Consider the following 55,448-nt stretch of genomic DNA (forward strand, 5'->3'; position numbering starts at 1 on the left):
ACGACCTTCGGGTTATGAGCCCGACGAGCTACCAGGCTGCTCCATCCCGCGTCTGATGTGGCGGCATTCTACAGAGGATTTAAAAGCTGTCAACCGTTGATTCAAAGAAAAGCGCTTTTGCGTCAATTGCTTAGCGCGGGAAAACGCGTGTCGCGCCCGCCGGGGCAGGCCTTTTGGTTCTATCAAGGGGCATTTTTTGATTGAGAAAATAAATTCAGCACGCACTTTTCCTACCCTTTGGGCGGAAGATTCAAACTACTGGTGCTATATACAGGGGTGAGTGAGATACTGCCCATCCGTTGATCCACACTACGTTTATATGACGCAGCGCAAAATCATCCACGTCGACTGTGACTGTTTCTACGCCGCCATCGAGATGCGTGATGACCCGAGCCTGGCGCAAAAGCCGCTGGCGGTCGGCGGCGCGGCGGATCGGCGCGGGGTCATCGCTACCTGCAACTATGAGGCGCGGGCGTACGGTGTGCGTTCCGCCATGTCCTCGCGCCATGCTTTGAAGCTGTGCCCTGACCTGACCATCGTCAAGCCACGCATGGACGCTTATAAAGAAGCCTCGAAAGAAATCCAGGGTATTTTCCGCGACTACACCGACCTGATCGAGCCGCTGTCGCTGGACGAAGCCTACCTGGACGTGTCGGACAGCCCTCATTTTGGCGGCAGCGCCACACGCATCGCCCAGGACATCCGCCGCCGGGTGTCGAACCAGCTGCACATCACCGTGTCTGCCGGGGTGGCGCCGAACAAGTTTCTGGCCAAGATCGCCAGCGACTGGAAGAAACCCAACGGGTTGTTTGTCATCACCCCCGACCAGGTCGAGGACTTTGTTTCAATGTTGCCGGTGAGCAAGTTGCATGGTGTGGGCAAGGTCACCGCCGACAAGCTCGCCCGGCTGGGCATTGAAGACTGCCTGCAATTGCGCGAGTGGAACAAGCTGGCGCTGGTGCGCGAATTCGGCAGTTTTGGCGAGCGGTTGTGGAGCCTGGCACGTGGGATTGATGACCGGGTGGTGCAGAACGACAGCCGCCGGCAGTCCATCAGTGTGGAGAACACCTACGACGTCGACCTGCCGGATTTGCCCAGTTGCCTGGAAAAGCTGCCGGAGTTGATGCAAACGCTGGCGGGGCGCATGGCCCGTATCGACAGCAGTTACCGCGCCGGCAAGCCATTCGTCAAAGTGAAGTTCCATGACTTTACCCAAACCACGTTGGAGCAGGCGGGGGCAGGGCGTGACCTGGACAGTTATCAACAACTGCTGACGCAGGCCTTCAATCGGGGCGCCAAGCCTGTGCGGCTGTTGGGGATAGGCGTGAGGTTGCTGGATTTGAGCGGGGGCAACGAGCAATTGGAGCTCGCCTGGTAAAGGCTGGGGCAGGCGGTGGGGGAGTGCCCCCCACACCTGTTCGTCAAGAGGCCTAGTTGGCCCCGGGGTCTGCGACCAGTCGACCGGCCTGTTTGGTCAGTGCCTGGAGAAACTCCTGCTGCAACTCGGGATCATTGCGGGTCAGTTCGATGAGGCTTTGCTCCAGCTCGCTGGCTTCCTCTTCCAGGCCCAGCTCTGACAGCCGCTTGACCCGGTGCACCCACTGGCTGATGTCGTCGTCTTCCAGGTCGTCATAAATCAAGCGATGAGCTTCCAGCAACTTGCTGCGCAGCGTCGGGCTGATGGCCAGCGAGGCGTGCGAATGCACGTCATCCTGAGCATCTTCAATGCTGATCTGCAAACTGCCGACACGGTTCAAGTCCTGTTCGGCGAACGGGCTGTCCAACAGGTTCAGGCGCAGTACCCCGTTGCGATCGGTGGTGAGGTCGTAGGCGTTTTTGCCGACACTGACCTGCACCGGTCGTTCGCTCCACGGCAGGCTCGAGTACTCCAGGCGCTTGTCACGCTGGACTTCATCGATACCGGCCAGGTTCTGCTGCGCGCGGCCATGGGACTGCACGTTCATGAACGGGTTGATGCCGTCTATGCCGTAGCTCAGCCAGTCGTGGGTCATGCTGCTGGGCAAGTTGCCCAAGGCAAACACGTTGGCCACGTTGGCGCCCACGCCTGCGACAAGCGCCACTGCGCCAAGGGGCATTTCGTAGACTTTGCGCCACGGCTGGTAGGGGGTGTAGCGGTCGTAACGCCGGGTGACTTCGAACTCGGTAACCTCAAAGGTCTTCTGTTCGTGAATACGCACCCGGCGTTGCGGCAGCTCCAGCACGTTGGGGTCGCCGACATCGATCTGCAGGCTGTGATCGAGCAATTTTCGCTCGATGCGTTCCTCGTGCTCGCTGCGTTGCGACATTTGATTGGCGCAGCCGCTGACCATCAGGGCGCCGCATAACGCGGCGCCCCCCAGGGCTTTGGTGTTTCGCTTGAACATGACGTCTCTTGATCTGGTTTTCAGCGACGAATACGCGCCTGAAGGAAAGACAGCACTTCAGCCACCGGCAACGCTTGGGCTTCGGCTTCGGTCCGGCTCTTGTATTCCAGGTTGCCATCGGCCAGGCCACGGTCACTGACCACGATCCGGTGCGGGATGCCAATCAGTTCCATGTCGGCGAACTTGATGCCCGGGCTGGTTTTCTTGTCACGGTCATCCAGCAGCACCTCAAACCCTGCGGCCGTGAGTTCGGCATACAGCGCGTCGGTGGCTTCGCGAACCTGCTCGGTCTCGTAGCGCAGCGGCACCAGAGCGATCTGGAAGGGCGCCAGGGCGTCGCTCCAGATGATGCCTTTTTCGTCGTTGTTCTGCTCGATGGCGGCCGCCACCACGCGGGACACGCCAATGCCGTAGCAACCCATTTGCAGGGTGACTGGCTTGCCGTTCTCGCCCAGCACTTCGCACTTCATCGCCTTGCTGTACTTGTCGCCCAGCTGGAAGATGTGCCCCACTTCGATGCCGCGCTTGATCTCCAGCGTGCCCTTGCCGTCCGGGCTCGGGTCGCCCGCCACCACGTTGCGCAGGTCGGCCACGGTCGGCACCGGCAGGTCGCGTTCCCAGTTCACGCCGAAGTAGTGTTTGTCGTCGATGTTGGCGCCGATACCGAAGTCGCTCATCAGTGCGACCGAGCGGTCGATGATGATCGGCAGCGGCAGGTTCAGCGGGCCCAGGGAACCTGCACCGGCGCCAATCGCGTCGCGCAGTTCGGCATCACTGGCCATGACCAGCGGGCTGGCCACGCCCGGTTGCTGGGCGGCCTTGATTTCGTTGAGTTCGTGGTCGCCACGGATCACCAGCGCGATCAGCTTGCCTTCTTCCTCGGCGTGCACGATCAGGGTCTTGATGGTCTTTTCAATCGGCAGGCTGAATTTTTCCACCAGGGCCGCGATGGTCTTGGTGTCTGGCGTGTCCACCAGGCGCAGCGCTTCGGTGGCGGGCGCGCGCAAGGTTTCGCGCGGCACGGCTTCGGCTTTTTCGATGTTTGCGGCGTAGTCGGAGCCGTTGCTGAAGACGATGTCATCTTCACCGGACTCGGCCAGCACGTGGAACTCGTGGGAGCCTGCGCCACCGATGGAGCCATTGTCGGCTTCGACCGGGCGGAACTTGAGGCCCAGGCGGGTAAACACGTTGCAGTAGGCCTGGTGCATGCGGTCGTAGGTGACCTGCAGGGAAGCCTGGTCTGCGTGGAACGAGTACGCGTCTTTCATGATGAATTCACGACCGCGCATCAAACCGAAGCGTGGGCGGATTTCGTCACGAAATTTGGTCTGGATCTGGTACATGTTCAGCGGCAGCTGTTTATAGCTGCTCAGCTCGTTACGGGCCAGGTCGGTGATGACTTCTTCGTGGGTAGGGCCTGCGCAGAAATCGCGGCCGTGACGGTCCTTGAAGCGCAAAAGCTCCGGGCCGTATTCTTCCCAGCGCCCGGATTCCTGCCACAGCTCAGCCGGTTGGGTGCTCGGCATCAACACTTCCAGAGAGCCGGCGGCGTTCATCTCTTCACGAACGATGGCTTCGACCTTGCGCATCACCTTCAAGCCCATGGGCAGCCAGGTGTACAGGCCCGAGGCCAGTTTGCGGATCATGCCGGCGCGCAGCATCAGTTGGTGGCTGATGACGACCGCGTCGGAAGGCGTTTCTTTCTGTGTGGCGAGCAAATATTGACTGGTGCGCATGGTAGGCCGTTGTCGGTTGCTTGATCTTGAAATGACTTGGGATTGTACGGGCGCAAACTGCTGGCGTACAGGTATCAGGCTGCCGGGGGCGCGACAGGCGCAGGCTTACGCGTCGCGGCCCGGCGTTTGGTGGGGCCGCGCCGATTGGCACGGGCCCTGAACACTCAGGCTTCTTCTTGCGGAACCAGGGGGCCGCGGCGGCGCTCCTGAAACCAGTGCAAGGCAATCAGGAACAAGGTCGGCACGCCCATCACCGCCGTGATCAGGAAGAAGTTGTGATAGCCGAACTTCTCCACCATCACCCCCGAATACCCGCCGATCAGCCGTGGCAGCAGCAACATGATCGAGCTGAGCAGGGCGTATTGGGTGGCGGAGAACTTGAGGTTGGTCAGGCTGGACAGGTATGCGACGAACGCCGAGGTCGCCATGCCAGAACTGAAGTTATCCAGGGAGATGGTGAAAATCAGCATCTGCAGGTCTGGTCCCATGTCGGCGAGCATCAGAAACAGCAGGTTAGTGCCCGCCGACGCGACGCCACCGATAAACAGGATGGGCAAGATGCCGAAACGTACGATCAACAGGCCGCCCATACCGGCGCCCAACAGGGTCATGACCAGGCCGAAGATCTTGCTGACGCCAGCGATCTGGTCCTTGGTGAAGCCCTGGTCGATATAAAAGACGTTGGCCATCACGCCCATGACCGTGTCGGACATGCGGTAGGTGGCAATCAGCCCCAGCAGCAACAGCGCTTGCCAGCGGTAACGCAGGATAAAGTCGTTGACCGGCGTCAGCACCGGCGCCAGCCCCCGGCGGCCCATGGTCGACAGGCACAGGGTGGTGAGCAGGATATAAAGGATGGAACGCAAAAACGCGCGGTCTTCGAGCAGCAGGTCGAGCAGGCTGACGCCGTGGAACAGCACGCTGGCGAAGTCGGTGTTGTACAGGTTGGTGAACATCGCCGGGACAGACACCAGCAGGATGATCAGGACGAACACCGACATCAATTGGTGGGAAAACGTGTAGCGCCCGGCCTGCAATTGAGTGCGCAGCGGCACATCGGGTTCACGCATGAAAAAGGTGGTGAGCAGCGCCGGTATCATCAGCACGCCAAACAACAGGTAGGTGCCCGCCCATGCGGAATGTTTGTAGTTGAAGCCGGTCGAGCCGAAACCCTCGGCGAAAAACAGCGCACCGGCGGTGGCCAGCAGGGCGGCGATGCGGTAGCCGGACATATAGCTGGCGGCCAGTGCGGCCTGGCGGCTGTCATCGGCAATTTCCAGGCGATAGGCATCCACGGCGATGTCTTGCGTCGCGGAAGCGAAGGCTACGACAACGGCAATGGCAATCAGCCAGGACAAGTGTTTTTGCGGGTCGCAAAAGCCCATGCCGATCAAACCGAGGATCACCAGGGTTTGGGCCAGTACCAGCCAGGAGCGGCGACGGCCCAGCTTGCCGAGCAACGGCAGGCGCCATTGGTCGAGCAGGGGCGACCAGACCCATTTGAAGGCATATGCCAGGCCGATCAGGCTCGCATAGCCGATGGTTTCGCGGGCCACACCGGCTTCGCGCAACCAGACCGAAAGCGTCGAGAACACCAACATGTAAGGCAAGCCGGCGGCGAAGCCGAGCAACAACAGCACTAACGTCGAAGGGCTGGCATAGGCGGCGAGCGCGGCGCGCCAGGTTTTACGGGGCATGGGCTGGAGTCTGCCTCAGATTTACGGAAACAAAGCGCGCACTCTAACCGCTGTGCTCTACCGGGCGCCAGCCATGACGCTGAATATCCACACGATTGTTCAGCACGCTGACACCTTCACCGCGCAAACGCGCGCGTTGCTCGTCCCCTGATGCCGTGCCAGCAGGAAGACTTATCCGACCACCGGCACCCAACACCCGATGCCAGGGCAGCCGCGTGTCCTCGGGCAGCTGGCTGAGGGTCCGGCCCACCCAGCGTGCGGCGCGGCCCAACCCGGCCAGGTGCGCCAGTTCGCCGTAGCTCACCACACAGCCTTCCGGCACTTGGGCGAGCGTCAGGTACAGCGCCGTACGGCGCATTTCGGCGGGGCTTTGCGGTGCGTCGCCTGTCTGGTTCTGGGCGGGCGATTCGGTGGATTTGTGCATTTCCTGTAGGAAACCTCTGTAAATCTCGGGGACATTACGGAACTCGATACCCATAGCCGAGTCAGTCCTTGCTAAGAGGTTATCCGCCCCGATAATGCCCGTTTTTTCGTCAAACTTGAGCCCTGTATTCGTTTATGTTGTCCAGAACCCTGCTATGCCTCGCTGTTTTCAGCGCCTCCACGCCCTTGCTCGCCGACACCGTCTGGTTGAAGAACGGGGATCGCCTGACCGGCAAGATCAAGTTGTTCGACGGCGGCAAGCTGTTGATCCAGACCGACTATGCCGGTGCCATCCCGGTGGACTGGAAACAGGTGAAAACCCTGGAAAGCGACCAGGAGTTGCTGGTCAAGCAGGACGCCTACACCGGAGAAAAGGCCAAGTCCCTCAAGGCCTCCGAGGATGGCACGGTCATCCTGGCCAACGGCGAAGCGCCCAAGACGGTGGAACTGGCGAGTATCCAGCAGATCATCAAGCCCAAGCCCGTCATCGAAGACCTGGTGTGGAAAGGCAACGTCGACCTGGCACTGGACTACAAACGTGCCGAAAAAGACACCAACGACTACGACATCGACTTCAAGACCACCGCCCGTCACGGCCAGTGGCGCCATACCGGGCAGGGCGAATACAACCGTGAGTTCCAGGACGACGTGACCACCACCGACAACTGGTCGCTGGAGTACGACCTGGACCGCTTTATCACCGAGCATTGGTTCTGGCAGGGCCGCTTGACCTACAAGCGTGACAAGGTCGAAGACCTGTCCCGCCAGCGCACCGTGGGTACAGGCCCGGGCTATCAGTTCTGGGACGACGAATTGGGCGCGTTCTCGCTGGGTTCGCTGGTCAACCGTACCGACTACGAATATTCGGACGGCGGCAAAGACAACTTCTACTCGCTGGCAATGAAGTGGAACTACAACCGCTATCTGGTGGGCAAGACGGTCGAGTTCTTCACCAATGGCGAACTGGGCAAGCCGTTGTCGGGCCCGTCCAGCTACGCCCTCGATGCAGAAATGGGCCTGCGCTACAAAGTTACCGAGTGGGCCTCGCTGAACCTCAAGGCCGAGCGCGACATTATTAGCGGTGACTCAAACAGTGCCCTGAACAAGACCCGCTATACCGCAGGCTTTGGCGTGGCCTGGTAGCGTATTGGCGGCGGGCTCACCGTGACAGGGTGGGCCCGCTGTTAAAAAAGTCCCTTGGCAAGCACCGGTCATAATGATTATTTTGTCGTTGAGATGCATTCGCATGTCCGGCGGGCAGAAATCAGTGGCTCTCCAGGTTTGTTTGTTGATGGGATTTTTCAAAGGAGTCACACGTTGAGCGCGCACGTTGCCAAAAATGCCCGAGAGCTACTGCTCAAGGAATATCGCGGGGCACTCGCCACGCAGTCCAAAGCCATGCCCGGTTTTCCTTTTGGCTCGGTGGTGCCTTACTGCCTGGACGCGGACGGTCGACCGTTGATCCTGATCAGCCGCATCGCCCAGCACACCCATAACCTGCAAAAAGACCCCAAGTGCTCCTTATTGGTGGGCGAGCGCGAAGCTGATGACGTGCAGGCCGTAGGGCGCCTGACCTACCTGGCCGAGGCCGAAAAGCTCGAGGACAGCGCCGCCATCGAAGCCGCAGCCGAGCGTTACTACCGTTATTTCCCCGATTCGGCGAACTACCACAAGGCCCACGACTTTGATTTCTGGGTGCTCAAGCCGGTGCGTCATCGTTACATCGGCGGTTTTGGCGCCATCCACTGGGTGGATGACCTGACCCTGGCCAACCCGTTTGCCGGCAAGGCCGAGTTGAGCATGGTCGAGCACATGAACAGTGATCACGCCAACGCCATTGCCCACTACGTGGAACTCACCGGCTTACCGACCAACGAGCCTGCGCAGTTGGCCGGGATCGACAGTGAAGGCATGCACCTGCGTATCGGCCAGGCGTTGTTTTGGCTGCCCTTTGCAGAGTCTTGCAACAACCCGACACAAGTTCGCGAGGCCCTGGTTTTCCTGGCTCGCGCCCAGCAATGGCCTAAAAAAGCCCCTGCCAGCGCTTGAATTCACGAAACGGCGACGTCATCTAGGATCAAGTAGCAAGGCATTCTTGCGTTGAGGAACCATTTGATGCGCCCTTTTTTGTTGCTCTTTCTGCTGTTCCCGGTGTTGGAGCTGTTTGTATTCGTTCAAGTCAGCGGGGCAATCGGGTTTTTCCCGGCCCTGCTGCTGATTATTCTCGGCTCGATGCTGGGCGTTCTGGTGCTGCGCGTCGCCGGCCTGGCAACCGCCCTGCGGGCGCGTGAAAGCCTGAACCGTGGCGAGCTGCCAGCCCAGACCATGCTCGAGGGCCTGATGATGGCCCTGGCGGGTGGCCTGTTGATCCTGCCGGGCTTTATCAGCGCGGTGGTGGGGTTGGTCATGTTGCTGCCGTTCACCCGCCGCCTGCTGGCGGGCAAGATGCGCCAGCGCGCCGAGGAAGCGGCGATTCGCCAGCGTGCCTTTGCCGAAGACCTGCAGGCCCGTGGCGGCCCGGCCCCACGCCAGCCGCTGGGGCGTGAAGGCGATGTGATTGAAGGCGAGTTCGAACACCGCGACACGCACTGAGGCTTGAACCGCACACGGCACCTTTGGGTGCCGTGTTGCTTTTGGCGGGGCAAAAACCCGTAAAAAATTTAACCCCTGGGCCTTGTAATAAGCTTATGCGCCCTTATGTAACGGTCACCGCAAGGTTTCTGGTGGTCACACCGGACAGACTTCCGCGTTTCGCCCCGCGAACCGCGACCGGCACAGCCGGGTTAAACCCGCCGGTACGACACCGGCCGATGAAACATACAACTTAGGAGAGATCGACAATGAGCAAGCTTCGTCCTCTGCATGACCGCGTCGTTATCCGTCGCAGCGAAGAAGAAAAGAAAACCGCTGGCGGTATCGTCCTGCCGGGCTCGGCTGCTGAAAAAGCCAACCACGGCGAAGTGATCGCTGTCGGTACTGGCAAAGTGCTGGACAACGGTGAAGTTCGTGCGCTGGCCGTGAAAGTGGGTGACAAGGTTGTATTTGGCCCTTACTCCGGCAGCAACACTGTGAAAGTCGACGGCGAAGACCTGCTGGTAATGAGCGAGAACGAAATCCTCGCTGTTATCGAAGGCTGATTTCCCGCTCATTTTCCCTTTACTCCAAAGTATTTAAGGAATATCGATCATGGCTGCTAAAGAAGTTAAATTCGGCGATTCCGCCCGCAAGAAAATGCTCACCGGTGTCAACGTCCTGGCTGACGCAGTAAAAGCGACCCTGGGCCCGAAAGGCCGTAACGTGATCCTGGAAAAAAGCTTCGGCGCGCCGACCATCACCAAAGATGGCGTTTCGGTAGCCAAGGAAATCGAACTCGAAGACCGTTTCGAAAACATGGGCGCGCAGTTGGTCAAAGACGTTGCCTCCCGTGCCAACGATGACGCAGGCGACGGCACCACCACCGCCACCGTTCTGGCTCAGTCGATCGTCAACGAAGGCCTCAAGGCCGTCGCTGCCGGCATGAACCCGATGGACCTCAAGCGCGGTATCGACAAGGCGACCATCGCCATCGTCAAAGAGCTCAAGTCCCTGTCCAAGCCATGCGCCGACACTAAGGCCATCGCTCAGGTAGGCACCATCTCCGCCAACTCCGACAGCTCCATCGGCGACATCATTGCCGAAGCCATGGAAAAAGTCGGTAAAGAAGGCGTGATCACCGTTGAAGAAGGCACTGGCCTGGAAAACGAACTGTCGGTTGTAGAAGGCATGCAGTTCGACCGTGGCTACCTGTCCCCGTACTTCGTCAACAAGCCAGACACCATGGTTGCCGAGCTCGACGGCCCGCTGATCCTGCTGGTCGACAAAAAGATCTCCAACATCCGCGAAATGCTGCCCGTGCTGGAAGCCGTTGCCAAAGCCGGCCGCCCACTGCTGATCGTGGCTGAAGACGTTGAAGGCGAAGCCCTGGCGACGCTGGTTGTGAACAACATGCGCGGTATCGTGAAGGTTGCAGCCGTCAAGGCTCCAGGCTTCGGCGACCGTCGCAAGGCCATGCTGCAGGACATCGCGGTTCTGACCGGCGGTACCGTTATCTCCGAAGAGATCGGCCTGAGCCTGGAAAGCACCACCCTGGACCACCTGGGCAGCGCCAAGCGCGTCACCCTGTCCAAGGAAAACACCATCATCGTTGACGGTGCTGGCGTACAAGGCGACATCGAAGGCCGTATCGCCCAGATCCGTGCCCAGGTTGCCGAGACGTCCTCGGACTACGACCGTGAAAAACTGCAAGAGCGCCTGGCCAAGCTGTCCGGCGGCGTTGCAGTGATCAAGGTCGGTGCCGGTTCCGAAGTGGAAATGAAAGAGAAGAAAGCCCGCGTTGAAGACGCCCTGCACGCAACCCGCGCAGCCGTTGAAGAAGGCGTGGTGCCTGGCGGTGGCGTCGCACTGATCCGTGCTCTGCAAGCCATCGACGGTCTGAAAGGCGACAACGCTGACCAAGACGTCGGCATCGCCGTTCTGCGTCGCGCTGTTGAAGCCCCGCTGCGTCAGATCTCCGCCAACAGCGGCGACGAGCCAAGCGTTGTGGTCAACGAAGTCAAGAACGGCAAAGGTAACTTCGGTTACAACGCCGCCACTGGCGAATACGGCGACATGATCGAAATGGGCATCCTGGACCCTACCAAGGTGACCCGTTCGGCGCTGCAAGCAGCGGCTTCCATCGGCGGTCTGATCCTGACCACCGAAGCGGCCGTGGCTGATGCACCGAAGAAAGACGCTCCAGCTGGCGGCGGTATGCCAGACATGGGCGGCATGGGTGGCATGGGCGGCATGATGTAAGCCAGCCTTACCCGGCGACTCAAAAAGCCCCGCCTGCAGTGATGCAGGCGGGGCTTTTTCATGGCGGCAAATCACCGCTTTTTTGCCGCAAAGAGTCAATGTTCCTACTCGTGGCGTCACAGCGCTGTGAAGTCATAGTGAAAAACTCGTCAACTGGTGCAATCGGTTGAAAAGAGTAATCGAAGACCGTCCAAGGCCTAGCCGTGAGCTTTACTTGGCCTTAAGCTGCGCGAGCCGACACGGCCGCTACCGCGAACGGAGACACTGCCCATGCGCATTTTATTGGTTGAAGACAACCGCGATATTCTGGCCAACCTGGCCGATTACTTGGGGCTCAAGGGCTACACCGTGGACTGTGCGCAGGACGGTTTGTCGGGGCTGCACCTGGCCGCCACCGAGCATTACGACCTGATCGTGCTCGACATCATGTTGCCCGGCATCGACGGCTACACCTTGTGCAAACGCCTGCGCGAAGATGCGCGGCGCGACACGCCGGTGATCATGCTCACCGCCCGTGATCAACTGGATGACCGCCTGCAAGGCTTCAAGTCCGGTGCCGATGACTACCTGCTCAAACCGTTCGCCCTGTCGGAGCTGGCCGCCCGGATCGAAGCCGTATTGCGCCGTGCCCAGGGCGGCGGGCGGCGGGCATTGCAGGTGGCAGACTTGAACTATGACCTCGATACCCTGGAAGTCACCCGCCAGGGGCGCTTGCTCAAGCTCAACCCGGTCGGCCTGAAGCTGTTGGCGGTGCTGATGCAAAAAAGCCCGCATGTCCTGCGCCGCGAAATTCTCGAAGAGGCCCTGTGGGGCGATGACTGCCCGGACAGCGACAGCCTGCGCAGCCACGTCCACCAATTGCGTCAGGTGATCGACAAGCCGTTCGCCAAACCGTTGCTGCAAACGGTGCACGGTGTGGGTTACCGCCTGGCCGAGGGTCGCGATGGAGTTTAAGCAAAGCCTTGCCCAACGGATCATCATCGCCTTTGCGTTGATGAGTGCGCTGGTGGCCGGGGCCTTCGCCATGGGGATCGTTGCGACCGTTCACCTGGTTGAAGAAAAACTCATCTCCGCAGGCCTGGGCGGTGACCTGCAACGCCTGCTGCTGATGGACAGCGTCGAAGACTGGAGCCACCGTCCCGAGCCCGACCAGCTGTTTTATTTCAGCGGCGGCCCCGGTGATTTCGAGTTACCCAAGGACCTGCGCCACCTCGACGCGGGCTTTCATGAGGTGTTTCGCGAGCAGCTTTCCTACCACGCCATGGTCGAAATCGTTGACGGGCGCCGCTATGTCCTGCTGCAAGACCAGAGCGATTTCGAAGAACGCGAGCGCATTCTGTTTGCCGTCGTGTTGGTGGGGTTTGTGCTCAGCCTGGCGTTGGCGGTGTTCCTTGGTTGGGTGCTGGCGCGCAAAGTGATGGCGCCCGTGGTGCGCCTGGCGCGCCAGGTGCGTCATCGCGACCAGTTGCTCGGCCTGGCCCCGCCGCTGGCGCCGGATTACGCCGCGGACGAGGTGGGCGAGTTGGCCGTGGCCTTTGACGCGACCCTGGGCCGCTTGCGCCAGGCGCTCCTGCGCGAGCAGATGTTCACCAGCGACGTCAGCCACGAGCTGCGCACGCCCTTAATGGTGCTGGCCACCTCGTGTGAACTGCTGCTGGAAAACCCGGCCATTGACCAACGCGGGCGTAAACAGGTGGACCGCATCGCCCGGGCCTCCGAAGAAATGCGCGAGCTGGTGCAGACCTTCCTGATGCTCGCCCGTGCCCAGCACGAAGACGCTGGCATGTCGCCCCAGGCCAACCTGACCCAAGTGGCCGATGACCTGCTCGGGATCTGGCGTGGGCCGATCGAGCACAAGGGCCTGGAATTGATCTACCGGCCGGGCGAGCCCCTCGACACGCGCTACAACGCCACTTTTTTGCACGCGGTAATGGGCAACCTGCTGCGCAATGCCCTGCATTACACCGAACAGGGCTTTATCCGCCTCACGCTGGAGCCCAGCGGGTTTGTGGTGGAAGACTCCGGCGTCGGCATTCCCGAGGACAAGCGCGAGGCGATGTTCGAGCCCTTCGTGCGGGGCAGCGAGAAGCGCGGAGAGGGCCTGGGCCTGGGCTTGTCCCTGGTCCAGCGCATCTGTGAGAACCAGGGCTGGAGCGTCAGCCTGAGTACCATGGAGCCCAACGGCTGCCGTTTTCATGTTGAGCTGAACCCGACCAAACCCTGACCGCGCTGCCTGCCGCGCACCGGCGGCAGATCCCGGCTGTTTCGGCGAAGATGGCCCCATGCCACCTCGTGTATCTGTAAGATTTTGAAATGTAAGGGTTTTGACAGGACATTATTTTCACACCGAGTTGACCTGTTGATCACGGCGCGCTGTTTAAGTTTGTAGGCATCAGTAACCGGAGACCCGCTGATGCCTACCCCGATCAAGCTTGAATTTTCCGAAAAGTACGACGATCAGCACGCGCAGAATTATTTGTTAAAACATCAGGACAATCTCGCGCGGCGGCTGTCACACAAACGCGACGAGCAATTGGCTCGCGGCGCCCTGGCCATGGCAGGGGAGCCGGGCCTGGTGTTGGACTTGCCGTGCGGCGCCGGGCGTTTCTGGCCTTTATTGGCCGAAAAGCCCAACCGCGTGATCATCGGCGCCGACAATTCAGCCTCGATGTTGAACATCGCCACGATCGCCCAGCCGGCCGAAGTGGTGAGACGGGTACGACCCTTGCAGACATCTGCTTTCGAGATCGATTTGCCGGACAACTCGGTGGACAGCATTTTTTGCATGCGCTTGATGCATCACATCGGTGATGCTGCGCATCGCTTGAGAATACTGGAGGAGTTTCAACGGGTTACCCGGGACAGTGTGATCGTCTCGTTGTGGGTAGACGGCAACTTCAAGGCCTGGAAACGCAAGCGTGCCGAAGTGCGGCGTCGCAACAAAGGTGAGCAGGGGGGTTACCAGAATCGGTTTGTGTTACCGGCTGCTACTGTTGAAGCAGAGTTTGAGCAGGCCGGTTTCCGTGTTCAGGATCACCTGGACTTCATACCGCTCTACGCCATGTGGCGAGTGTATGTATTGCGCAAGAGGTAACAGGATGGCTGTGGATTGTTTAACAGGTAGTGAACTGGCTCCCGAAGAGCGCTTTGATTATTTTTGGCGCCAGCAGGGCGAATGGGTCGAGGAACCCAACCGTCGGCGTGGCGGTGAAAGCGGTGTGCAGCGGGTCATCGGCACCCATGGGCGCCTGCTCTACAGCAAGCGCCAGACCGGCCATATCTACCGCAGCTTGCTGCATCCCTTCGGGCGTCCAACCGTGTTGCGCGAGCGCGATGCCCTCAAAGGCCTGCGTTTACTCGATGTACGAGTGCCCGAGATGGTGTTTTGCGAAGCCCGCCGCGACCCACAGCACCAGTGGAAGGCAATCTTGGTGACGGCCTCGCTGGACGGCTTTGACGAGATCGAAAAGTGGTACGCCGCAGGCGGTCGCGAACACTACGGCGAGCAGGTGCACGAGCGTCTGCTCAAGGAAGTGGCCAACACCCTGGCCCGCATGCATAAAGGTCGTTGGCAGCATGGTTGCCTGTACATCAAGCATATTTTTGCGCGCGTGACCGGCGAGGGCGATGCCGCCACGGTAGAAGTGGCCTTGCTGGACTTCGAAAAATGCCGCCAACGCCTGACCGCTCGTCAGGCGGCCCGCCATGACATGCTGCAACTGCGTCGCCATTCGTCGTGGAGCGACAGCGACTGGAAAAAACTCGGCTACTTTTACGAGACGGCGTTTGGCAGCGCTATCAAAGGTTTAACGTAATGAAGCTAGAAATTGCACGAGGTTTGTTTCTGCTGGGTGCCCTGGGCGTCGCCGCCTTGGCCCTGGCTGCCTGGGAGCAGCCTCGCACGCAAGTGCTCACGGCGGTGTATGGCGGCGGGCAGTGCCCCATTCCACGCATCGCCAAGGTGGAGGCTGCGTCCAAGCCTGATCACCAACTGTTGCTATTCATGTTTGGCATGGCTCAAGGGATGAGGCCACAAAGTTGAAACCACTGAAACCCACCTAAAAGGCCTCGCTCATGCGAGGCCTTTTTTCTGCGCGCCCGTCCTAGATCAAGTGCAGGTGGTTATCCCAAAGCCCCGCGGGGAGCTCCAGCGGTGTGGCTGTCACCTGTTGTTGGCGGCAATCATAGAACCGGCAGCGCCCCTGGCCCGAGGTCACCACAAAACCGTCGGCCACCGCGCCCACGCCCGCGCAGTCGGGCAAGGGGCCGTCCAGGCGCAGTTCGCCGCTGTCCATGTCCCAGATAAAAAAGCGATTGCCCCGGGGCGCGGTCAGTGCCACCAGGCGTAATGCGCTGTGCACCGCGACGCTCGCAGTGTAGTGCCCCATGGCTTGCAATTGCGCGTCCGCCACCGGAAACGGCTCAAAGGGTTGCCCCGGCCGCTTGATCGCCAGCAACTCGGACCGCTCATGGGAGGCGCCCATGAACTGCTGGCCGCACAGGATGGTGCCGTCGCTGGCGATCCCCATGTGCCGCACGCTGTTCATCGGCTGGCCGAGGGTTTCCTTGCTGATTAGCGTGCCGTCACGCTGCATCAGCACCAGGCTGGGCTCCATGGCGTTGAGGTTCATCTCCACCCGGCTTTCGGCTTCGGTGCGGATACCACCGTTGGCCACCACCAGGGTTTCGCCGTCGGGCATCCACGACACTTGATGCGGGCCGATGCCGTGAGTGGGCATCTCGCCCGTGCGCACCAGCCGCTCGCCTTCGAACGCGTACACGCCCAGCAGGCCGCGACCGGGGTCGCGGGTGTCGTTTTCCGTGGCGTAGAGCCAGTCGCCGCTCTTGTGAATGACCGCGTGGCCATAGAAGTGCCGGTTGGCAGGTGCGGTCAGGGTTTGCAGCAGTGCGCCGTCGCGCAGGTCCACCAGGTAACTTTCGGTGCCCGGGCGGCGGGCCACAAACAACGCGAGCGGCAGCGTCGGGTGGTTGACGATGTCGTGGCAACGCTGGCCAACCTGCGTCGCGAACACCTGCTGGCCGTCGAGCCGGTAACCCACGGCATAGTGCTTGCCGTCGGCGTCATTGCGTGCCGACAGCAGCAACGGGCCCTTGCCCTTTTGCTTGAACAGCGTCCAGCCGCCCAGCGTGATTGCGCTGAGCAGCATGCTGCCAACCGCCAAAGCCTGTCGCCTGAGCATCATCAGTCACCGTCGTTGGCGTTAAAGCCCAGTTGGATGCCCAACGCCTTGGCCAACTCGCCCTCGTGCAGGCGGTGGACAACGTTGAGGCTGTCATAAAGATCGTTGAGTTGCTGGCGTCCGGCGTCGTCGGCCAACAGCTCGTTGAGCGAGCGCTGGTTGCTGGCGAACAGTTTCAGCGAGGCCGCGTAGGCCGCGTCGATCTTGTCGGCCAACGGCTTTTGGTCGGCGGGCAGCAGCCCACGCAGGCCTTGGTTGTCCACCCCCACCCACACGGTCCGCGCGGCGGCCAGGCTGGCTTCCAGGCTTTGCAGGGACGACTGGCTGCGCCATGCATCGGCCTGGAACGGCTGCGGGATGCCCTTGGTCTGGCGGCCCATCGGCGTGCCGAGTTTCTTCTTCAGGGTGTCCAGCGCGGTCACCTGGACGCGCAGCAGATCGGCAATTGCTTCGTGAGAATCAGCGTAACGCTGGTTCGGAAACTTGCTCATTTGCGCGAGCATGCCGTCGGTTTTGTTCCAGCCGGCGAGGATCTCCTCGGCGAGCACCTTCTGCCGCTCGCCGATGGCGCTCAGCAGCGGGCAATAGCGGGCTTTTTGCGCGTCGTCGGCCAGGTCGATCTTGGCGTCATACAGGATGTATTCGTAGGCCGACAGGCCTTGCACCACCACGCTGGACTTGGCCAGGGCGTCTGCATCGATCTGCGGCTGTGCACTCACCAATTGCTCGACCTGTCGGCCCACCAGGTTTTTCTTGTCTGGCCAGAACTGCACCTGCCACGCACGGTTGCCCTCGGCCAGCGGGCCGATCAGCAGCGGTTGCAGCTCAGCCCAGGCTTTTTGCGCGTGCAAAAAGTCGGCGCGGGCGGTGTCCAGGGTTTCCTTGCCCTGGCAGTAGGCCAGGGCGCTGATCGCCAATTGGCGGTCGGCGTCGACCCAGCGGCTGTAGGTGGGCAGGATCACTTGCTTGGCGATGGCCGCCGAGGTCACGGCTTGCGGGTCCTGCGGCGAGCAGGCGCCCAGCGCGAGGGCGGCCAGGCTTGTGAACAACAACTTGGGACGGAACATGTAACGCTCCCTTCGGTAGTGGGGCAATGCTTATAAAGAGTTCAGGAACGCCAGCAACGCAGCGCGCTGTTCGGCATTAAAGGCCAGCACCCGCTGACGCGCCGGTCGGGCTTGGCCGTCGTGCCACAGCACCGCTTCCATCAGGTTGCGGGCGCGACCGTCATGCAAAAACTGGGTGTGGCCATTGACCGTTTGCGTCAGGCCAATGCCCCACAACGGCGGCGTGCGCCAGTCGCGGGCGCCGGCCTTGAACTCGGTGCGGTTGTCGGCCAGGCCGTCGCCCATGTCATGCAGGAGCAGGTCGCTGTAGGGGTGAATCACTTGATTGGCCAGCTCAGGCTCGGCGGCATCCGGCGCGGTGGTAAACGTGGGGGTGTGACAGCCCTGGCAACCGGCTTGATAAAACAGGTTTTTCCCGGCCAATACCTGTGGCGCGTTGACGTCGCGACGCGCCGGTACGGCGAGGTTGCGCGTGTAAAACAGCACCAGGCGCAGGATGTTGTCGCTGACCTCGGGTTCGCCGTCCGGGCCGTTGCCATTGGGCGCCTGTTTGCAGGCCACTTGGGCGTCGGTGCAGTCATCGAAGGGCCTCAGGGACGTGGTGAGGCCCATATCACCGGAAAACGCGTGAACATTTTGTTGATTGAGGGTGGGTTGCCCGGCTTTCCAACCAAACCGGCCCAGCACGGTTTTTTGCCGGGCGTCGTCCCACACCTGGTTGGCTCGCCCGACGATTGCTTCTTTATCGGCGGTGTTCGCGTCGGTATTACGCAGGATATCCGCTTCGGCGATGGCCTCCAGCAACCCCAGGCCGATCATCGGCGGCGCCACCCGTGCCGAGAACCGTGTGTCGGGGTGCATCGGGCCGTAGCCCAGTTGGGTGATTTGCAGCACCGGTTTGCGCAGTTCCACAACGGTGCCGTCGGTAAAGCTCACGTTGACCGGCGTGTAGTCGACCCGCACCTTGCCCTCGGGCGGCACACCCGGGATCGCCATGTCTTGCAGTTGCCCGCCGTAGACCGGCTCGGGGACGATGCCGGTCTGTTCGATCAGCCGGGCATAGGGCGCTGCATCCGGGATCGACAGGCGCACCAGCATCGACACGGCATTGGGCGCCCCGGGCAAAGGCGGGTGGCCACGGCCGTCCTTTATATGGCAGTTCTGGCAGGCATTGGTGTTGAACAGCGGCCCCAGCCCGTCACGCGCGGTGGTGGTGGACGGGGCGATCACCCAGGGGCTGCGAAAAAAACTGTTGCCGACGCTGAAGTCCACGCGCCGGCTCGGTGCGAGGTTGGCCGAAGGCAGCGAGAACGCGTTCTGGTCGGTCTTGCGCACCGTGGTCGCGCCGCCCGACCGCGCTTCACCCGGCTCGGCCTGGGTGAAGCGCGGCGCGTCATCGCAGGCACTCAGGCTCATGGCCATCAACAGTGCAGGCAGGCGAAGGGGCAAGCGGGACATCCGGTTTCCTGAACGTAAGCTGAATATTAAGCCGCGAAGTCTAACAGGGCGGGGCTTAATGAATAAGAGCAATTATCGTTTGGTGGTTGCCGATTCATTCCCGCTAGAATGGCCGCACATTTTTTTCTGGAGGTGGCCCATGCAGGCTCTCGACGCTTTGCTCAACCGTGTTTCCGTGCCGCGTTTGCTTGAGCCGGCACCGACCCAGGCGCAACGTGACGTGCTGTTCGCCGCTGCCATGCGCGCCCCCGACCACGGTCAGTTGCGGCCTTGGCGCTTCCTGACCGTCGAAGGCCCCGCCCGTGAGCAGATGGGCACGCTGTTGGCCGAGGCTGCCCGGCTGCAAGACGCCGACGCGCCTCAGGCCGCGATCGACAAAGCACAGAACGGCCCGCTGCGGGCGCCGTTGGTGGTGGTGGTGATTGCGCGGTTGCAGGCGCATTTCAAGGTGCCCAAGTCCGAGCAGTTGCTGGCCGCCGCGTGTGCGGCCCACGGGATTTTGCTGGCCGCCTATGCCCAGGGCATTGGGGCCGTGTGGCGCACCGGCGAGTTGTCCTACTCGCCGCACGTGGCCAAGGGCCTTGGGCTGACGGCGGATGAGCAAGTGATCGGCTTCCTGTACCTGGGCACCCCGCAGAACCCGCCACGGGTGGCGCCCAAGGAAGACGTGACACCTTACGTGACGGCCTGGGCCGGGGTGTAAACACCCGGCGCCGATCAGACCTTGAACTGATCCATCAACTGCATTTGCTGGTTGGCCAGGGCATTGAGCTGGCTGCTGATGGCCGCTGACTCCGTCGCCTGGCCGGTCAACGTTTCGGTGACGCTGCGGATCGCCGAAACGTTGCGGTTCACCTCTTCAGCCACCGCGCTTTGTTCTTCGGCCGCACTGGCGATTTGCAGGTTCATGTCACTGATCACCGTCACGGCCTCGCTGATCTTGCCGAGCGCCTGCACCGCCTGATGGATCTGCCCGGCGTTGTTTTGCGCCTGGCTCTGGCTCGAATGCATGGTGGCCACCACCCCGCGAGTGCCGCTCTGGATGCGCTCGATCACCAGGCGAATCTCTTCGACTGAATCCTGGGTACGCTTGGCCAGGTTGCGCACCTCGTCGGCCACCACCGCAAACCCGCGCCCGCTTTCCCCGGCCCGCGCCGCTTCGATGGCCGCGTTGAGCGCGAGCAGGTTGGTCTGTTCAGCGATGCTGCGGATCACTTCCAGCACTGAGCCGATCTGTTCGCTGTTGACCGCCAGGGCCTCGACCTCGGCCACGGCCTTGCTCACTTCGGCGGCCAGGGTGGTGATGTCGTGGGTGCTGCGCTCGATGATCTGCATGCCCTCACGCGCCGATTGGTCGGCACCGCGCGCGGCGCTGGCCGCATTGGAGGCGCTGTTGGCCACGTCGTGGGCGGTGGCACTCATTTCGTTGGACGCGGTGGCCACCTGGTCGATCTCGCGAAACTGCACCTGCATGCCTTCGCTTGTCTGGTGGGCGATGGCCGAAGACTGGTCGGCGGTGCTGCGCGCTTGGGTGATGCTGTGTTTGATCTGGGCGATGGTGGGTTGCAGCTTGTCCAGGAAGTGGTTGAACCCGTTGGCCAGCTCGCCCAGCTCGTCTTTTTTGGTGTAGACCAGGCGCTGGGTCAGGTCGCCCTCGCCGCTGGCGATGTCTTTGAGCATGGCGGCCACGTGGTTGATAGGCCGGGTCACGCCGGTGGCGGTCAGCCAGATCAGCAGCAGGCCCAACAGCCCGGCCGCGGTGCCGACCAGCAGGGATTTGACGGTGTCGCTGGCTTGGGTCTGGTTGAGCATGGCCTGCATTTTCAGCGTGTCGGCCATCAGCACGTCTTTGGGCAACTTGATGACGATGCCCCAGGATTTGGCCCCGGGGATCGGTTTGACCGGGTACACGGCGCGAATAGTGCCGTCTTGCTCGCGGACCATGGGGCTGTCGCTGGCCAGCAGTTGCACGATGTCCTTGCCTTCATCGCCCAAGGTGTCGATCAGGCTCTTGCCGATTTTGTCCGGCAGGCCGCTGTGGGCGGCGATCAGGCCCGAGCCGGACAGAATCTCCAGGTTGCCGCCCCCGTTGAACAAGGTTTTTTGTGCGGCCACCGCCGCCGCTTGCAGGGCATTGAGGGCGATGTCGATACCGACCACGCCCACCACGTTGCCATCCACCAGCAGGGGCAGGGCGATGCTGGTCATCAACACGGACTTGCCACCGACATCGTCGGCATAGGGGTCCAACAGGCACGTCTGGCGGGTGTCGCGTGGGCAGGTGTACCAGATGTTGTAGGGCGTGCCGCTCAAGTTGAGGGTGGTCTTGGTCAGATCGTCTTCGACCATGATGGTGTTCAGGCTTTCGCCGCCTGCACGGCTCCAGTAGCTGGAGAAACGGCCCTTTTCATTAGAGACACGGGCAGCGTCGTTGATGAACTCGCTGTCTTTGCCGTCCAGCCCGTTGGGTTCGAAAGACAACCAGACGCCCAGCACCTCGCGGTTGCGTTCAAAGGTGGTTTTCAGGCGTTGATTGAGTTCTTCACGCAGGGCACCTGGCTCCAGCGCGCGTTTGGCGGCGGTGTTGCGCAAGTCCTTGACCTGGTCGGCGAGGGCGGTGACCACCACCAGGCTTTCACCAAAGGTCTTTTGCAACTGCAGCGCTTGTTCAGCTGCCTTGGCTTGCAACAGGTCCTGCACGCTGGCGTTGAGCATCCGCGAGCTTGAAGCACTGATCAGCTCGTCGTTGCGGTTGGTCTGGTACAGGTTCATGCCGACAATCAGCGCAATCACCCCCACCAGGCACAGGCCGGACAGCAGCACGATTTTCACGCGGATAGAGAGGGTGTTGAACATAGGGGCACTCGCGAATGGACTTATTGGTATGCACGCGGCGTTGCCAAGTCCATTCGGCGCCATGCCCGAAACATCGGCGCTGGGCGGCGGTTCATGAGGGTAAACCGATGAGCGGTAGGGCCGATCAGGAAGGGGTGGGCAGGCGTTCCGGTCGCGACCAGATGTAGAGGTTGCCCAGGCTCATGCCGGCAATCGCCAGGTAGACCGGCCAGCCGTGATCGAGCATCACCAGCATCAGCACGGCGCACAGCAGCATGCTCACGGTGGCGCTGACTTTGGCCCGGCGCGCGATGATCTTGCCGTTGCGCCAGTTGAACAGGATGGGCCCGAACAGCCGGTGATTTTCCAGCCAGGCACTCAGGCGTGGCGAGCTTTTGGTGGCGGCCCAGGCGGCCAGCAGGATGAATTCGGTGGTGGGTAGGCCCGGCACGACGATGGCAATCAGTCCGATCCCCAGGCTCACATAGGCCAGCAAGCCGAACAGGATACGGGCGATTTTCGACGAGGAGGGGGCTTTGCCGGTCATGGGTACGGTTTGCATGGCCAATGGGTTAACACGGTAGTTAAGTTGAAACCGGCGCTAAACGTGAGCGCGGGCCCGCCCGCGATAGCATGACCTGGATTGACCCATAGACCCAGGTGAACGTATCGCGGGCAAGCCCGACCCCACACGGCGGGATCAGGCCAGTTCCGGGGCCTCAGCGTAAGCCTGTTCCAGCAGTACGGTGAAGCGCACAAACGCATCCACCGCGGCGTTTTCCGCTTCGGCTTCTTCTTCGGCGCTGAACGTCAGGCCGTCGAGGGTGCGGGTGAAGCTTTTCCAGCCTTCGGCGCGGCCGCCAGCCGGTTCGCCCAGGTGGCGGGCGCCGAAGGTTTCGCTCAGGCCCAGGCCTACGGCACGCTTGATCAGGAACGCGGCGCCCAGTTTGGAGCCTTCGGACACAAACAGCCAGCCCAATGCCTGGGCCTTGCTCGGGTTTTTTACCGCGCCGGCGACCGGAGCGGGCACTGGGGTGTCCAGGTCGGCCAGGTCCAGCTTGGCGGCTTCGGCGCGGCAGCGGGCCGCCAGGTCGGGGACGATGGCAATCAATTCTGGGTCGTTGTACAGCGACACCAGTTCGGACTGGAACAGGTACTGGGCCACCACGAAACGGGCGAAGTTGGCCTGGGTTTCAAACGGTGCATGGGCCTTGACCAGCGCATCGAGCTTGGTGTGCGGCGCGTTAGTGATCTGGTTCAGGCGCTGGGAGCGCAGGGCGGCGCGTTCGGGGGTTGGAGAAGCGGTCATCGGGGAGTCCTTGAAAAGAGAAAGCGTCGGGTTGCCAGGCTGCTATGAACTAGACGAACTAGAAGACGCGTCACAGTAAAAAATCCTCACTAGGCCGGTAAAAAAACCGGCGCAGTGAGGCTCCATGGATCAGATGTCCCAGATCAGGTTGATCGCAAAGTTGCGGCCTGGCTGGGTCAGGCGGTCGAGGTTGGCCGGAGCGGTCACGCCCGCTTCGCCCACGCCGTCGTAGCTGCGCACGTCATCCCAGTTCCAGTATTTCTTGTCGGTGAGGTTGTACAGGCCGCCATTGAGGGTCACGTCCTGGGTGACCTTGTAGAAGCCGGTCAAGTCGACAATGCCGAAACCCGGGGTCTTGAACGGGCCGTTGGCGCTGTTGCCGTCGGGGGCGAAGAAGGTGGTGCTGTCTACGCGGTCCTGTTTCTTGACCAGGGTCCAGCTGACCAGCGCGCCGTAGTTCTGCTGGTCGTAGCCCAGGCCGAACACGCCCTTGAGCGGGTTGACGCTGTTGAGCGGCTCGCCGCTGTCGTCATTGCGACCGTAGGCGTAGGCGATCGACCCTTGGGTGTAGAGGCCCTGTGGGGCACCGAAGGCATCGAGGTTCAGGCGGCCTTTGGCTTCTGCGCCCTTGATGGTGGCGCGCTTGATGTTGTTGGCCTCGAACTGCTGCGCGGTGCCGCCAGCGACCGAGGCGTCTTCGTCGATGAAGTTGCGGTACTTGTTGTAGAACACCGCCACGTCAAAGGAGCCTGCGTCGAAGTTGCCGCGAATCCCGGTTTCCAGGCCTTTGCTGGTTTCGGGCTTGAGGTTGGGGTTGGGTTCGACGGTGTAGCCCTGCTGCAGGTTTTCAAAGCGGCCATACAGCGCTTTGGCCGACGGGGTGCGGAAACCTTCGGCGTACTGGCCGAACCAGGTGTACTGCTCGGTCAGCGCGTAGGTCAGGCCGAATTTGGGCGTTACACGGTGCCAGTTCTTTTCGGCGTCGCTGTGGTCGTAGATGCGCTGCGGGTCGACGGTGTTGAGAAACGCCTGGGTCAGCTTGGGTTTGAGCTGGATGGCGTCGTAACGCACGCTGGGCAAAAACGTCCATTGGCCCCAGGCGATCTGGTCCTGGGCGAACAGCGAGTAGGTGTTGATGGTCGGGTCCGGGAAGTCGCTGGCTTTTTTCACGCTGTCGCTGGCCGACGGGCTTGGTGCGCCGATGGCGGTGCAACCTGCGCCCACGGCCAGGCAGGTCGCGGCGCCTTCACGCGAACCGGTGACTTTCTGTTGCTTGAGGGTGGTGCCGTAGGTCACGACGTGGTCGGTGTCGCCGACGCTGAAGGCTTTGTCCAACTGCGCGTCGAACACCCACTGCTTCTCTTCGTACAGGGTGTCGCGGGTACGCAATACCTTGCGCGAGGGTTGGTAGATTTCGGCGGTGGTCTGGTCGGTCTTGGCGATCTGGTAGTTGAGGCTGGTCTTGATGTGATCGGCAATCGGCGAGTCGAGGGCGAACCGGTTTTCGAGGCCGAAACGCTCGCGGGTGATGGTGTCGTTGCCGCGTCGATCACGATAGAAATTGAACCCCCGCCCGCCGGTGAACGGGCCGCCCACGGCGTTTTTCAGGTTGACGTCGCGGTCGTCCTTGTACTTCTCGTAGGTCAGGCCCAGGCGGTTGTCGTCACCGTAGTTCCAGCCCAGCTTGGCCAGTACGTTGGTGGTGCGCGCATCTTCCGGGTTGGCGCCGGTGCGGGCCAGGCCCGTGGCGTTGTTGCCGTCGTAGGATTCCATCTCGTGGCCGTTGCGCTGGCTCAGGTGCAGCAAGCCGTCAAAGTCTTGTACGCGACCGGCGACGGTGCCGGAGGTCAGCCAGCTTTCGTCGGCGGAGCTGTAGCCGGTCTTCAGGCGGGCGCCCACGTCCTGGCCGGGTTTGATGATGTCGTCGGGGTCGAGGGTGAAATAGCTCACCGCACCGCCGATGGCGCTGCTGCCGTACAGGGCCGAGGCCGGGCCGCGCAGGATTTCCACGCGCTTGACGATTTCCGGGTCGACGTAGTTGCGACGGGTCTTGGCGTAGGGGCCGTTGAAGAAGTTGTCGGGCACCTCCACACCGTCGACCTGGGTGAGGATGCGGTCGCCGTCGATGCCGCGGATGTTATAGCCCGCATTGCCCGCGCGGGTGCCTGCGCCGCTGACGGAAACGCCCGGCTCGTAGCGCACCAGCTCGCGGATGGTGTTGACGTTCTGGCGGTCCAGCGCTTCGCGCTCATGCACGCTGACGGTGCTTGGCACGCTGTCCACCGCCTGCTCCTGGCGGGTGGCGCTGATGGTCATTTGTTGCAGGGTGATGGCGCCACCGGCGGCGCGGCGCTCCAGCACGATGTTGTTATTGCTCAGCTTGCGATAGCCCAGGTTGGTCCCCACCAACAGGCGTTCCAGGGCTTTTTCTGGCGGCAACGAGCCGTTCACGCCCGGCGAGGACACACCCTGGCCCAACTCGGCGGGCAAGCCGACCTGCCAGCCGGTCACCGAAGTAAACGCATTGAGCGCCGACACCAACGGCTGCTGCTCGATGCTGAAGCTGTAATTGCCGTGGCTGCGTGCGGCGGGCTCGGCGGCGTGAACGGCCATCACCGGCGCGCCCGCCAGCAAGAGGGCGGCGGTCAGCAGGGACAAGCCGTGACGGCGAGCGGGTGAAGAGGGCCGGCGGTTGAAACGAGAGGACATCGAGAGCGCTCCGGAAGGGACGAATCTTATAGTTGCGACCTGATTCAAATAGGAATCAGTTGCATTGGCTATAACGAGACGTACCACCGAGGGCTATCGAGTAAAAATAATTCTCATTTAGTTCAAGATCACCAGCGCCGGGTATTCCGAGAGCTTGGCGGACGTGATGTGGGCCAGCGAGCGCACCACGTCCAGTGGCTGGTCGAGGCGGTAATTGCCGGTCACGGCGACATGGGCCAGTTTGTCATTGTTATTGACTATCCAGCCCGGGTAATACCGGCGCAGCTCGGCCAGCACTTCGCTCAGCGGGCAGTTTTCAAAGATTAGCCGACCCTGGACCCAGGCCAGGTCTTTGTTGACGTCGAGTTTGGCCGGTTGGCCAAAGCCTTTGGGGCCGATGCGGATGCTCTGGCCCGCGCTCAGGCGCACCCGGGCATCGTCGAAGGTGTTGCTCAGGTCCACGTCGCCACGCTGGACTTGCACCTGGGCTTCGCCGTTCAGGTAGCGCACAGCGAAGGCGGTGTCCCGCACGCTGGCGCGCACCGGGCCGGCATCGATTTCCAGCGGCAAGCCGCGGCTGGGCAGCACTTCAAAGAACGCTTCGCCCTGATACAGCCGGGCGATGCGCTGGTGGTCCTTGACCGTGCTGGAGAACGCCGAATTGGTGTTGAGCAGGACATTGGAGCCGTCGTCCAGTTGCAGGCGCTGGCGCTCGCCCACCACGGTCAGATGGTCGGCTTGCAGGCGCACCGGCAGGTTGGTGAAGCTGGCCAGGCCTAGCACCAGCATGGCGGCGGTGGCCAGGGGTTTCCAATGCGGTTTGAGGCGGCGCCACAGGCTGCGCTTGCGCGGCGCGGCCAGGGCGACGGCGGCGCTGTAGACCGGCGCGCCGCCCCAGGCGGTCTGGGCCTTGGTGAAGGCGTCGAGGTGCGCCGGATCGGCTGCCAGCCAGGCCTCGAACTCGGCCCGCTGCCCGGGTTGCGGGCACTGCAAGGCGATCAGCCAGTCGAGGGCTTGGTCCATGGCCACGTCTTGCAACACCCCGTGAGCCAGCTCATGGGGGCGCAGGTTATTCGGGTCCGTCACGGTGTTCCTCGGGTCTTCGCCACGTTTTATTCATGTTGTCCTACAGCCTGGATCGACAAATCTGCCGGGTGAAGCTTAAGGGCGATCCAGTCTTTCGGCCACACCTATGCAGATGGCCATAATCAGCTTCAGTTCCTTTTGTACGGTGCTCAAGGACACGTCGAGTTGGTCGGCGATCTCCTGGTAACTGCAGCCGTGCAGGCGGCTGAGAATGAAGATCTGCTGCTGACGGGCGCTCAACTGGCCCAGGCTGACGCTCAGGTGTTCCAGCAGTTGCTCGGCCTGGGTGATGTCCTCGGGGGTGCTGACAGGGGAGGCGACGCTTTGCAGCACGTCCATCGGGACGTCTTCCTGCAAGGTCCGCGCTTGAATCCGGCAGGCGCGCAGGTGGTCCAGCGCCAGGTTGCGGGCGGTCTGGTAGACGAAGGGTTCGAGGTGGTCGATCGGCCGCTCGCTCAGGGCCCGCGTAACGCGCAGGTAGGTTTCCTGCAACAGGTCCTCGGCGGTGCTGGGGTTATTCACCATGCGCTGCAAGGTGCGCAGCAACACGACCCGCTGAGTGAGGAAGACTTGGTTGAAGCGAGATTGGCTCACAGTGACACCCGACCGATAGGCAGTTAATGATAATGCTTATCATCAACACAAATGGCAAGTGGCTATTTCACTGCGCCTGTGGGCAACACCGGCAGGAGCGGGCGAACCCGCTCCCACAAGGGGTATCACTCGGCGTTGCACAGCGCCAGGCAGTTATCCAGCATGCGGTTGGAGAAGCCCCACTCGTTGTCGTACCAGGCCAGCACTTTGAGCAGCTTGCCGCTGGACTTGGTGTGGTTGGCGTCGAAGATCGACGACAGCGGGTTGTGGTTGAAGTCGCTGGAAACCAGCGGCAGCGTGTTGTAGCCCAGGATCTTGGAATGCTGGCTGGCTGCTTTCAACAGGGCGTTGACCTCATCGGCCGAGGCTTCGCGCTTGAGTTGCACGGTCAGGTCCACCAGCGACACGTTGATCACCGGCACACGCACGGCCATGCCGGTCAGCTTGCCCGCCAGGTCTGGCAGCACCAGGCCCACGGCTTCGGCGGCGCCGGTCTTGCTCGGGATCATGTTCTGGGTGGCCGAACGGGCGCGGTACGGGTCGGTGTGGTAAACGTCGGTCAGGTTCTGGTCGTTGGTGTAAGCGTGAATGGTGGTCATCAGGCCACTCTCGATGCCCAGCTCGCGGTGCAGCACCTGGGCCACCGGCGCCAGGCAGTTGGTGGTGCAAGAGGCGTTGGAGATGATCTGGTGCGACTGACGCAAAATGTCATGGTTCACCCCGTACACCACAGTGGCGTCGGCGCCCTTGGCCGGGGCCGAGATGATCACTTTGCGTGCGCCAGCGCTAATATGCGCAGCCGCCTTGTCGCGGTCGGTGAACAGGCCGGTGCACTCAAAGACCACGTCGATCTTGTGAGCCGCCCACGGCAGCTCGGCCGGGTTGCGGATGGCACTCACGGCGATCCGGTCACCGTTGACGGTCAGGCTTTCCTGATCGTGGGCGACCTCTGCCTCGAAAGTGCCGTGTACGGTGTCGTATTTGAGCAGGTGGGCGTTGATCGCACTGTCACCCAGATCGTTGATGGCGACGATCTGCAAATCCTGACGGTAACCTTGGGTATACAGTGCGCGCAGGACATTACGGCCAATACGGCCAAAACCATTGATTGCGATACGAAGAGTCATTGGAAAGTGCCTGTCGTCGATTTGTTGTAAGAATTACAAGATTATTCGCATAAAAATAGAAAACAAGCCTTTTTAGTGGCAATATTTTGTTCAACCAACAACGAGTGACCTGAATCCACTGGTCCAATTGATCAAGAAACACCCTGCCAACCCATGTGTAGCGGGCTTTTGATCAGCATAGACGCACAGGTCGCCACATCCGTTAGCCTGGAGTTCTTCACATGCATCCCCGCGTTCTTGAGGTCACCGAACGTCTTGTCGCCCGCAGTCGTGCCACCCGTGAGGCCTACCTTGCGCTCATTCGCGGCGCCGCGAGCGACGGTCCGATGCGTGGCAAGCTGCAATGCGCCAACTTTGCCCACGGCGTGGCCGGTTGCGGCGCCGAAGACAAGCAAAGCCTGCGGATGATGAATGCCGCCAACGTGGCAATTGTTTCGTCATATAACGACATGCTGTCAGCGCACCAGCCCTACGAGCATTACCCGGACCAAATCAAACAAGCCCTGCGCGAAGTCGGCTCGGTCGGCCAGTTCGCGGGTGGCACCCCGGCCATGTGCGACGGTGTGACCCAGGGCGAGCCCGGCATGGAGCTGAGCCTGCTCAGCCGTGAAGTCATTGCCATGTCCACGGCGGTAGCGCTGTCCCACAACATGTTCGATGCCGCGCTGATGTTGGGCATCTGCGACAAGATCGTGCCGGGCCTGATGATGGGCGCGCTGCGCTACGGCCACCTGCCGATGATCTTCGTACCGGGCGGCCCGATGCCGTCGGGCATCTCCAACAAGCAAAAGGCCGACGTGCGCCAGCGCTACGCCGAAGGCAAGGCCACCCGCGAAGAGCTGCTGGAATCGGAGATGGGCTCGTACCACAGCCCGGGCACCTGCACCTTCTACGGCACCGCCAACACCAACCAATTGCTGATGGAAGTGATGGGCCTGCACCTGCCCGGCGCGTCGTTCGTCAACCCGTACACCCCGCTGCGTGACGCCCTGACCCGTGAAGCGGCGCACCAGGTCACCCGCCTGACCAAGCAAAATGGCGCGTTCATGCCCATTGGCGAGATCGTCGACGAGAAAGTCATCGTCAACTCCATCGTCGCCCTCAACGCCACGGGGGGCTCCACCAACCACACCCTGCACATGCCGGCCATCGCCATGGCCGCGGGCATCATCCTCACCTGGCAAGACATGGCTGACCTCTCCGAGGTGGTGCCGACCCTGTCCCACGTGTACCCAAACGGCAAGGCCGACATCAACCACTTCCAGGCGTCGGGCGGCATGTCGTTCCTGATCCGCGAGCTGCTCGAAGCCGGCTTGCTGCACGAAGACGTCAACACCGTGGCCGGTCGCGGCCTGAGCCGCTACACCCAGGAACCGTTCCTGGTGGACGGCCAACTGGTATGGCGCGACGGCCCGATCGAAAGCCTCGACGAAAGCATCCTGCGCCCCGTGGCCCGGGCGTTCTCGCCCGAAGGCGGGTTGCGCGTGATGGAAGGCAACCTGGGCCGTGGCGTGATGAAAGTCTCGGCCGTGGCCCTCGAGCACCAGACCGTCGAAGCCCCGGCGGTGGTGTTCCAGGACCAGCAAGACCTGGCCGACGCGTTCAAGGCCGGTCAACTGGAAAAAGATTTTGTGGCGGTGATGCGTTTCCAGGGCCCGCGCTCCAACGGCATGCCCGAATTGCACAAGATGACCCCCTTCCTCGGCGTGCTCCAAGACCGCGGTTTCAAGGTTGCCCTCGTAACAGACGGGCGAATGTCCGGCGCCTCGGGTAAGATCCCCGCCGCGATCCATGTCAGCCCCGAAGCTCAAAGCGGCGGGCCACTGGCGCGCGTGCGTGATGGCGATATCATTCGCGTGGATGGCGTAACCGGCACCCTGGAACTTAAAGTGGACGCCGAAGAATTTGCAGCGCGCACGCCTGCCACGGGCCTATTGGGCAATAACGTGGGGGCGGGCCGTGAACTGTTTGCGTTTATGCGTTTGGCAGCAAGCTCCGCAGAGCAGGGCGCCAGCGCCTTTACCTCTGCCTTGGAGACACTGAAGTGAAGCTTGCGCTGGTGGGTGATATCGGCGGGACCAACGCCCGTTTTGCGTTGTGGCGGGACCAGGCGCTGCATTCGATCCGTGTGCACGCCACGGCGGACCATGCCAGCCCCGAGGAGGCCATCAAGGTCTATCTCAAGGAAGAAGGCCTGGCCATCGGCAGCCTCGGCGCGGTGTGCCTCTCGGTGGCCGGGCCGGTGAGCGGGGATGAATTTAAATTCACCAACAACCATTGGCGCTTGAGCAAAAAAGCCTTTTGCGACACTTTGCAGGTGGATGAGCTGCTGTTGGTCAATGACTTCACGGCCATGGCCCTGGGCATGACCCGCTTGCAGCCCGACGAGTTCCGCGTGGTCTGCGAAGGCACCGCCGAACCGTTGCGCCCGGCAGTCGTGATCGGCCCGGGCACCGGCTTGGGCGTGGGCACCTTGCTGGACTTGGGCGCCGGCCGTTGGGCGGCGTTGCCGGGGGAGGGCGGCCATGTCGACCTGCCGGTCAGCAGCCCGCGTGAAGCCCAATTGTGGCAGCACATCTACACTGAGATCGGGCACGTCAGCGCCGAGACGGCCTTGAGCGGCGGCGGCTTGCCCCGCTTGTACCGGGCGATCTGCGCGGTCGACGGGCATGAAGCCGTACTGCAAACCCCCGAAGCCATTACGGCGGCCGGTCTTGCGGGCGACCCGATTGCCCTGGAAGTGCTCGACCAGTTCAGTATCTGGCTGGGCCGGGTGGCCGGTAACAATGTGCTCACCACCGGCGGTCGAGGCGGGGTGTACATCGTGGGCGGTGTGATTCCGCGCTTTGCGGATTTTTTCATCAACAGCGGTTTTACCAAGAGCTTCAGTGACAAAGGCTGCATGAGCGACTACTTCAAAGGCATACCGGTGTGGCTGGTGACCGCACCCTATTCCGGGTTGACCGGGGCCGGAGTGGCATTGGAACAAGCGTTCGGGTAGGGATGATGGCCCTCTGTGGGAGCGGGCTTGCCCGCGATGGGGCCCTAAGAAAAGCAACCTATTCAGCCAGGCCCGCCGATAACAATAAGGAGGCCCCGTGAGCGTAAACAGTAAATCCATTCTCCTGGTCGATGACGACGAGGAAATCCGTGAATTGCTGCAAACCTACCTCAGCCGCGCCGGGTTTCTGGTGCGCGGGGTGCCCAATGGCGCGGGGTTTCGTCGGGCGATGAACGAGGCGCCCTGTGATCTGGTGATCCTCGATGTGATGCTGCCCGACGAAGACGGCTTCAGCCTCTGCCGCTGGATCCGCCAGCACCCGCGCCAGGCGCAGGTGCCAATCATCATGCTCACCGCCAGCTCTGACGAGGCCGACCGTGTGATCGGCCTGGAGCTGGGCGCCGACGACTACATCGGCAAACCCTTCAGCCCGCGTGAGTTGCAGGCCCGCATCAAGGCCCTGTTGCGCCGTTGCCAGTTTGGCCAGGAACGCAGCGGCGGCGACGTGTTGGTGTTTGGCGACTGGCGCCTGGACATGGTCAGCCACCGCCTGTTTCACATCGACGGCGAAGAAGTGATCCTCTCGGGCGCCGACTTTGCCCTGCTCAAATTGTTTCTTGACCACCCTCAACAGATTCTCGACCGCGACACCATTGGCAACGCCACCCGTGGCCGCGACCTGATGCCGCTGGACCGGATCGTCGACATGGCCGTGAGCCGCCTGCGCCAACGCCTGCGCGACACCGAAAAACCGCCGCGCCTGATTCGTACCGTGCGCGGCAGCGGCTATCAACTGGCAGCCAGCGTGGTTGCCGGCAATGCCCACTGAAAACCTGAGCGAACTGCGCCGCAAAGTGCCGGTGCCGCGCTCCTTGCTGGGGCGCATGTTGCTGCTGACCTTGCTCGCGGTGCTGTTTGCCCAGGCGCTGTCCAGCGTGATCTGGGTGTCGCAGCTGCGGGCTACGCAACTGGAAGGCCTGGTCACCGCCGCCCGGAGCCTGGCGCATTCGATGACTGCCAGCGTCAGTTATTTCCGCTCCCTGCCCGTGGCCTTTCGCCCGCTGGTGCTCGACCAGTTGCGCAGCATGGGCGGCACGCGTTTTGTGGTGACCCTCAACGACCGCCCGCTGGACATGTCCGTGTTGCCGGAAACCCCGCGCAAGCACGCGGTGCTGGGTGCGGTGGAAGAAGTGCTGCGCCAGACCCTGGGCGGCGACGTGCATATCTCGGTGGAGTTCGTGAGCGCCGAAGACCTGCGCATCTTCAACGCGGGCCTGAAACTTGATGAGTTGCCCCGTTCCTGGGCGCATTACGCGCTGAGCCTGGAGCCGGTCAACCCGCCGGTGCTGGTGACGCAGATCCAACTGGCGCAGGGCGAGTGGCTGTACATCGCCTCGCTGCTGCCCGAACCCTACACCAGCCTTGAAGAACAAGGCCTGCCGTCCCAGCAAGTGTGGTTTATCGTACTGACCAGCGGCTTTTTGCTGCTGTTCATCGGGTTGCTGGTGCACTGGCAGAGCCGCCCGCTCAAACGCCTGGCCCGGGCGGCGCGGGATATGTCATTGGGCGCCGACGTGGAGCCGGTGGCCGAGGGCGGCGGCAGCGAAGTGGTGGAAGTGGGCCGTGCCTTCAACGCGATGCGCGAACGCATCAGCCGCTACCTTACCGAGCGCAGCCAGTTGTTCAGCGCCATTTCCCACGACTTGCGCACCCCCATCACTCGCCTGCGCCTGCGGGTGGAGCTGCTGGAAGACGAAAACCTGCAAACCAAATTCGGTCGCGACCTGGATGAGCTGGAGCTGTTGGTCAAAGGCGCGCTGCAATGCGTGAAAGACACCGACATTCACGAAAACATCGAACAGGTCGACCTCAACCACGTACTCGATTGCCTGGTGGAGCCCTACCTGGCGCCCAACGGCAATGGCCGGGTCACGCTGGGCGGGCGCGCACTGGCCCACTACCCGGGCAAGCCGCTGGCGCTCAAGCGCTGCATCGGCAACCTGATCGACAACGCGTTGAAGTACGGGCAGAACGCCCATTTGCACCTTGAAGACAACAGCGCGGAGTTTGTCCTGCACGTCGACGACGAAGGCCCCGGCGTACCGGAGCAGCGCCTGGAACAAGTCTTCGAGCCGCACTTTCGCCTGGCCGGGCACCAACAGGGTTACGGCCTGGGCCTGGGGATTGCGCGCAACATCGCCCACAGCCATGGCGGTGAAGTGAGTTTGCAGAACCTGCGCGAAGGCGGCCTGCGCGTGACCTTGCAACTGCCGCGTACCCTCGACTAGATGCTCTGGCGCAGCCGCGCCAGGTCCCGCAGCGGCGGTGCCCCAAACAATCGGCTGTATTCGCGGCTGAACTGCGACGGGCTTTCATACCCTACCCGGTAGCCGGCCGCCGATGCTTCCAGGCCTTCGGCGATCATCAGGCGCCGCGCTTCCTGCAAGCGCAGCTGCTTCTGATATTGCAGGGGGCTCATGGCCGTGATCGCCTTGAAGCGGTGGTGCAGGGTGGAAACGCTCAGGTTCACTTCCTTGGCTAAATCATCAATGCGCAGCGGCTGTTCATAGTTGCCGTTCAGCCAGGTGATGGCCTGGCTGACACGATGGCTCTGACTGTTGGCCACGGCAATTTCATACAAGCGATAACCCTGTGGCCCACGCAGCAAGCGATAGAGAATTTCGCGGTTGATCAACGGCGCGAGCATCGCGATGTCTTTGGGCGTGTCCAGCAGGCGCGCCAGGCGCAGCACCGCGTCGAGCAGTTGACGATCGATACAGTCCACGTACATGCCGCGTGATGTCGGCCGTGCGGGCACGCCCATGGGGCCGGCTTCGGCGATCAGGGCGGTGAGCTGCGCCGGGTCGATGTTTACCCGCACCGACAGGTTGGGGTTTTCCGGCGTGGCGTCGAGAATACGCCCGGCCACCGGCATGGCCACCGAGAACACCAGGTAATTGAGCGGGTCGTAGGCAAACACTTCGTCGGCCAGGCGCACTTCCTTGCTGCCATGGGCCAGGATGCACAGCGCAGGCTCCACCAGCACCGGCATGAAATCGCGCGGTGTGTTGTGGCGGTTAAGAAACAGCGAGGTGATCGCCGTGCCGTAGGAGCCGTCTTCCCAGGTATGGCGCCGTACGATACCCGCCAGTTCGGCGCGTTGTTTTTCCATATCGGCGTCGAGCGGGGTTGCGTGTGGATCGGGCGACGACATGGGGGCCTCCGGGTGTCTTGACGATGGGCACAGCTTAGATCGGGTTTCAAACGGGGGGTATTTCGATTCTGCTCAATCCTTGCCTGATCCTGCGATAAATCACGAATCAGGCAATTACCCGGGCTGTCACCTGCCTGAAACAAAGGTGTTGGCGTTGAAGTAAACCGCGCGGCGGGTTTTTTGTTTATGTGCTTCTCGCAGGATTGTGCAATAAGCCGACAGGAATTGACTAACCGCCCTTGCGGCGACGCCCGTATCGTTGATCCTGTGGCAACACGCCCTCACAGTGCTTGCCGAGCATCACTTCTCAACGGGAGAGTCGAACATGTCCACCCCCATTCCCGCGAGCCATATGGCCTTTATCCGTGCCCGTTCCGGGTGCAGCACCGAACTGGGTGCACGCTTGAGCAGTTTGATCGAACCGGGCCGCCAGGCTCAGGGTTGCCTGCAATTTTCGTTGCAGCATTCCCAGTCCGACCCGGATGTGTGGCTGATTTCCGGTTTTTGGAGCAGTGAGCAGGCAATGAGCGCCTACTTCAGCTCCCCGGCGCTGAACATTTTTGGCGAGCTGCTGAACGACGGAGTCTTGCGCAGCATGGACTTCCAGACCTTCACCGACGCCTCTGCCGTGAATGCGTATGGCGAGTACCTGCAACTGGCGGGTTAGAATGTCGGCCTTTTTTCAAGGCCAGGACCCGCCACATGGCACGTAAAGAGTTTGCCCAGCACGAAGCCGTCTCCGCCCTGGTGCGTGCAGAAGAAGGTGGCTACCACGCCGCCATTGCCGTCAAGACACTGGATGGCATGAGCCCGCCGCGCTTTCACAAGATCCTCGATGGTCAGCTGTTCACCACCGCTTCAGACGCCGACGACGCCGCTGCCCAGCAGTTGGAGCGCTTGATCGACGTGGATGAAGAGGGGCAACCGGTGTGGGCCACCACGGCGAGTTGATGGCCCCGGCGCCCGGCTGCGCGTTCAGCGTGGCCGGTGCATCTTGAACAGCGCTTGCGGGCTCACCTGGAAGTAGTCGGCCGGGCCGCCGCCACGCAAGATCGGCTCGGCGGCGGCGGTGTCGTACACGCCGTCCTTGAGCAGCCACTTGGCGATATGCACGGCCACTACCTCGCCCAGCACCAGCCAGCTGGGCACCAGGCCTTTGTCGGCACGCTGCAACTGGATGATCTGCGTGACTTTGCACTCGAATGACACCGGGCTCTCGCCCACGCGAGGCACGGCGACCACCCGGGACGCCACCGGCGTAAGGCCTGCGAGCTCGAATTCGTTGGTTTGCGGCGGGACAGCCGCGCAGCTCTGGTTCATCTGCTCGGCCAGCGGGCGCGTGGCCAGGTTCCACACAAACTCGCCGGTTTGCTCGATGTTGTTCAGGCTGTCTTTGCGTCCGACACTGGAGAACCCAATGATCGGCGGAATGTAGTTGAACGCGTTGAAGAAGCTGTACGGCGCAAGGTTCAGTCGGCTTTCGCTGTCGTGCGAAGAAATCCAGCCGATGGGACGCGGGCCGACGATGGCGTTGAACGGGTCATGGGGCAGACCGTGGCCATTGGCGGGTTCGTAAAAGTGAATATCGTCGGACATGGGCACCGCTCGGCTTTTCAGGGAGCGTGCATAGTGCACACAATTTTGCGATCCGCGAAGGGCCAACAGGGGAGCGGACACGCCGCTCCCCAGGTTTTTCAGTCGGTGGTGATGCGCGAGTGCGTGCGGGTGTCCTTCATGGTGGCGTACACCGCCAGCGAGATGGCGATACACGCCGTCACATACCAGTAGTAGCCGGTTTCCATGCCGATGCTCTTGAACCACAGCGCGATGTATTCAGCCGTGCCGCCAAAGATCGACACGGTCAGCGCATACGGCAGGCCCACGCCCAGTGCGCGGATCTCGGTGGGGAACAGTTCGGCCTTCACCACGGCGTTGATCGAGGTATAACCGCTGACGATGATCAGCGCCGCCATGATCAGGAAAAACGCGCCCCACCAGGTTTGAATGGTGTGCAGGGTGCTGAGGATCGGCACGGTGAACAGCGTACCGAGGATGCCGAACGCGATCAGGATCGGTCGACGGCCGACCTTGTCCGACAGCCCGCCGACAATCGGTTGCAGGCACATGAACAGGAACAGCGTCGCCGCCGAAATGGTGGTGGAGTCGGAAATGCTCATGCCCACCGTGTTCACCAGGTACTTCTGCATGTAGGTGGTGTAGGTGTAGAACGCCAGGGTGCCGCCCATGGTCAGGCCGACCACGGTCATCAGCTCCTTGGGATGGCGCAGCAAGGTGCGCATCGCGCTTTCCTTGGCTTTTTCCTTTTTGGTGAACGACTCGGTTTCTTCCATGCCGCGACGCAGGTACAGCGCGACCACCGCGCACAGGGCGCCGATGGCAAACGGGATGCGCCAGCCCCAGTCGTACAGTTGCTCGGTGCTGAGGAACTGCTGCAGCACGATCAGCACCGCCAGGGCGATGAGTTGGCCGGAGATCAGGGTTACGTACTGGAAACTCGAGAAGAAACCGCGACGTTCCTTGGTCGCCATTTCACTGAGGTAGGTGGCCGAGGTGCCGTATTCGCCGCCCACCGACAACCCTTGCAGCAAGCGGGCGAAGACCAGCAGGATCGGGGCGCCGACGCCGATGGTTTCATAACCCGGGCTCAGGGCGATGATCAGCGAGCCGAAGCACATCAGCAGCACCGAGGCCATCAGCGCGGCTTTACGGCCGACGCGGTCAGCGTACAGGCCCATCAGCCAGCCGCCGATCGGGCGCATCAGAAAGCCCACGGCAAAGATCGCGGCGGTGTTGAGCAGTTGGGCGGTGGTGTCGCCCTTCGGGAAAAAGGTCTTGGCGAAGTACAGCGAGAAAGCAGCGTAGACGTACCAGTCGTACCACTCGACCATGTTGCCGACCGAACCGCTGAAAATCGATTTGATCCGGCTGGAAGTGGTGCGTTCTTTCGCCGACGCACTGGCCGACCCCAAAGGCAGGGTGTTGGAGTTATCCATTGAAGGAACCTTCATGTCATTGTTTTTGTGGAGCGTGCGCAAGCGCCGCCTGGCTGGGGCTATAGCAGGAGCTGTGCCAGGAGGCGCGGGGCCCGTTCTAGAAGGGGCTACGGATTTTTTTGAGCGGAAAGCTGCCGACCGTTTGCAGGCAATGAGCGAAAAACCGCCTATGGGGGCCGTGAGCGCCTAGAGAAACATTTCCCGGCTCAGGCCATGGCGCTGCATTTTTTCGTTGAAGGTACGGCGCGGCAGTTGCAACTCTGCCAGTACGGCCTTGATATCGCCCTTGTGGCGGGTGAGCGCGGCTTTGAGGCAGTGCGCTTCAAACGCCTCCTGCTGCGCCGCCAAAGATTGCCCGGCTTCAATGCCTTCGGGGTCCGGTTCGCCCAGGCCCAGTACCTGGCGTTCGGCGACATTGGCCAGCTCGCGGACATTGCCCGGCCAGTCATGGCTGAGCAATTGGCCCAGTTGCGGCCCGCTCAGCGGCGCGAAACTGCGCCCCAGGCGTTCGCCCGCTTGGTGGGCGAAGTGTTCGAACAACAGGGGGATGTCTTCACGCCGTTCACGCAGCGGCGGCAGGCGCAATTGGGCGACGTTCAAGCGGTAGGCCAGGTCCTCGCGAAAACGCCCGGCGCGGGCTTCGTCCAACAGGTCGGGCTTGGTCGCGGCGACGATGCGCAAGTCCACCTTGATGCTCTGGTTGGACCCCAGCCGCTCCAGCTTCTGCTCCTGCAACACGCGCAACAATTTCACCTGTTGGGCCAGGGGCATGCTTTCGATTTCGTCGAGAAACAACGTGCCGCCATTGGCGTACTCCAGCTTGCCGATGCGCTTGCCCTGGGCGCCGGTAAACGCGCCGCTCTCGTGGCCAAACAGCTCGGCTTCAAACAGCTGCTCTGGAATCGCCGCGCAGTTGAGCGCCACAAAGGGTTTTTTGGCCCGTGGCCCAAAGTCATGCAGGCAGCGCGCAACCAGTTCTTTGCCGCTGCCGGTTTCACCGCGAATGAGCACGTTGACCGGCAAGGTGGCCAGGTCGAGCACTTGGCGGCGCAGGTTCTGCAGGCCCCGGGACACCCCCAGCAGCGTCGAATCGAGCTTGTCCCGGTGGTCGGCCTGTTGATGCAAGCGGCGGTTTTCCAGGACCAGGCCGCGCTTGTCCAGCGCGCGGCGCAGGCTGGTCAGCAGGGCGTCGGGGCTGAAGGGTTTTTCCAGGAAGTCGTAGGCCCCGTCGCGCATGGCCTCTACCGCCATGGGCACGTCGCCGTGGCCGGTGAGCAAAATCACCGGCTGGTCGGGGTCGCGGCGCTGCACTTCGGCCAGCAACGCAAGGCCGCTCAAGCCGGGCATGCGCACATCGCTGAGAATCACCCCGGGAAAATCACGCGGCAGCTGCGCCAGGCACTCTTCGGCGCGGCTGAACAGCTGCACGTCAAAGCCCGACAGGCTCAGCCATTGCTCCACGGTCGTGCGGATGCTGGCTTCGTCATCGACCACAATCACCGCGTTCAACATAGGTCGGGCGCCTCCAGGGCGATGGGCAGGGTCAGGGTAAACAGCGCGCCATCCCCGCGATTACCGGCGCTCAAACGGCCGCCGTGCTCGTGGACGATCGCGTACGACACCGCCAGCCCCAGGCCGAGCCCGTCGCCCACAGGCTTGGTGGTGAAGAACGGGTCGAACACGCTGTTGAGGTGCTCGTCGGCAATCCCGCCGCCGCTGTCGCTGACGGTCAGGTGCCACAGTTGCTGGTCGGCGCGCAGGCGGATTTCCAGGCGTTTGCGGGGTTTGTCGGCCATGGCGTCCAGGGCATTGCGCAGCAGGTTGATCAACACCTGTTCCAGGCGGATCGCATCACCGCGCACCCAGGCCGGGCGGGTCAGGTCGAGCACGGTGCCGATGGCTTCGTCGCGCAGGCGGGCGTCGAGCAAGTGCAGGGACTGGTCGACCACGCCCGCCAGGTCCAGGCGTTCGCGCAGGCCGCTGGGGCTTTTGCGGGCGAAGGTCTTGAGGTGGCCGGTGAGGGCGGCCATGCGCGTGAGCATGTCGTCCAGCGGGGTCAGGGCTTTGTAGGCATCGTCGATGCGGCCATGGTCGAGCAACAGGCGCAGGGTGGCCAGTTGCATGCGCTGGGCGGTCAGCGGCTGGTTGATTTCATGGGCCAGCGCTGCCGACATCTGCCCCAGCGCCGCAAGCTTGGCCGATTGCACCAGCCCGTCCTGAGCGGTGCGCAGCGCTTGTGTGCGTTCCTCCACCAGGCGCTCGAGTTCTTCGCGGCTGCGCTGGCGCAAGCGGGCCAGGCGCCAGCGTTGGGTCAAAAACAACACCAGAAACACCAACGCCAGCCAGGAACCGGCGGCGGCGAGGGCGGCGTTGCGTTGGTCTTCAAAGGCGACCTGGGGTTTGCGCAGCAGGTGTAGGGTCCAGCCTTCGGCTTTGAGCGGCAACGACTCCCAGATGTAGTGGGCCGGGCCGCCTGGGCCGTCGACGCGCATCAGGTGGCTGTCCTGGTCAAAACGTTGCAACACCTGGGTGTCCAGAGGCAGCAGTTGTTTTTTGTCGTATTGGCGGGTGGCCTTGATGTCGGCGTGGTCGCTGTCCGACAACGGGTGCAAGGCGCGGTAACGCCAGCCCGGTTGATTGGCGATAAACACCACGCCGCGCGCATCGCTCACCAGCAGCAAGTCATTGCCCTGGGCCCATTCGCGTTCCAGCTCCGGGAACTCCAGCTTGACCACCATGGCGCCGAGAAATTGCTCGTGTTCATCCAGCACCGCGCTGGAGAGGAAATAACCGGGAATGCCGGTGGTCACCCCCACGGCATAAAAGCGCCCGGTGCCGTGGCTGAGGGTCTGGCTGAAATACGGCCGAAATGCGTAATTGTGCCCCACGTAGCTGCTGGGCAGGTTCCAGTTGCTGGCGGCCACGGCGAGGCCCGTGCGGTCCATCAGCTCCAGGGTGGACGATTGCGCTGCGCCGTTGATGCGTTCCAGTTTGCGGTTGAGCAAGTCCTGGGTGGCCGCGTCCAACGGGCCTTTGAGGGCGCGGATCATTTCCGAGTCCAGGGCCAGCACGGCGGGCAGGGCACGGTAACGTTCGATCAGGGTGTGCAGCGAATTGGCGTACAGCGCCAGTTGCTGATTCGCACGGGAGGCGTCATCCACCAAGGCCTGACGCTCGGCATGGCGCATGGCCAATACGGCGGCCAGCACCGCACCGGCGATGATCAGCAACGAGTAGAAGGTGAGGCGCAAGGGGCGCGGGATCGCGATCATTCGGGGGATGAACAGTGCAATGGGGGGCGTGCACCATAGCATGAGGCATAAAAAAGGCGACCCGGCCATGCAGCCGGGTCGCCTTTATGTGGGCGGGAAAAGGCTTATTGCACCTCTACCGCCAGGCTTTCACTGATCTTTTTCTGCCAGATGGCGGGACCGGTGATGTGGACGGACTCGCCCTTGCTGTCTACCGCAACGGTGACCGGCATGTCCTTGACGTCGAACTCGTAGATCGCTTCCATCCCCAGTTCGGCAAACGCCAGCACTTTGGACTTCTTGATCGCCTGGGCCACCAGGTAGGCGGCGCCGCCGACGGCCATCAGGTACACGGCTTTGTTGTCCTTGATCGCGTCGATTGCGGTCGGGCCGCGCTCGGACTTGCCGATCATGCCCAACAAGCCGGTTTGCTCGAGGATCTGACGGGTGAACTTGTCCATGCGCGTGGCAGTGGTCGGACCGGCCGGGCCCACGACTTCGTCACCTACCGGGTCAACCGGGCCAACGTAGTAGATGAAGCGACCCTTGAGGTCTACCGGCAGGGTTTCGCCCTTGTTCAGCATCTCGACCATGCGCTTGTGCGCCGCATCGCGACCGGTGAGCATCTTGCCGTTGAGCAACACGGTTTCGCCCGGCTTCCAGCTCTGCACGTCTTCAGGCGTGAGGGTGTCGAGGTTGACGCGACGGGCCGACGGGCCGGCTTCCCAGACGATTTCCGGGTAGGCGTCCAGCGGCGGCGCTTCCAGCGAGGCGGGGCCCGAGCCGTCGAGCACGAAGTGCGCGTGGCGGGTGGCGGCGCAGTTGGGGATCATGCACACCGGCAGCGAGGCAGCGTGGGTCGGGTAGTCCATGATCTTCACGTCGAGCACGGTGGTCAGGCCACCCAGGCCCTGGGCGCCGATGCCCAGTTGGTTGACCTTCTCGAACAGCTCCAGGCGCATCTCTTCGATACGGTTCTGTGGGCCGCGGGCTTTGAGCTCGTGGATGTCGATGGACTCCATCAACACTTCCTTGGCCATCACCGCCGCTTTTTCGGCGGTGCCGCCGATGCCGATGCCCAGCATGCCCGGTGGGCACCAGCCGGCGCCCATGGTCGGAACGGTCTTGAGCACCCAGTCGACGATCGAGTCGGACGGGTTGAGCATGGCCATTTTCGACTTGTTCTCGGAACCACCGCCCTTGGCGGCCACGTCCACTTCCACGGTGTTGCCCGGGACGATGGAGTAGTGGATCACGGCGGGGGTGTTGTCCTTGGTGTTTTTACGCGCGCCTGCCGGGTCGGCGAGGATCGATGCACGCAGGACGTTTTCCGGCAGGTTGTAGGCGCGACGCACGCCTTCGTTGATCATGTCGTCCAGGCTCAGGGTGGCGCCATCCCAGCGCACGTCCATACCGACACGCACGAAGACGGTGACGATGCCGGTGTCCTGGCAGATCGGGCGGTGGCCGGTGGCGCACATGCGCGAGTTGATCAGGATCTGGGCCATGGAGTCACGGGCCGCTGGCGATTCTTCGCGCAGGTAGGCTTCGTGCATCGCCTGAATGAAATCGACGGGGTGGTAGTAGGAAATGAACTGCAGGGCGTCGGCAACGCTCTGAATCAGGTCGTCTTGCTTGATCACGGTCATGAGTCGCGCTCCTCTATAAGACGGGAACATTCAATAAAGGTGGCTTCAGTGGGGTGCATCGGTCGGCTGAGGCCACCTTTCCAAGGCACGCCGGGTAATGCTGGCGCGACGCTAAAAAGGCGCGGCAGTATAACCCGGTGCGGTGGCCGATACACCCGGCTATGGTCAAACTCTGCCGGGCGTGATTCCCTGTAGTGGCCTTTTTGACCCGAGATCTTTCATGCCTGAACTGCACGTGGGCGACCGCCAGTGGTCGGTAGCGGCCGGCAGCAACCTGCTTGATGCCCTGAACCAGGCCGGTGTGGCCATTCCTTACAGTTGCCGCGCGGGCAGTTGCCACGCCTGCCTGGTGCGGTGCCGCGGCGAGGTGTTCGACAAGCAGCCCGACGCCTTGAGCCCGGCGCAACGCCAGGCGGGCTGGCGCCTGGCTTGCCAGTGCCAGGTGTCGGGCGACCTGCAGGTGCAGGCCTTTGACCCGCTCAATGACGGTGTGGCGGCGCAGGTGCTGCGGGCCGACTGGCTCAAAGCGTCGGTGTTGCGCTTGCGCGTGCAGCCCGAGCGCGGCTTGCGCTACCAGGCCGGGCAACACCTGGTGTTGTGGGCGGCAGGCGTGGCGCGTCCTTACTCGTTGGCCAGCGTGCCGCAGGTCGATCCGTTTCTGGAGTTTCACCTCGATTGCCGTCTGCCCGGCCAATTCAGCGACGCGGCCCGGCAGTTGAAGGCGGGCGATAGCCTGCGCCTGGGTGAGCTGCGTGGCGGCGCTTTGCACTACGACCCGGGCTGGCAGACGCGCCCGCTCTTGCTGATCGGCACCGGCACCGGCATGGCGCCGCTGTGGGGGGTGTTGCGCGAAGCCTTGCGCCAGGAACATCAGGGGCCAATCCGGGTGGTTCACTTGGCCCACGACGCCTGCAGTCATTACCTGGCCGAGCCCTTGGCGGCGCTGGCCGCCAGCCACGCGAACCTGAGTGTGACGCTGTGGACGCAGGCGCAGTTGGCCGACGCTTTGGCACAACTGCGGCTTGTTTCGCGGCAAACCCTGGCCTTACTCTGCGGGCACCCTGACAGTGTCGAGGCGTTTGCCAAACGCCTGTTCCTGGCCGGGCTGCCGCGCAATCAACTGCTGGCCGATGTGTTCCTGCCGCGGGGTTGAGCGCTGATTTTTCCTGCCGCGAGAGTTGCCATGACCGATGCTATCCACCTGCTGCGCGAGCGCGGGCTGCTGATCTTGCAGCTCAACCGTCCAGACAAGAAAAACGCCCTGACCCGCGCCATGTACAGCCAACTTGCCGAAGCGCTGGAATGGGCGGACGCTGATGCGAGCATCACTGCCGTGCTGATCCAGGGCAGCGGTGAATGTTTTACCGCTGGCAACGACATTGTGGATTTCCTTGAAGAACCGCCAACGGGGCCGGACAGCCCGGTGTTTGCGTTCATGCGAAGCCTGCTCAATTGCCGCAAGCCGGTCATTGCGGCGGTGGCCGGTGTGGCGGTGGGCATTGGTACGACGTTGTTGCTGCACTGTGATCTGGTCTACGTCAGCCGCGATGCGCGGTTGCGCATGCCGTTCGTCAACCTGGGTTTGTGCCCCGAGTTTGGGTCCAGCTTGATCCTGCCGCGTTTATTGGGGCACGCAAAGGCGGCCGAGTTGTTGCTGCTGGGCGAGGGTTTTACCGGTGAACAGGCCGCGGCGTGGGGCATTGCCACCGAAGCGTTGGGCAGTGGGGAGGCGGCGTTGGCCAAGGCGCGGGAGGTGGCCGGGCGATTTGAAAACCTGGCACCGGGGGCGGTGCAGGTGAGCAAGCACCTGATGAAAAGTGTGGATCGGGAACAGTTGCGCCAAGTGATCGAGGACGAGGCGGCCTTGTTTATCCAGCGGTTGAAGTCGCCGGAGGCGATTGCGGCGTTGTCCGGGTTTGTTTCCAAACGGTGATCAGGCCTGGTGTGGGAGCAGGCTTGCCCGCGATGGGGCCGCCACGATAGCCCACCCTGAAATGCAAAAGTCCCGCCATTCACAGGGCGGGGCTTTGGTCTTTCAGCAACCGGTCACTCAGACCATTGGGTCGCCAACGTGCAGGATCTTCATGCCGTTGGTGCCGCCGATGGTGTGGTAGCTGTCGCCTTTGGTCAGGATGACCCAGTCGCCTTGCTCCACCACGCCACGCTTGAGCAGTTCGTCGACTGCAGCCTGACTGACTTGCTCAGGCGGCAGCGACGCCGGGTCGAACGGCACGGTGTAGACGCCACGGAACATGGCCGCACGGGCCTGGGTTTCGCGGTGCGGGGAGAACGCATAGATCGGCACCGAGGAGCGGATACGCGACATGATCAACGGCGTGTAGCCACTTTCGGTCAGGGAGATGATCGCTTTCACGCCCGGGAAGTGGTTGGCGGTGTACATGGCGGCCAATGCAATGCTCTGGTCGCAGCTTTCGAAGACCTTGCCGATGCGGTGGCTGGATGTCTTGCTGGTCGGGTGCTTTTCAGCGCCGACGCAGATGCGCGCCATCGCTTGCACGGCTTCCAGTGGGTACTGGCCAGCGGCGCTTTCAGCAGACAGCATGACGGCGTCGGTGTAGTCCAGTACGGCGTTGGACACGTCGGACACTTCGGCACGGGTCGGCATCGGGCTCTGGATCATCGACTCCATCATCTGGGTCGCCACGATCACCGCTTTGTTGTGGCGGCGTGCGTGCAGGATGATTTTCTTCTGGATGCCCACCAGCTCGGCATCACCGATTTCCACGCCCAGGTCACCACGGGCAACCATCACGGCGTCAGAGGCCTTGATCAGTGCGTCGAGGGTTTCATCGTCGGCCACGGCTTCAGCACGTTCAATCTTCGCCACCAGCCAGGCGGTGCCGCCGGACTCGTCACGCAGTTTGCGGGCGTATTCCATGTCGGCAGCGTCGCGCGGGAAGGACACGGCGAGGTAGTCCACTTCCATTTCGGCGGCGAGCTTGATGTCGGCCTTGTCTTTTTCCGTCAGCGCGGGTGCCGTCAGGCCGCCGCCGCGGCGGTTGATACCTTTGTGGTCCGACAGCGGGCCGCCAATGGTGACCACGCAGTTGAGCTCGGTGGTGGTGGCGGTTTCAACGCGCATGACCACGCGGCCGTCGTCCAGCAGCAGCTCGTCGCCGACGCCGCAGTCTTTGACCAGGTCCGGGTAGTCGATACCCACGACTTGCTGGTTGCCATCGGTCAGCGGGTGGCTGGTGGAGAAGGTGAACTTGTCACCGATCTTCAGCTCGATCCGCTTGTTGGCAAACTTGGCGATACGAATTTTCGGGCCTTGCAGGTCACCCAGCAGCGCGACGAAGCGGCCATGTTTGGCGGCCAGGTCACGTACCAGCTTGGCGCGAGCCTTGTGCTCGTCCGGGGTGCCGTGGGAGAAGTTCAGACGGGCAACGTCCAGGCCAGCCAGAATCAGCTGTTCAAGGACTTCCGGCGAGTTACTGGCCGGGCCGAGGGTGGCGACGATTTTGGTACGACGTACGGACATGCACGGACTCCTGAGTTCAAGCGCTGGGGAAGGCTACTACGCTCTTGGGCTGTAGTCATTGTTCGTTTGCACTACTTATTATTGATTCGCTTGTTTTCACTTCACCCGATCAGATGAACAGACTTGAAGATTTTCGACGAAGGGTCGATACACTGCACAAGACAGGAGAACCCCCATGCGAATCGTGATCATTGCTGCCCTGGCCGTCAGTGTTGTCGGCTGCACCCGCTGGTCGATGGACCATCATTTGAACAACGCCTATCGCGCCTACGACGTGGGTGATTGCCAGCGCGTTACCCTGGAGTTGTCCCAGGTCGACCGCGAGAGCCGTTCGCGGCGCTACGTGCAGCCGGAAGTGTCGATGCTGCGCGGGCAATGCCTGGAGCGCCAGAAGCTGTTTGTGGATGCGGTGCAGACTTATCAGTTCATCATCAGCCAGTACCCGGCCAGCGAATACGCGTTCCGGGCCCGGGCCCGCCTCGATACCCTGCAACAACTGGGACACTATCCGGGTGCAAGTGTCGCTCAATCGCGCCCGGCGTCCTTGTGATGATATTTGTCATTCCATAGCTGGCCCGCTGCCAGTCTTGGGCTATCCTTCGAAAACTGGTTTGTACAAGTTTTATGCGAGCCAGTGCAGGACCCGGGTCTGGCCGCTGTAAAGTGACGATGCCGTTGCCGTTGTCGCACCAGGCCCAGGGAGAGCGAGCCCCGTCGGCTCGTTCCGAATCACTGGAACGGCCGTTTCTGGCCATTGGATGGCGATCTCATCATGTTTACTGAGCGGCGGATCGAGCGGCATCAATTACCTTGTTTTCTGCAAGTCTTTAATCGCCTGACGGACAAACCCATTGGCTACCTGGGGAATGTCTCCCGGGACGGCCTGATGTTGATCAGCCAGTTACCCATGATGGTGGGTGTGGATTTTGAGCTACGGCTGAAAATCCCGGGGCCCGACAGCGATGTCCGTGTCATCGATCTCAAGGCCACCTGTTTGTGGAGCCATGAAGATATCAACCCGCAGCATTACGATTCCGGGTTCAGCCTGTTGGAGGCGCCTGTTGAATATGGGCACCTGATCAACGCCTTGCAGCAGTACTTCAGCTTTTATCCCTTGCAGGCCTCGGCCTGAGTCTTTTGCGCGATGTCGGCCCGATACGGGAAGTTCCCAACCCGTAGCGTGGCCGTGCGTTTCATAACACACCGGCTTTTTTCCAGGCCAGATAACGGGTGACCAGCGCGGTTCCAAGCTGCGAAGGCGGTGTGTCCAACACCGAAAGGGCGTTGGCGTTCAAGCGGTCATGCAGTTCGTTGCGACTATTGAGGTAGTTGACGGTGCCGCAATAAGCCAAGGCTTCGGGCAGTGATTGCACGGGCGCCTGGCGCAATTGGTCCAACACTTCTTCACGCAGGCTGGCCACCAAGACGCGGTGCTGACGACCGATGCGCTTGACCGCCGCCAACAGTTCTTCGTCGTCTTCGTCGCGCAGGTTGGTCACCAGGATCACCAGCGCGCGGCGTGTCTGGCGGGCCAGCAGTTGACTGGCGCCAGCCTGGTAGTCAGCCGTACGCCGGGTGCTGTCCAGGTCGTAGACCGCGTCCAGCAAACGGTTGAGTTGGCCGCTCCCTTTGGCCGGTGCCAGGTAGCGCGGCTGGTCGGCGGCGAATGTGCACAGGCCGACGGCATCGCCTTGACGCAAGGCAATATGGCTGAGCAGCAAGCAGGCGTTCAGGGCGTGGTCGAAGTGCGACAGCTCGCCGTCCTGGCTGCGCATGCGGCGGCCACAGTCGAGCATTAATACAATCTGCTGGTCGCGTTCGTCCTCGTATTCCCGCGCAATCGGGGTGCGCTGACGGGCGGTGGCTTTCCAGTCGATTTGGCGCAGGCTGTCACCTTCGCGAAACTCACGCAGTTGATGAAACTCCAGGCCTTGCCCACGTCGCTGGCGTTGGCGCACGCCGAGCTGGCTGAGCCAGTTGTCCACCGCCAGTAACTGTGCGCCATACAGGCGCGCGAAGTCCGGATAGACCCGTATTTGATCCGTTGCGTCTATAAAGCGCCGTGCCGACCAGAGCCCCAGGGGGCTGGGCAGATGAACTTCGCAACGGGCAAAGCTGAAGTGCCCACGCCGCAGGGGGCGCAGGCGATAACCCAGTTCGCCGTGCGTGGTGGGGCGCAGTTCAATCGATTGCGGCCAGTTTTCTACATCCAAGCCGTCGGGCACGTGATCAAACACGTCGATCCTCTTGGGCTGGGAATAGTCGTGTTCCACGATGAGCCGTACCTCGCTCCAACGACCCAGTGCCAGGCTTGCCGGTAATTGTCGGCGCACACGAGGGGAAGGCATTCGGCGCAGGCGGCCGGCATCCAGCAAGGCCAGGAGCAACAGCGCCAGGAGCAACCCCCAAGTGATCGAATGCACTGTGCCGGGCACCTTCACTTGCAGTGCCGACAGGGCACCGAGCAGGGTGCTCAAGCCCAGCAGCACCCCAAGCCAGATCAACAGCAGGCGGGCAGGTTTCATGGGCGGCTCATTGCCGTGGCGCCGGGACTTGATCCAGCAGTTGTTCAAGCACCTGGTCCACTTCCAGGCCATCGATGTCCAGCTCCGGGCTGATGCGCACCCGGTGGCGCAGTACGGCGAGTGCACAGCCTTTGATGTCGTCCGGTGTGACGAATTCACCACCGCGCAGCAACGCCCGGGCGCGGGCGCCCCGCACCAGCGCAATGGAGGCCCGTGGGCCCGCACCGAGGGTAAGGCCCGGCCAACTGCGTGTGGTGCGAGCCAGTCGCACGGCGTAATCCAACACGTGCTCGTCCATCGCCAGTTCGCTGGCGACCTGTTGCAGCGACAGCACATCGTGAGCCTGCAGCACTGTGCGCAGCGGTTGTACGTCGAGCATGTCGGCCTTTGACGAGCGAGTGACTTCGCGGACCATGTCCAGTTCCTGCTGGGCGTCGGGGTAGTCCATGCGGACTTTGAGCATAAAACGGTCCAGCTCGGCCTCGGGCAATGGGTAGGTGCCTTCCTGCTCAATGGGGTTCTGGGTGGCCAGCACCATGAACGGTTGCCCGATGGGCAGGGCTTCGCCTTCCAGGGTGACCTGACGTTCTTGCATGGCCTCCAGCAAGGCGGCCTGGGTTTTCGCCGGAGCGCGGTTGATCTCGTCGGCCAGCAGCAGGTGGGTGAACAGCGGGCCCTTGCGCAGTTTGAATTGCTCGGTATGCAAGTCGTAGACGGCATGCCCGGTCACATCGCTGGGCATCAGGTCGGGGGTGAACTGAATGCGCGCGAAGTCACCGCCAAAACAGCGCGCGAGCGCACGCACCAGTAAGGTCTTGCCCAGGCCTGGCACGCCTTCAAGCAGGACGTGGCCACCGGCGATCAACGCGGTGAGCACGTCATCGATCACCTGGTCCTGGCCAATCACGGCTTTGCGCAGTTCTAAGCGCAGCGCCTGGGCCAATTGGCTGGCACGGCCTAGGGTTTGCGTGGCCGGGGCGGAGGGGGTAGGGAAATCGCTCATAGGGCATTCCTGAGGGTTTGCAGGCAAGCCACCTGGCGGCTGAAGTCGGCGCTGGAGAGCCGTTTTGCCGGGAGTGGGCCGAGGGCCTGGCTGATGAGAAGGATAGGCTGGCGAGTCAGGCGTTCGAGGACTTGCCACTGCGCGTCGCAATCAAGCCGTTCAAAGCCTGGGTGACGGCGTCGGGCGGTACGCAGGATGTCACGCTGCAACGCGTGCAAGAGTGCGTGGTTACCGTTGCGGCGCAGCAGGAAATCGGCGCTGGCTTTCAGGTGTTCCTGCAATTGGCGCCGTGCCTTGGGGGGCGCTGATTGTATCGGTCCCTGGCGTCGGCCCGCGCGCCATAACCCTAGGGCGAGCAACGCCGTGAGCGCGACCAGCGCCTGGGGGAAATGACGCAGTAACAGGCTGAACAGGTTGTCGACGTGGCTGTTGAACAGCAGCGTTACCTGGGTGCCTTGTGTCAGGTGCCAGAGCAGCCAAGCGTTGTCGTGTTGGCTGATGAACGGGGTTTTCCACAGGTCACTGTCGGTGATGACGGTCACGCGGCCTTGCCCCAGGTTGACCTGCATCAGGTGCGTCGACTTGGCGCTGTTGGCCGAAAATTGCGCCTGATGCTTGGGGTCTGTGAGGTGGTACAGGGTATTGAAGCTGAAGTACGCCGCAGCTGTTTCGTTGTCTACATACAGTTTGGTCAGATCTGGCGTTTTGTTTTTGCGCGCAGGGGCTGGCTGGTCGAATTCCTCACTGAGGGATTGATGTATCTGCAACCGATCCAATAACAGATCGCCACTGCTTTGGGTGTCTTCATCCCAGAGTGCTTCAGCCACCAGGAGCAGGTGCCCGCCAGCCCTGGCCCATTGCAGCAGCTCATCGACCTGGCGGGGGCTCATATTGCTGCGCTCGCCCAGTAGCAGCAGGCTGCTGCCGTTGGCAGGTAGCTTGGCCTGTTGTTGCAAGTTCTCGGCCTGTTTCACCGCCAGCCCTTGTTGGCGCAGGAATCGCTCTGCCGCCAGATAGGGGTTGGCCAGCGCTTCGGGAGAGGGGCCGCGGTCCACCACCTCGTCATAGGGCGTCGCTTTGTGCCAGGCATAAAACCCGCCTGCTGCGAGCAAGCACACCAGAAGCAAGCCCGCCCACACCAGAGGCCGGTTCATGGCTGCGCTCCCGAACCCAATAGCGTTCGCCAATCGCTGCACAGCTGTTGTTGCGTGTGCACAGAGGGCAACTGATGGCCGTAGGCAAGGTTTTGCCAGTGGTGGGTCAGTTCATGGCTGAATCCCAGCAACTGCGGTTGTTGCAGCTGACGAATACGCTCGAGCACCTGACCTTCGGTATCGGCACTTTTCAGGGGCAGGTTGAAGTCATGCAGCAGGTGGCTGAGCAGGCCGCGATACAGCAGGCCAAGCGCTTCACGCGGTTGGGTTTCCCAGAGCTGTTCGGCAGTGCTGGCAATGTCTTCGGGTAAGGTTTCGACGCCCAATGGCAGGCCGAACAACTGTGCTGGTTGCGCACGGGTGACCTTGGGCTGGCGCGGGCGGCGGCTGACAAAGGTGCGCAACCAGTCGCGATAGCGCCAGACCACCAGGGCCACGCCGCCTGCCAGCAAGCTCCAGAGCAGGACTTCAAGGCCCTGGGCAATGTGTTTGAACGCATTGCTGTCGAGGTTTTTCAGTAACGCTTCCAGCCAGGCAGGTAGGGTGGCGTCACCTGCCGGTTTATGTTTTTGGGCTGGCTTGTCTTCGCCGAAGCGATAGCGAGTGACGGTTTCCGGGTTTTTGAAGGGGGGGTGTTCCACCACAGTTTTAATTGATTGCCGGGCGGCTTGAGGCGTCAACACGGGTTGAGCGGGCTGCGGGTCTGCCTTGGCCGGTGGTGGTGTTGAAACCAGCGCTAGCCCGATCATGAGCAGGAAGGCTGGCGCCACGCCGCTCAGCCGCTGGCGGAGGCGGCGGAAGACCAGCTCAAGGTCCCAGGCCTCCAGGACTGTGCGGCGGTTCAGGTACAGGCTGAACCCGCAGGCGACATAGATCGGTCCCCAGAGTATGAGGACAAGGGCATAGAAGAGGTTGGTCAGGTGCTCCAGCCACATCCAGTCGTGGCCTGTCGTAAGTAGTTGCTGCCAGCCCCATTCCCTTTCGACCTGTTGCGGCAGGAGAAAATAGAACACCACCATCAAGCCAAACCACAGCACCATTTCCAGGTGCATGCCGAGCACGGTCAGCCAGCGTGCGGCCCCGGCGTTGCGCTGTTGCAGAACGTCCAGGCGTCGTTGACGTGCCTCGCCTGCCAGGCCTTCAAGTTGCACCACCGGCATCATGAAGCTGCGGCTCAAGCTCAAGCGGCGCCAGGTCAGGCTGGCGAGCAGTTGGCCGTTGAGCAGGCGTGGCCATTGCCGCAATGCCTGTTTGAGGCTGGGTGTCTCACCGAACAGGGCTTTGGACAGGATATACAGCGGCAAACGCTCAAAGGCCGGTTTCAACCACCAGAACAGCAACAGTGCAGCCGTGGGGTGATTCCACAACAGCACACTGAACAGCGCGAAAAATGGCAGTGTGACCAGGGCCCAACTGCTCATCAGCAGGCGTCGGTGTTCACGGGCCAGGAGCACGCCCAGGTCCATGGCTTCCCAGGCGGTGCGGGGGCGAATCACTACGCTGGCATCACTCAGGCGCATGGGCGTTCCGTCCAGCCAGCAGCAGATAAGCGGCCACCAACAGCCACAGGGCGAGCCCCACCATGTATTTGACCCACGGGGCGACGGACGTGGTGGATGACCAATAGGCTTCGATGAAGGCTGCGATCAGCAGAAACACCATGGCCCCGCAGACCATTTGCACGCTTTTGCGTGCCGCCAGCCGCAGGGATTCACTTCTTGTGAGCTGGCCGGGCGCGATCAAAGACCAACCCAGTTGCAGGCCTGCCGCACCCGCCAGGGCAATGGCGGTCAATTCAAATGCGCCATGGCCGATGACAAAGGACCAGAAGGTCTGGCCATAGCCGATCTGTGTCAGGTGCCCGGCAACGGCGCCGATCATCAACCCGTTGAAGAGCAGGAAGAACACGCTGCCCAGGCCAAGCAACACACCGGCGGCAAAGGTCTGGAAGGCGATGCCGATGTTATGCATGACGTAATAGCCAAACATCATCCAGTCTTCGCTCGAGGCCCGTTCGGCCGCCCGGCCCAAGCGGCTGGCATCGGGGTCGTACATGGTCTGCATCTCGAGTACCTGCCCGGGGCTGATGATGGCGTAGGTCAGGTCTGGAAACAGATAGACCAGCAGACCGATGCCCACGAGACTGCCAAAAAACAGCAGCCCCGCGACCAACACGAATGACCACTGCTCCCGAACAAGCTGGGGAAACCCGGCCAGCAGAAAGCTCAGCACCTTGGCGCCCAGTTGACTGCGATGACGGTACATCTGCTGATGCCCGCGCAGGGCCAGTTGTTGCAGCGGGTCTATCAGATAACTGCTGTAGCCACGCTCTTGTGCCAGTGCAAGGTGGTGGCACAACCGACGGTAATCATGAGGGAAATCGACCACGTCTTCGGGCTTGGCCTTGCCTTGCTCCAGCTGCGTCACCTGCGCCGTGAAGGCTTGCCACTGGGGTTGGTGACGGCTTTCGAAAAGGCTCTGTTTCATATCGGCCCCAGCAGGCCGCGGGCCACGCCGTTGAGTTCTGCCACGGCGCGGGCAGGCGGCACTTGCAATGGCGTGGCCAGAATCTGCGCCAGTTCGTTGACCCGCTCGTTGGACAGCTCACCCTGGCGCTGCGCAAAGGCGAGAATGGCGCGCTGTTCGCTGAGGTCCAGGGTGAACGGCTGGCGCAGTGCCGGTGCCTGTGGCAGCGTGGCCTTTACTAGCGGTTGTTCGCGGTAGATGACCAATGTCCCGGCCGCCAGGTCGCCCAGTCGCTTGAAGTGGGGGTGTTGCAGGCAACTGATGGCGCCGAGGAAATAGCCGAAAGGCAGCATGTCGACAAAACGCAGCAGGTTGCGCAGGAGTGAGCCGGACCAGCCGACCGGTGTGCGATCGTCCTGTACAACCCTGAGGCCCATGATCTGTTTGCCGGGCGAGCAGCCCTGGTTGAGCACTTCAAAGAGCACCATGTACCACCAGCTCGCCAGGAACAGCAGCAGTGAGCCCAGCCCGATCCCCAGGTTGCCGAGAAAAGCCAGCGCCAAAAAGAGGCTGCCCAGGGTCACGCCGCGCAGCGCCAGGTCCAGCGCAAAGGCCAGGGAACGCGGCACCAGGCCCGCCGGGCGCAGGGGAAGGTCGATCCCCTCCGGGGTCTCGATCTGGTAGCGGGTATCGAGTGGCGCTGTGAGCATCGCGATCCTTGGCAGTGCAGGGCCGTTGTGGCAACGACAGTCGGTTGAGAGACACGGATGCTAGCAGTGTCGGCGCTGGAAGCAACCATCCAACGCTTTACTGAATGTTTGTACAGTGTCAGTAGCGCTGGCCCCAGGCATGTTTCAACGCCTAGACTCTGTGCGTCTTCAGTACAGGAACAGCCCGTGACCACGATTTTCTGGTACGACTATGAAACCACCGGCATCAACCCGCGTAGCGATCGCCCGCTCCAGGTGGCTGGTATTCGCACCGACCTTGACCTCAACGAGGTCGGTGAGCCGGTCAACCTCTATTGCCAACCCGGTGATGACATCCTGCCACACCCGATGGCGTGTGCAATTACCGGTATCACCCCTGGCGTGCTGGCGGAAAAAGGCCTGGCCGAGGCTGACTTCATGACCCGGGTGCATGCCGAGTTGGCCACGCCCGGCACGTGCGGTGCCGGTTACAACACGTTGCGTTTTGACGATGAAGTGACGCGCTACAGCCTGTACCGCAACTTTTTCGACCCCTATGCCCGGGAATGGCAGGGCGGCAATAGCCGGTGGGACTTGATCGACGTGGTGCGCACCGCCTATGCCTTGCGCCCGGAAGGGATTGTCTGGCCGGAGCAGGACGGGCGGGTCACCCTCAAGCTCGAGCGCCTGACCGCTGCCAATGGCATCGATCACGGGCAAGCCCACGATGCCTTGTCGGACGTGCGCGCTACTATTGGCCTTGCGCGGCTGATCCGTGAGAAGCAACCCAAGTTGTATGACTGGCTGTTTCAACTGCGCAGCAAACAGCGGGTGATGGACCAGGTGCAGTTGCTGCAGCCGATGGTGCACATTTCCGGCCGTTTTTCTGCCGAGCGTCATTACCTGGGTGTGGTGTTGCCGCTGGCCTGGCATCCGCGCAACCGCAATGCGTTGATCGTCTGTGACCTTGGGCTCGACCCCCAGGGGTTGTTGGACCTGGACGCGGCAACCTTGCGCCAGCGCCTGTACACCCGGCGCGATGACCTGGCCGAAGGCGAGTTGCCGGTGCCGCTCAAGTTGCTGCATATCAACCGTTGCCCGGTGGTTGCGCCTTTGAATGTACTCCGGGCGCAGGATCAGTCCCGACTGAAGCTGGATATGAGCGAGTATCAGGCCAGGGCCCTGCGGCTAACGGACGCACAAGAACTTTGGCGCGATAAACTAGCGACCATTTATGCCGATGAGGATTTTGCTCCGTGCAGCGATCCGGAGCAGCAGCTATACGATGGCTTTATTGGTGATCGTGATCGGCGTTTGTGTGAACAAGTGAGAGTCGCGGAGCCGGTGCAACTAGCACGCCAGCAATGGCCCTTCGATGATCAACGTTTGCCCGAATTATTATTTCGGTATCGTGCGCGCAACTTCCCGGACACCTTGAGTGTCGAGGAGCAAGAGCGTTGGAGAAATTTCTGTCAGCAACGGTTGTCGCAAGCACAGTGGGGGGCACCCAATACCCTTGAA

50 protein-coding genes and 1 pseudogene (1 of these 51 running past the window's edge) are annotated in these 55,448 nt (G+C 62.1%); 23 read left to right on the top strand and 28 right to left on the bottom strand.

What is annotated here, in order from left to right; all coding sequences use genetic code 11:
* Nucleotides 1-319 precede the first annotated feature (319 nt).
* Complete coding sequence (dinB, locus tag ACW9H9_RS10550; protein WP_457343188.1) at nucleotides 320-1,378, top strand: DNA polymerase IV; 1,059 nt, start codon at nucleotides 320-322, stop codon at nucleotides 1,376-1,378.
* 52 nt (nucleotides 1,379-1,430) lie between these two features.
* Here dinB and ACW9H9_RS10555 read toward each other — a convergent pair whose 3' ends face one another.
* The 4 genes from ACW9H9_RS10555 to ACW9H9_RS10570 form a co-directional block, all read right to left on the bottom strand.
* Nucleotides 1,431-2,384, bottom strand: a complete 954-nt coding sequence (locus ACW9H9_RS10555) for a hypothetical protein (RefSeq protein WP_457343187.1) — start codon at nucleotides 2,382-2,384, stop codon at nucleotides 1,431-1,433.
* Nucleotides 2,385-2,404: 20 nt separating this feature from the next.
* A complete protein-coding gene (locus tag ACW9H9_RS10560) occupies nucleotides 2,405-4,120 on the bottom strand; it encodes a proline--tRNA ligase (protein ID WP_457343186.1) in 1,716 nt (571 codons plus the stop codon).
* Nucleotides 4,121-4,284: 164 nt separating this feature from the next.
* The gene (locus ACW9H9_RS10565; protein ID WP_457343185.1) at nucleotides 4,285-5,817 is read right to left on the bottom strand and encodes an AmpG family muropeptide MFS transporter; all 1,533 of its coding nucleotides are present in this window, start codon (nucleotides 5,815-5,817) and stop codon (nucleotides 4,285-4,287) included.
* Nucleotides 5,818-5,860: 43 nt separating this feature from the next.
* Nucleotides 5,861-6,241 (bottom strand): MGMT family protein, encoded by a 381-nt coding sequence (locus ACW9H9_RS10570; protein WP_457343184.1) that lies wholly within the window; start codon nucleotides 6,239-6,241, stop codon nucleotides 5,861-5,863.
* Nucleotides 6,242-6,375: 134 nt separating this feature from the next.
* On the opposite strand from ACW9H9_RS10570, the gene ACW9H9_RS10575 reads away from it, so the two are divergent.
* The 10 genes from ACW9H9_RS10575 (at nucleotide 6,376) to ACW9H9_RS10620 (ending at nucleotide 15,115) form a co-directional block, all read left to right on the top strand.
* On the top strand, nucleotides 6,376-7,383 hold the full coding sequence (locus tag ACW9H9_RS10575; RefSeq protein WP_457343183.1) for a DUF481 domain-containing protein: 1,008 nt from the start codon (nucleotides 6,376-6,378) through the stop codon (nucleotides 7,381-7,383).
* A gap of 174 nt (nucleotides 7,384-7,557) precedes the next feature.
* Nucleotides 7,558-8,289 carry a HugZ family pyridoxamine 5'-phosphate oxidase gene (locus tag ACW9H9_RS10580; RefSeq protein ID WP_457343182.1) on the top strand — a complete coding sequence of 244 codons (732 nt, stop codon included), beginning with the start codon at nucleotides 7,558-7,560 and terminating at the stop codon, nucleotides 8,287-8,289.
* A gap of 66 nt (nucleotides 8,290-8,355) precedes the next feature.
* Nucleotides 8,356-8,832, top strand: a complete 477-nt coding sequence (locus tag ACW9H9_RS10585; RefSeq protein WP_457343181.1) for an FxsA family protein — start codon at nucleotides 8,356-8,358, stop codon at nucleotides 8,830-8,832.
* Nucleotides 8,833-9,080: 248 nt separating this feature from the next.
* On the top strand, nucleotides 9,081-9,377 hold the full coding sequence (locus tag ACW9H9_RS10590; RefSeq protein ID WP_457343180.1) for a co-chaperone GroES: 297 nt from the start codon (nucleotides 9,081-9,083) through the stop codon (nucleotides 9,375-9,377).
* A 49-nt stretch (nucleotides 9,378-9,426) separates the two neighbouring features.
* Nucleotides 9,427-11,073: a chaperonin GroEL gene (gene groL, locus ACW9H9_RS10595; protein ID WP_457343179.1), complete on the top strand. Its 1,647-nt coding sequence runs from the start codon at nucleotides 9,427-9,429 to the stop codon at nucleotides 11,071-11,073.
* Nucleotides 11,074-11,343: 270 nt separating this feature from the next.
* Nucleotides 11,344-12,027, top strand: a complete 684-nt coding sequence (gene colR, locus ACW9H9_RS10600; RefSeq protein WP_457343178.1) for a two-component system response regulator ColR — start codon at nucleotides 11,344-11,346, stop codon at nucleotides 12,025-12,027.
* Entirely contained in the window at nucleotides 12,017-13,297 is a 1,281-nt protein-coding gene (locus tag ACW9H9_RS10605) for a sensor histidine kinase (RefSeq protein WP_457343177.1), read from the top strand. The genes colR and ACW9H9_RS10605 overlap by 11 nt, the downstream gene beginning before the upstream one ends.
* Nucleotides 13,298-13,486: 189 nt before the next feature.
* A complete protein-coding gene (locus tag ACW9H9_RS10610; protein WP_457343176.1) occupies nucleotides 13,487-14,167 on the top strand; it encodes a class I SAM-dependent methyltransferase in 681 nt (226 codons plus the stop codon).
* 4 nt (nucleotides 14,168-14,171) lie between these two features.
* Complete coding sequence (locus tag ACW9H9_RS10615; RefSeq protein ID WP_457343175.1) at nucleotides 14,172-14,888, top strand: lipopolysaccharide kinase InaA family protein; 717 nt, start codon at nucleotides 14,172-14,174, stop codon at nucleotides 14,886-14,888.
* Nucleotides 14,888-15,115, top strand: a complete 228-nt coding sequence (locus ACW9H9_RS10620) for a hypothetical protein (protein ID WP_457343174.1) — start codon at nucleotides 14,888-14,890, stop codon at nucleotides 15,113-15,115. Before ACW9H9_RS10615 ends, ACW9H9_RS10620 begins: the two co-directional genes overlap by 1 nt.
* A 61-nt stretch (nucleotides 15,116-15,176) precedes the next feature.
* On the opposite strand, the gene ACW9H9_RS10625 is transcribed toward ACW9H9_RS10620, so the two are convergent.
* Genes ACW9H9_RS10625 through ACW9H9_RS10635 form a run of 3 tightly spaced genes read right to left on the bottom strand, consistent with a single transcriptional unit; the run spans nucleotide 15,177 to nucleotide 18,799 of the window.
* Nucleotides 15,177-16,274, bottom strand: coding sequence for a DUF1513 domain-containing protein (locus tag ACW9H9_RS10625; RefSeq protein WP_457343173.1), 1,098 nt, complete (start codon nucleotides 16,272-16,274; stop codon nucleotides 15,177-15,179).
* Nucleotides 16,275-16,276: 2 nt separating this feature from the next.
* Nucleotides 16,277-17,341 (bottom strand): imelysin family protein, encoded by a 1,065-nt coding sequence (locus ACW9H9_RS10630; RefSeq protein ID WP_457343172.1) that lies wholly within the window; start codon nucleotides 17,339-17,341, stop codon nucleotides 16,277-16,279.
* Between the two features lie 30 nt (nucleotides 17,342-17,371).
* A complete protein-coding gene (locus ACW9H9_RS10635; protein ID WP_457343171.1) occupies nucleotides 17,372-18,799 on the bottom strand; it encodes a di-heme oxidoreductase family protein in 1,428 nt (475 codons plus the stop codon).
* 139 nt (nucleotides 18,800-18,938) lie between these two features.
* On the opposite strand from ACW9H9_RS10635, the gene ACW9H9_RS10640 reads away from it, so the two are divergent.
* A complete protein-coding gene (locus tag ACW9H9_RS10640) occupies nucleotides 18,939-19,502 on the top strand; it encodes a nitroreductase family protein (RefSeq protein ID WP_457343170.1) in 564 nt (187 codons plus the stop codon).
* A 14-nt stretch (nucleotides 19,503-19,516) separates the two neighbouring features.
* On the opposite strand, the gene ACW9H9_RS10645 is transcribed toward ACW9H9_RS10640, so the two are convergent.
* The 8 genes and pseudogenes from ACW9H9_RS10645 to gap all read right to left on the bottom strand — a co-directional run bounded on the left by ACW9H9_RS10645 (nucleotide 19,517) and on the right by gap (nucleotide 28,459).
* Nucleotides 19,517-20,272, bottom strand: a complete 756-nt coding sequence (locus tag ACW9H9_RS10645) for a methyl-accepting chemotaxis protein (protein WP_457343193.1) — start codon at nucleotides 20,270-20,272, stop codon at nucleotides 19,517-19,519.
* A 102-nt stretch (nucleotides 20,273-20,374) separates the two neighbouring features.
* Nucleotides 20,375-21,718 (bottom strand): annotated as a pseudogene (locus ACW9H9_RS10650) (PDC sensor domain-containing protein); the annotation flags it as partial.
* 61 nt (nucleotides 21,719-21,779) lie between these two features.
* Nucleotides 21,780-22,181, bottom strand: a complete 402-nt coding sequence (locus ACW9H9_RS10655; protein WP_457343192.1) for a YbaN family protein — start codon at nucleotides 22,179-22,181, stop codon at nucleotides 21,780-21,782.
* Between the two features lie 153 nt (nucleotides 22,182-22,334).
* A complete protein-coding gene (locus ACW9H9_RS10660) occupies nucleotides 22,335-22,943 on the bottom strand; it encodes a biliverdin-producing heme oxygenase (RefSeq protein ID WP_457343169.1) in 609 nt (202 codons plus the stop codon).
* A gap of 129 nt (nucleotides 22,944-23,072) precedes the next feature.
* On the bottom strand, nucleotides 23,073-25,652 hold the full coding sequence (locus ACW9H9_RS10665) for a TonB-dependent receptor (RefSeq protein ID WP_457343168.1): 2,580 nt from the start codon (nucleotides 25,650-25,652) through the stop codon (nucleotides 23,073-23,075).
* Between the two features lie 117 nt (nucleotides 25,653-25,769).
* Nucleotides 25,770-26,738, bottom strand: a complete 969-nt coding sequence (locus tag ACW9H9_RS10670; RefSeq protein ID WP_457343167.1) for a FecR family protein — start codon at nucleotides 26,736-26,738, stop codon at nucleotides 25,770-25,772.
* A 75-nt stretch (nucleotides 26,739-26,813) separates the two neighbouring features.
* Nucleotides 26,814-27,332 carry an RNA polymerase sigma factor gene (locus tag ACW9H9_RS10675; RefSeq protein WP_457343166.1) on the bottom strand — a complete coding sequence of 173 codons (519 nt, stop codon included), beginning with the start codon at nucleotides 27,330-27,332 and terminating at the stop codon, nucleotides 26,814-26,816.
* A 125-nt stretch (nucleotides 27,333-27,457) separates the two neighbouring features.
* Entirely contained in the window at nucleotides 27,458-28,459 is a 1,002-nt protein-coding gene (gap, locus tag ACW9H9_RS10680; RefSeq protein ID WP_457343165.1) for a type I glyceraldehyde-3-phosphate dehydrogenase, read from the bottom strand.
* 221 nt (nucleotides 28,460-28,680) lie between these two features.
* Here gap and edd point away from each other — a divergent pair, with 221 nt between their 5' ends.
* From edd to ACW9H9_RS10700, 4 genes are all read left to right on the top strand, one after another.
* Nucleotides 28,681-30,507 carry a phosphogluconate dehydratase gene (gene edd, locus ACW9H9_RS10685; protein WP_457343164.1) on the top strand — a complete coding sequence of 609 codons (1,827 nt, stop codon included), beginning with the start codon at nucleotides 28,681-28,683 and terminating at the stop codon, nucleotides 30,505-30,507.
* Nucleotides 30,504-31,460, top strand: a complete 957-nt coding sequence (locus ACW9H9_RS10690; protein ID WP_457343163.1) for a glucokinase — start codon at nucleotides 30,504-30,506, stop codon at nucleotides 31,458-31,460. The genes edd and ACW9H9_RS10690 overlap by 4 nt, the downstream gene beginning before the upstream one ends.
* Before the next feature lie 97 nt (nucleotides 31,461-31,557).
* Nucleotides 31,558-32,289, top strand: a complete 732-nt coding sequence (locus ACW9H9_RS10695) for a response regulator (protein ID WP_457343162.1) — start codon at nucleotides 31,558-31,560, stop codon at nucleotides 32,287-32,289.
* Nucleotides 32,279-33,748, top strand: a complete 1,470-nt coding sequence (locus tag ACW9H9_RS10700; RefSeq protein WP_457343161.1) for an ATP-binding protein — start codon at nucleotides 32,279-32,281, stop codon at nucleotides 33,746-33,748. The genes ACW9H9_RS10695 and ACW9H9_RS10700 overlap by 11 nt, the downstream gene beginning before the upstream one ends.
* Here ACW9H9_RS10700 and ACW9H9_RS10705 read toward each other — a convergent pair.
* Nucleotides 33,745-34,674, bottom strand: a complete 930-nt coding sequence (locus ACW9H9_RS10705; protein ID WP_457343160.1) for an AraC family transcriptional regulator — start codon at nucleotides 34,672-34,674, stop codon at nucleotides 33,745-33,747. The genes ACW9H9_RS10700 and ACW9H9_RS10705 overlap by 4 nt on opposite strands.
* Nucleotides 34,675-34,999: 325 nt before the next feature.
* On the opposite strand from ACW9H9_RS10705, the gene ACW9H9_RS10710 reads away from it, so the two are divergent.
* On the top strand, nucleotides 35,000-35,341 hold the full coding sequence (locus ACW9H9_RS10710) for an antibiotic biosynthesis monooxygenase family protein (protein ID WP_457343159.1): 342 nt from the start codon (nucleotides 35,000-35,002) through the stop codon (nucleotides 35,339-35,341).
* A 35-nt stretch (nucleotides 35,342-35,376) separates the two neighbouring features.
* Nucleotides 35,377-35,625 carry a hypothetical protein gene (locus tag ACW9H9_RS10715; RefSeq protein ID WP_457343158.1) on the top strand — a complete coding sequence of 83 codons (249 nt, stop codon included), beginning with the start codon at nucleotides 35,377-35,379 and terminating at the stop codon, nucleotides 35,623-35,625.
* Nucleotides 35,626-35,649: 24 nt separating this feature from the next.
* On the opposite strand, the gene ACW9H9_RS10720 is transcribed toward ACW9H9_RS10715, so the two are convergent.
* From ACW9H9_RS10720 to ACW9H9_RS10740, 5 genes are all read right to left on the bottom strand, one after another.
* Nucleotides 35,650-36,270 (bottom strand): flavin reductase family protein, encoded by a 621-nt coding sequence (locus ACW9H9_RS10720; RefSeq protein WP_457343157.1) that lies wholly within the window; start codon nucleotides 36,268-36,270, stop codon nucleotides 35,650-35,652.
* A gap of 98 nt (nucleotides 36,271-36,368) precedes the next feature.
* Nucleotides 36,369-37,688, bottom strand: coding sequence for an MFS transporter (locus ACW9H9_RS10725; protein WP_457343156.1), 1,320 nt, complete (start codon nucleotides 37,686-37,688; stop codon nucleotides 36,369-36,371).
* Between the two features lie 186 nt (nucleotides 37,689-37,874).
* Nucleotides 37,875-39,200 (bottom strand): sigma-54-dependent transcriptional regulator, encoded by a 1,326-nt coding sequence (locus ACW9H9_RS10730; protein ID WP_457343155.1) that lies wholly within the window; start codon nucleotides 39,198-39,200, stop codon nucleotides 37,875-37,877.
* The gene (locus ACW9H9_RS10735) at nucleotides 39,194-40,960 is read right to left on the bottom strand and encodes a sensor histidine kinase (protein ID WP_457343154.1); all 1,767 of its coding nucleotides are present in this window, start codon (nucleotides 40,958-40,960) and stop codon (nucleotides 39,194-39,196) included. The genes ACW9H9_RS10730 and ACW9H9_RS10735 overlap by 7 nt, the downstream gene beginning before the upstream one ends.
* A 104-nt stretch (nucleotides 40,961-41,064) precedes the next feature.
* Nucleotides 41,065-42,588: a fumarate hydratase gene (locus tag ACW9H9_RS10740; RefSeq protein ID WP_457343153.1), complete on the bottom strand. Its 1,524-nt coding sequence runs from the start codon at nucleotides 42,586-42,588 to the stop codon at nucleotides 41,065-41,067.
* A gap of 220 nt (nucleotides 42,589-42,808) precedes the next feature.
* Between ACW9H9_RS10740 and ACW9H9_RS10745 the strand changes: the two genes are divergently transcribed.
* Together ACW9H9_RS10745 and ACW9H9_RS10750 are read left to right on the top strand one after the other, a co-directional pair.
* Complete coding sequence (locus tag ACW9H9_RS10745; protein WP_457343152.1) at nucleotides 42,809-43,741, top strand: iron-sulfur-binding ferredoxin reductase; 933 nt, start codon at nucleotides 42,809-42,811, stop codon at nucleotides 43,739-43,741.
* 30 nt (nucleotides 43,742-43,771) lie between these two features.
* The gene (locus ACW9H9_RS10750) at nucleotides 43,772-44,521 is read left to right on the top strand and encodes an enoyl-CoA hydratase-related protein (protein ID WP_457343151.1); all 750 of its coding nucleotides are present in this window, start codon (nucleotides 43,772-43,774) and stop codon (nucleotides 44,519-44,521) included.
* A gap of 117 nt (nucleotides 44,522-44,638) precedes the next feature.
* Here ACW9H9_RS10750 and pyk read toward each other — a convergent pair whose 3' ends face one another.
* Nucleotides 44,639-46,090: a pyruvate kinase gene (gene pyk / locus ACW9H9_RS10755; RefSeq protein WP_457343150.1), complete on the bottom strand. Its 1,452-nt coding sequence runs from the start codon at nucleotides 46,088-46,090 to the stop codon at nucleotides 44,639-44,641.
* 175 nt (nucleotides 46,091-46,265) lie between these two features.
* On the opposite strand from pyk, the gene ACW9H9_RS10760 reads away from it, so the two are divergent.
* Together ACW9H9_RS10760 and ACW9H9_RS10765 are read left to right on the top strand one after the other, a co-directional pair.
* Entirely contained in the window at nucleotides 46,266-46,640 is a 375-nt protein-coding gene (locus ACW9H9_RS10760; RefSeq protein WP_457343149.1) for a tetratricopeptide repeat protein, read from the top strand.
* A 222-nt stretch (nucleotides 46,641-46,862) separates the two neighbouring features.
* Entirely contained in the window at nucleotides 46,863-47,222 is a 360-nt protein-coding gene (locus ACW9H9_RS10765) for a PilZ domain-containing protein (protein WP_457343148.1), read from the top strand.
* 61 nt (nucleotides 47,223-47,283) lie between these two features.
* Here the strand turns inward: ACW9H9_RS10765 and ACW9H9_RS10770 are convergent, their stop codons facing one another.
* From ACW9H9_RS10770 to ACW9H9_RS10795, 6 genes are read right to left on the bottom strand one after another with little or no spacing between them, the layout of a single operon-like run.
* Complete coding sequence (locus tag ACW9H9_RS10770; protein ID WP_457343147.1) at nucleotides 47,284-48,615, bottom strand: DUF58 domain-containing protein; 1,332 nt, start codon at nucleotides 48,613-48,615, stop codon at nucleotides 47,284-47,286.
* Nucleotides 48,616-48,622: 7 nt separating this feature from the next.
* Complete coding sequence (locus tag ACW9H9_RS10775; RefSeq protein WP_457343146.1) at nucleotides 48,623-49,618, bottom strand: AAA family ATPase; 996 nt, start codon at nucleotides 49,616-49,618, stop codon at nucleotides 48,623-48,625.
* Nucleotides 49,615-50,772 (bottom strand): DUF4350 domain-containing protein, encoded by a 1,158-nt coding sequence (locus ACW9H9_RS10780; protein WP_457343145.1) that lies wholly within the window; start codon nucleotides 50,770-50,772, stop codon nucleotides 49,615-49,617. The genes ACW9H9_RS10775 and ACW9H9_RS10780 overlap by 4 nt, the downstream gene beginning before the upstream one ends.
* Nucleotides 50,769-52,292 carry a DUF4129 domain-containing protein gene (locus ACW9H9_RS10785; RefSeq protein ID WP_457343144.1) on the bottom strand — a complete coding sequence of 508 codons (1,524 nt, stop codon included), beginning with the start codon at nucleotides 52,290-52,292 and terminating at the stop codon, nucleotides 50,769-50,771. Before ACW9H9_RS10785 ends, ACW9H9_RS10780 begins: the two co-directional genes overlap by 4 nt.
* Nucleotides 52,279-53,259, bottom strand: a complete 981-nt coding sequence (locus ACW9H9_RS10790) for a stage II sporulation protein M (protein ID WP_457343143.1) — start codon at nucleotides 53,257-53,259, stop codon at nucleotides 52,279-52,281. Before ACW9H9_RS10790 ends, ACW9H9_RS10785 begins: the two co-directional genes overlap by 14 nt.
* Nucleotides 53,256-53,948, bottom strand: a complete 693-nt coding sequence (locus tag ACW9H9_RS10795) for an RDD family protein (protein ID WP_457343142.1) — start codon at nucleotides 53,946-53,948, stop codon at nucleotides 53,256-53,258. The genes ACW9H9_RS10790 and ACW9H9_RS10795 overlap by 4 nt, the downstream gene beginning before the upstream one ends.
* A gap of 186 nt (nucleotides 53,949-54,134) precedes the next feature.
* On the opposite strand from ACW9H9_RS10795, the gene sbcB reads away from it, so the two are divergent.
* Nucleotides 54,135-55,448: the 5' portion of an exodeoxyribonuclease I gene (sbcB, locus tag ACW9H9_RS10800; protein WP_457343141.1), read on the top strand. 114 nt of this gene lie beyond the right edge of the window; 1,314 of the gene's 1,428 nt are visible here — the first part of the coding sequence; it begins with the start codon at nucleotides 54,135-54,137; its stop codon lies off the right edge, out of view.

The organism is Pseudomonas sp. SDO5215_S409 (assembly GCF_054071325.1).

Excerpts from the sequence above, each read along its gene's own strand:
- dinB (WP_457343188.1), top strand. The coding sequence starts at position 320 with ATGACGCAGCGCAAAATCATCCACGTCGACTGTGACTGTTTCTACGCC.
- ACW9H9_RS10555 (WP_457343187.1), bottom strand. The coding sequence starts at position 2,384 with ATGTTCAAGCGAAACACCAAAGCCCTGGGGGGCGCCGCGTTATGCGGC.
- ACW9H9_RS10560 (WP_457343186.1), bottom strand. The coding sequence starts at position 4,120 with ATGCGCACCAGTCAATATTTGCTCGCCACACAGAAAGAAACGCCTTCC.
- ACW9H9_RS10565 (WP_457343185.1), bottom strand. The coding sequence starts at position 5,817 with ATGCCCCGTAAAACCTGGCGCGCCGCGCTCGCCGCCTATGCCAGCCCT.
- ACW9H9_RS10570 (WP_457343184.1), bottom strand. The coding sequence starts at position 6,241 with ATGCACAAATCCACCGAATCGCCCGCCCAGAACCAGACAGGCGACGCA.
- ACW9H9_RS10575 (WP_457343183.1), top strand. The coding sequence starts at position 6,376 with ATGTTGTCCAGAACCCTGCTATGCCTCGCTGTTTTCAGCGCCTCCACG.
- ACW9H9_RS10585 (WP_457343181.1), top strand. The coding sequence starts at position 8,356 with ATGCGCCCTTTTTTGTTGCTCTTTCTGCTGTTCCCGGTGTTGGAGCTG.
- ACW9H9_RS10590 (WP_457343180.1), top strand. The coding sequence starts at position 9,081 with ATGAGCAAGCTTCGTCCTCTGCATGACCGCGTCGTTATCCGTCGCAGC.
- groL (WP_457343179.1), top strand. The coding sequence starts at position 9,427 with ATGGCTGCTAAAGAAGTTAAATTCGGCGATTCCGCCCGCAAGAAAATG.
- colR (WP_457343178.1), top strand. The coding sequence starts at position 11,344 with ATGCGCATTTTATTGGTTGAAGACAACCGCGATATTCTGGCCAACCTG.
- ACW9H9_RS10605 (WP_457343177.1), top strand. The coding sequence starts at position 12,017 with ATGGAGTTTAAGCAAAGCCTTGCCCAACGGATCATCATCGCCTTTGCG.
- ACW9H9_RS10610 (WP_457343176.1), top strand. The coding sequence starts at position 13,487 with ATGCCTACCCCGATCAAGCTTGAATTTTCCGAAAAGTACGACGATCAG.
- ACW9H9_RS10615 (WP_457343175.1), top strand. The coding sequence starts at position 14,172 with ATGGCTGTGGATTGTTTAACAGGTAGTGAACTGGCTCCCGAAGAGCGC.
- ACW9H9_RS10620 (WP_457343174.1), top strand. The coding sequence starts at position 14,888 with ATGAAGCTAGAAATTGCACGAGGTTTGTTTCTGCTGGGTGCCCTGGGC.
- ACW9H9_RS10625 (WP_457343173.1), bottom strand. The coding sequence starts at position 16,274 with ATGCTCAGGCGACAGGCTTTGGCGGTTGGCAGCATGCTGCTCAGCGCA.
- ACW9H9_RS10630 (WP_457343172.1), bottom strand. The coding sequence starts at position 17,341 with ATGTTCCGTCCCAAGTTGTTGTTCACAAGCCTGGCCGCCCTCGCGCTG.
- ACW9H9_RS10635 (WP_457343171.1), bottom strand. The coding sequence starts at position 18,799 with ATGTCCCGCTTGCCCCTTCGCCTGCCTGCACTGTTGATGGCCATGAGC.
- ACW9H9_RS10640 (WP_457343170.1), top strand. The coding sequence starts at position 18,939 with ATGCAGGCTCTCGACGCTTTGCTCAACCGTGTTTCCGTGCCGCGTTTG.
- ACW9H9_RS10645 (WP_457343193.1), bottom strand. The coding sequence starts at position 20,272 with ATGCAGGTGCAGTTTCGCGAGATCGACCAGGTGGCCACCGCGTCCAAC.
- ACW9H9_RS10655 (WP_457343192.1), bottom strand. The coding sequence starts at position 22,181 with ATGACCGGCAAAGCCCCCTCCTCGTCGAAAATCGCCCGTATCCTGTTC.
- ACW9H9_RS10660 (WP_457343169.1), bottom strand. The coding sequence starts at position 22,943 with ATGACCGCTTCTCCAACCCCCGAACGCGCCGCCCTGCGCTCCCAGCGC.
- ACW9H9_RS10665 (WP_457343168.1), bottom strand. The coding sequence starts at position 25,652 with ATGTCCTCTCGTTTCAACCGCCGGCCCTCTTCACCCGCTCGCCGTCAC.
- gap (WP_457343165.1), bottom strand. The coding sequence starts at position 28,459 with ATGACTCTTCGTATCGCAATCAATGGTTTTGGCCGTATTGGCCGTAAT.
- edd (WP_457343164.1), top strand. The coding sequence starts at position 28,681 with ATGCATCCCCGCGTTCTTGAGGTCACCGAACGTCTTGTCGCCCGCAGT.
- ACW9H9_RS10700 (WP_457343161.1), top strand. The coding sequence starts at position 32,279 with ATGCCCACTGAAAACCTGAGCGAACTGCGCCGCAAAGTGCCGGTGCCG.
- ACW9H9_RS10705 (WP_457343160.1), bottom strand. The coding sequence starts at position 34,674 with ATGTCGTCGCCCGATCCACACGCAACCCCGCTCGACGCCGATATGGAA.
- ACW9H9_RS10710 (WP_457343159.1), top strand. The coding sequence starts at position 35,000 with ATGTCCACCCCCATTCCCGCGAGCCATATGGCCTTTATCCGTGCCCGT.
- ACW9H9_RS10715 (WP_457343158.1), top strand. The coding sequence starts at position 35,377 with ATGGCACGTAAAGAGTTTGCCCAGCACGAAGCCGTCTCCGCCCTGGTG.
- ACW9H9_RS10720 (WP_457343157.1), bottom strand. The coding sequence starts at position 36,270 with ATGTCCGACGATATTCACTTTTACGAACCCGCCAATGGCCACGGTCTG.
- ACW9H9_RS10725 (WP_457343156.1), bottom strand. The coding sequence starts at position 37,688 with ATGGATAACTCCAACACCCTGCCTTTGGGGTCGGCCAGTGCGTCGGCG.
- ACW9H9_RS10730 (WP_457343155.1), bottom strand. The coding sequence starts at position 39,200 with ATGTTGAACGCGGTGATTGTGGTCGATGACGAAGCCAGCATCCGCACG.
- ACW9H9_RS10735 (WP_457343154.1), bottom strand. The coding sequence starts at position 40,960 with ATGATCGCGATCCCGCGCCCCTTGCGCCTCACCTTCTACTCGTTGCTG.
- ACW9H9_RS10740 (WP_457343153.1), bottom strand. The coding sequence starts at position 42,588 with ATGACCGTGATCAAGCAAGACGACCTGATTCAGAGCGTTGCCGACGCC.
- ACW9H9_RS10745 (WP_457343152.1), top strand. The coding sequence starts at position 42,809 with ATGCCTGAACTGCACGTGGGCGACCGCCAGTGGTCGGTAGCGGCCGGC.
- ACW9H9_RS10750 (WP_457343151.1), top strand. The coding sequence starts at position 43,772 with ATGACCGATGCTATCCACCTGCTGCGCGAGCGCGGGCTGCTGATCTTG.
- pyk (WP_457343150.1), bottom strand. The coding sequence starts at position 46,090 with ATGTCCGTACGTCGTACCAAAATCGTCGCCACCCTCGGCCCGGCCAGT.
- ACW9H9_RS10760 (WP_457343149.1), top strand. The coding sequence starts at position 46,266 with ATGCGAATCGTGATCATTGCTGCCCTGGCCGTCAGTGTTGTCGGCTGC.
- ACW9H9_RS10765 (WP_457343148.1), top strand. The coding sequence starts at position 46,863 with ATGTTTACTGAGCGGCGGATCGAGCGGCATCAATTACCTTGTTTTCTG.
- ACW9H9_RS10770 (WP_457343147.1), bottom strand. The coding sequence starts at position 48,615 with ATGAAACCTGCCCGCCTGCTGTTGATCTGGCTTGGGGTGCTGCTGGGC.
- ACW9H9_RS10775 (WP_457343146.1), bottom strand. The coding sequence starts at position 49,618 with ATGAGCGATTTCCCTACCCCCTCCGCCCCGGCCACGCAAACCCTAGGC.
- ACW9H9_RS10780 (WP_457343145.1), bottom strand. The coding sequence starts at position 50,772 with ATGAACCGGCCTCTGGTGTGGGCGGGCTTGCTTCTGGTGTGCTTGCTC.
- ACW9H9_RS10785 (WP_457343144.1), bottom strand. The coding sequence starts at position 52,292 with ATGCGCCTGAGTGATGCCAGCGTAGTGATTCGCCCCCGCACCGCCTGG.
- ACW9H9_RS10790 (WP_457343143.1), bottom strand. The coding sequence starts at position 53,259 with ATGAAACAGAGCCTTTTCGAAAGCCGTCACCAACCCCAGTGGCAAGCC.
- ACW9H9_RS10795 (WP_457343142.1), bottom strand. The coding sequence starts at position 53,948 with ATGCTCACAGCGCCACTCGATACCCGCTACCAGATCGAGACCCCGGAG.